The sequence below is a fragment of the Vibrio sp. 10N.222.49.A3 genome (genome assembly GCF_041475145.1).
Taxonomy (GTDB): domain Bacteria; phylum Pseudomonadota; class Gammaproteobacteria; order Enterobacterales; family Vibrionaceae; genus Vibrio; species Vibrio tasmaniensis_A.
In genome coordinates this window covers 1-44,784 of the sequence record NZ_JBFRVM010000021.1, presented here as the reverse complement: position 1 = coordinate 44,784, position 44,784 = coordinate 1, and the positions used below count along the sequence as shown (strand labels likewise).

The following is a 44,784-nucleotide window of genomic DNA, read 5'->3' as shown; positions in this document are numbered from 1 at the left end:
CTGCTGGTGCGGATCAAAGTGAATGGGGCGTGACATTTAAGCAACCCACCCCATCAATTATATACATACTTAACGACTACGGTTTACTCGATACTACCCAATTAAATCCGTCAGTACTTTTTTCGTATACAGAAGTTTGATCTGACGATGTTATTCTTCGTGAATATGTCGTCGGAGATGCACGAAAGAGTGTTTTCCAATAGGTGATTTCTTTACTCTGATCATTAACTATCTTTGACCGTATGACCTTAGATGCGTCACCTAATTCATTACTAGAGTAATCTTTATATCTACCCATAATGTTTATTTTGATATTTTCAGTATCTAAACTATTTAAATGACTTTTAACATTAACGACTGTCGATAATCCAAAGTCATCGCCTTTTCCAAAAGTATGCTCATTCCAGTCGACATAAGTACGATTTAATTGTTCTTTGATACTCTTGTTATATTTCCAAGTTGAAGTAGTTCTAGAGACTATTTTATTTGTTAGATCCAGAGATTGACAATTTGCTAAGTTGTGTATATTACCATCGTAGGCAATGTTAGATAGTACATTATCAAATTTATCATCTTTAATAATGATTTTCTCTGTGAATGTACACCCCGGACGGATGCTGCTATTAAAATTGTTAATACTAGCAATATCAAAAGTATTGTTGTAAACACCCCACTGAGTTGAAAGGTTAACCGATGTGGACTCAGACAACACTTCCACCTCTGTTAACAAATCATCGCTCATTTTTGTGGTTGTTTGCTTTGCTGATTGATTAGTACCTAGAGAAGAAATATAAACCTTTTTCTACCAATTCCTAGCGCCGTTTTCATCTTTGAAGTAGTAATGAACTTGCACATAGCTATTGGGGTTGGTTTGTTGTAAATCTTTTGTATCTGTGAACGATTTCTTTAGACCTGTTACGATATTTTGGGCCTTTAAGGCAAGGTCACTATCTTCGGATGCAATAAAGTCACCATAAATTTTAGCCTCAGAAATATTATATGTGCGAATTGTTTCTGTAAGAGCATGCTCTAACGCTTGAGCCTGTTTAGTTTGTTTTTCTATATCGCTCATTAGATCCTGACACGTATAGTTACTTTTACCATTACTGGTTTCTACTGTCGCCCATAAAGATGAAGTTAAAGGGGTGATAAAACGGTTTTTGAAATCGACCTGTTCTTTAAATTCAGGGGGTAAGACCATACGATAAGCATTTTTCACAGCCCCCAAATCTTCATCAATAGCGCCAACAGGAACATCTACTATCGTCGGAGCATAACCAAGGCATTTATCTTGGGTTTCATTTATGTCAAGCTCATAACTACCACCTTTTGTAGTTAAAGCTCTAGGTTCAGTGTTTGCGTTATACTTACCATCATTATTTATATCTAGAAAAACGGTAGCGCCTACAATATAACCATCGATTACTTTTCCAGTAGCTTTTTTGTGAATTGTCGGATTACTCCCACCATCACCGCCGCCACCACAAGCTGATAAGGCCAGAACGCACAAAATTGGTATCATCATTTTCATTTTCATTTAAATGGATCTCTATTACTTGTTGAGATTTAAAAATATTAAAATAGTAATACTCTTAAATTAGTTAACGAATTCGATGTTGTTTAATGTCATTTACAGCCCTTCACATATTATTACCCATACATATATCAACCTGTTTTCACATTGCTAATTAACCTTCTTGGTTTGGAAAAATGAAAGCCTTGGAATAATATATTAGATCTCTTTGGAAGTAGTCGTAGGTGTTGAGGATTTTCAACGCCTTCGACAATCAAGGTTACATCAATACGCTCAGATAGCTTAACCATAAACTTAAGTGTCTCATTGGCCACAATATATTCCTGACATTTTTGTAGTAACGACTTATCTAGCTTAATAAAATCAAAATATTTTTCTGATAAAAGGTTAAAATTGGAGTAACCACATCCAAAATCATCAATAGCAAATCGAAAACCTGCCCCTTTAAGAGCAATTATATTTTCTTTAGCATAACTATGTAAAAGACCCTCACTATATTCAACTGTTTCAAATATTATCTTACTTCTTAACTCTGGAACTAATTTGGTTAATTCCATTACATCATCATAAAAGTCAACGATACTTAAATCTGCATGACTAATGTTAACACTGATATTAGGAAGTGTATCTTGAGTGTTTTTTGCGTATTCAATTATTTTTTTAAAAATTATAATGGTTAATGAGTAATGTAGGTGCGGCTCCGTTGCCAATAATGGCATAAATACACCAGGACCTCCGAACTCTGTGCGTTTCCACCTAAGCAGTATTTCCCAAAGGTACTCTTTAGAAGTATTCATACTATAAACGACGGGTTGATAAAAAAGCTCGAACTGAGTCCCTCCCTTTTTTATATCGTGATGTAAAGCTTGGATTACCGAACGGGTTCTAACGTTTTTTTCATAGTCATTAATGTTATATACGTAGACACCATCAATAGATTGAAGTGACTTTTTAACACTGTAAGCCATTCTTCTAAACAACTGATTTTTATCTTGGGGTTTATCAAAATTAGATAGGATCATGCTAGCAAGAGAATAATCAAAAGTTAGGGTTTTATCGCCTACTTTCTTTTCATGAGGCAAAGAGAATTGAATTTTTTGTTGCTGCTCAAGGATTTTTTTTTCTTCCCAGGGGGTATCGCTTTCAAATACAAGAACAATGTATTTGTCTTCAAACAAACCGATAACCCTTGGTGAAAGTGTCTCACTTAGGTAGTGATGTAATTCTGTTTTAACTATTCGACTAGTTTTTGAATCGAAAAACTTATAGAAATCTGCAGATCTCCCAACACAGATTACATGCATGATCTTGTAGGTACTTCTGTTTGTTCTTAATAATTTTTCTTGAATATAGTTGATGTTAGGTAAATCTGTTTCTTCACAGAAAAAACGTTTGAGCCTTTGTTTATTTTGTTCTCGTTCAAGTCTTTGCTGAACAAAAGATAGCTTTTTTTTACCTTCCGACGACTTCAGATGAAATGATGTGCATATTATTAGTAATGTAATAAAGAACAGACAAAGTAAATTAACAGTAGACAACACGGCACCCCGAATAAAGTGATATGCATCGCACTTTGCGATGCAACAGAATGATTGTATTCTTACTTATGAGATTCACACAAATAAAAACAAATCTGACCACTTAATAGTCATCTACTTGAATTGAGTGTAATTGTGCAAATTTATAAATATCATGCACGAAAACACCACTAACCGCATATTGTACATCCCGTAACATCCCGACAACTTCATAACATAATAGCCACCAAATTACGCCACAGTGCCATTTCAGGGGGGTAATGATAGCATCGCTTTTTTTAGTATTTATTTACGCTATAAAAAACTGACAGTGATCGCGATATTTAATGGGGAGGGATTGAAATCAGCAACTTTATCTGGGTTACATCACTGCATACCCTTGATGAAACCAATCTGTTTGGAAGTGAAACAAACCATAAATTTAATCAAATGCACGCTAGAGGGTAAGTTAAGTCCTAACGCAAACACCTAATCCTAACCTCAACTATCTGAATAGATGGGAAATCTCAATTGAAAGGAGAACAGGACATTTTGATGGATAAAACTAAATAAAAGAGGGAGTCGTTCTGTATAATTAACTGAACAATAATTGATGATGGGGAAACTAACGAAGAGTCATAGTTCATAGCGACGTAAAGTCGTCAACAGCTAACGTTGTTGTAGGTATTAGCAGAATCATCCAGTACGAATCAGCACTGAGGTAGTAAAGCTACATAAAGGCTGGTCAAGGCAATCTGCAATGAATAGTTTAGTGTAATTACACTAAGCTACTGTCGAATGGGTAGTCGCTGGATATATTTGGCCAGTATTACTGTGAGTTTGCCAAATCATCGGTAGAAGATAACGCAATTAAGGTTACTATGTTTATCTCGGTACCTCTGATTATTTTAGCTTTCACAACAATTCGGCTATCAGTATCCTGTAATAAGTTATCTCAATGGCCTGTACGCTTTCAAGTCAATAAAACAACCCAACCAACACGACTGACAACAGTACACCGCCGATAAAACTCGGGCCGTGGAATGGTCTAGCTTTAGATTTAACGTACTCTTTCTGAAGTTCTTCTTGGTAAGTTTTAACGGCGAGTTCTTTTACGTAGTTATTTTGCATAATAAGCTCCTTCTTATTGGGTAAGAGAAGCTTAAGACTTGAAGTTAGGTTGAGGTAAAGAAAATTTTCACATTAATTGATTACTTCGGGATTGTTACTCTAGAATGACTCTGAACACATCATTGTTCACACCGCCAACATCCACTAATTCTCCCGGCTTCATAAGAAGTAAGGTGTTTAATTGGCGCTTTGAACGTGGTGCTCTATTTTCTCTGATCACTAAGATATCAACTAAGTAACCTGAGTTTTGCTTTGATAGTGAGCCCGAGAGAGTAACACTCTCTCTTCTATCGGCTAGAACCGAATTAAATGTTTTATCTTCTAACACACCCGCCGAGATCGACGTCTCACCATAAAAAAGCGTGATAGTTGTCGGATCAGGTGTTAGCTCTTGATTAGATGAACACCCCACTATCGCTAGGCACAACAATAAAATAACTCGAAATTGCATACACTTAATTTTCTTTCTCACATTCTAATTCTATTTTCGGTTCTTGGTACATCGCTTCTATGAACCCCAACTTAATTACCCAGAATCAAGTTTAAGCTTCTTCAATCTGGAACTGAATAGATACCTTCAAAATACTCGATACGCTCTAAAATCATTCTTAGCTTACACTCTTCGATTTGAACCCCGGCCCAAACGGAAGGCGTATACGCTTGACCTATAAATTCACAATCTGCGTCTCTGTATTTCAACCAAGCTTGTTGAGCTCTTCGGAAAGGTTCTTCTAGATCGATGTGAAACTCGATTTTTTGCAATTCGGCTTCTTCCTCGACTATTCGCATAATGGCTTCTTGATATGTTTTATTGAGATCGATGTTTGCTACTTTCATTTTCTCTTCGACACACAGATAACCCGCAGTAACCCCTCCACCTTCAACGTTACAAGGGTCTTCATCATCAACAGCGAAACAAGATGTAGTAACTAACGCCAGTACAATTAATGACTTTTTCAAAAGCATCTCCAATACAGTTCAAAATCTTCGATATCTACTCGACAAGCAGTAGTTCGAATCACCAGTATTGATCATTTCTTCGGGCTCAGGCTAGCTAAACGTTTAACTAACTATTTCTAACGGTATGAGAGTGTTCGGCACAAGCCGACAATTTAAAGAAGGAGCAGATCAGATCATCACCGACAATCTGACCGCTTAGTTTGAAGTGGGTTTAATTATGTTTAAGCAATAACGTCTTGTGGTGGTGTACCTTCGCAGTTGGAAACGACTGCATCAATTTGAATTAGAGCATTCATAGAAATCTCTGAAACCCCAACCACCGTTCTTGCCGGTAATTCAGCATTAAAGAATGTTGTGTAGACCTCGTTCACTGTATCAATGTCTGAAACATTTTTAAGCTGAATATTGATTTTCACTGTATCGTCCATACTATGACCAACACTTTCAATGATCGCCTTAATATTTTTCAAACATTGTTCCGCTTGCTCTTTTACACCACCAGCAACCATTTCATTTGTTTTCGGGTCTAAAGGTAATTGGCCTGAAATATGATTGTAGTGAGAGAAAGCAACGGTGTGCGAATAAGCCATGAAAGGGGCATCGACAGTATTATTAGCTTCAATAACCAACAAGCGAGTGTCTTCTGGTAATTGCGGCGGTGTACCGTCGCCATGTGAAACGGATGCATCAATTTGAATTAAAGCGCCCATTGGTAGTTCAGCAGCATTAACAACCGTTCGCGCTGGTACATAACTTGGGAAGAACTTAGCGCAAACTTCATTTACCTTTTCTGCATCTTCAACATTTTTAAGGTAGATAGTGGTTTTAACCACATCATTCATGACATGACCGATACTCTCTAGAATCGTTTTAATGTTTGCTAAACATTGTGTCGTTTGCTCTGTGATACCACCTGAAACCAACTCACCTGTATTTACATCGATAGGCAATTGAGCTGAAAGGTTGTTGTAGTGAGAAAAAGCCGCTGTCTGCGTCGATACAGCACTTTGAGGCGCATTATCTGTATTTCTTGAGACCTTAACTAGTGCGCAAGGTGCTTGTGGTTTAGTACCTTCGCCGTTTGAAATAAGAGCATCCATTTGAACTAAAGCGTCACTGTTCGGTAGCGCAGCTACACCCACGACTGTACGTGTCGGCAGGCTGTTGTTGAAGAAGCTTGCGTAAACCTCATCAATAGCATCGATATCAAAAATATTCTTAACGAAAATATTGATCTTTACGACATCATCCATAACATGGTCAATGCTTTCAACAATAGATTTAATATTACTCAAGCATTGTGCTGCTTGGTCTTTAATATCTCCAATAACTATTTCACCTGTTTTAGGGTCAACAGGCAGTTGAGCAGAAAAGTTATTATAATGAGAAAAAGCGACCGTTTGTGTAGATACAGAATTAATTGGTGCATTTTCAGTATTTCTTGAAATTTTAATGATATCGCTACTCATCGGAATTATCCTTTTAATAATATAGGAATACGTATTTATATTTAACAATCGTATTGGAAAGAATGATTAAAGTAGCGCCATGTTAAGTGAATTATTTTAGGGTAAACGTGATATACATCAGACTCTCAGTTGACTATAAATCAGCAAGTTACAGGATAATTAGTCATCAAGCGACTAATTATCCGTCACATTAGGCTTTATCAACTGCTAAATTCTCTTTAATTTTAAGTCTATTCAATAATCCTGAATACTCTCTCAGGTAATTGAAAGGATAATTACCAAAATTTAGATGATATTTGATAGGTTGTTCACACTAAAACTCCGTTACTAGCTAGGTTAGTAACTCTATCCCTTATACCCGTGCATAAACTCTTAGGCTATTTAATTAATTATTTTCGAGAGCTTATTTTATATAAGTACGTTAATAATATATTCGAGAATCAAATACCTACAATCTGACAATGCCTATGATTAGATACATTTACTCATATAATTCAACAAATATGAGACTCAGGGGGATGACATGAGAAGTATGGTGTTCAGCCAAGACATGGGACTTTCAGGAATCACGATGGCATCAACGAAGAGCAATCGACACCATAGCTTTTGGCACCATAGCTCTCAACACCATAGCTCTCAACAGATAGTTTCGTTGAAATAAGAGCTAAACCGCTCTTGGAGTGGTATTGAAGTGGCGCTTAAATTCGCGACTGAATTGGGATGGGCTCGAGTAGCCGACTCGGCGAGCAGCATCGCTGATGCGAAGGCCTTCTAGCTGAATCAGTTCTTTGGCTTTGTTGAGTCTTACCTTCTTCAAATATTGAAGAGGAGATTCAAAGGTGACATTACGGAATGCATTGTGGAAGGCAGACACGCTCATGTTGGCTTCGTCGGCAAGCGATTGAACAGTGATGGTTTGGTCGTACTCTTCATGCACTTTAGACAGCGCTTTAGCGACACGTGCGTAATGGCCGTCATGATGAGCTAAATCAAACAGCACACGCCCTTCTGAACCGGTTAGGGCACGGTAGACAATTTCGCTGACCATGGCATCGCCCAATATATTGGCTTCAATGTCACAATGTATAGTTTTGACCAATCGAGTAAAGCTCTCCAGCATTTGCTCTTCCATTGGCGTCGATTCTAAGCCGCTCGAATTCTGCTTGTGCTTGTTGCAGTAGCTCTCTAGAAAGCCTTGGTCTTCCAGCTTTTTGACTAAGCTGTGCAAGCGCTGAGAATCGATGCTTATCGACAAACCAAGCAATGGTTCGCCATTTACAGGTAAGGCTTCACACTCCAATGGCATTGGCACGCCTACCACAAGATAATCACCAGCCGCGTAAGTAACGGGTCTATCGCCAATATAGATGTTCTTTTTGCCCTGCCCGAGCATGATAATACCCGACTGGTAAGTGAATGGCTGACGTTGATTCCCGCCACTGCTTCTATACAACCACACACCGCCAATTTCAGTTTCTCTGATCCCTTCGAGATCATCCCAACCTTTGTGTTCTACATAAGACTGTAACAACTGCGCGAGTGTTTTCATAAGTGGCGACTTTCCATTCCAAGTGCTAAGAGTAAGTAAGCTAAAGCAGAGAAAGAATATCAATTTTGTAGAAATAGGCAATTTATTTGGAGAATCAGCTCTTCATCACCCTAGATTACTGTACTAATATGCAAATATAGAAATTGAGCAATCAAATAAAATAACAAATTGAGCTTTACACAAGGAATCTCTAATGCAATTCACTTATGTTAACCCTACAGTTATCCACTTCGGCCAAGGCCAAATCAACGCTATCAGCCAAGCGGTTGATACTTCGAAGAAAGTACTAGTCATCTACGGTGGCGGTTCAATCAAAAGCAACGGTGTTTACGACCAGGTTGTCGCTTCTTTAAAGGATCACGCTTGGATTGAGTTCGCTGGTGTTGAAGCTAACCCAACCAAAGAGACGCTAGATAAAGCCGTCGCTCTTGTTAAAGAAGAAAACGTAGAGTTCATTATCGCTGTTGGCGGTGGTTCAGTAATCGATGGTTCTAAGTATGTTGCTGCAGCGGCTAAATACGACGGTGACGGTTGGGACATCCTAGCGGGCAAACACCAAGTTACTGAAGCAACCCCTATTGGTGCTGTACTGACACTCCCTGCGACAGGTTCTGAATCTAACATGGGTGCAGTAATCACTCGTAAAGAGACTCAAGAGAAACTGGCGTTCATGAACCCTGCAGTACAACCTAAGTTCGCGGTTATGGACCCAGACGTAATGAAGTCTCTGCCAGAGCGCCAACTGATCAACGGTCTAGTTGATGCGTGGGTTCACGTATGTGAGCAATACATCACAATGCCAACAGACGCGATGGTTCAAGACGGTTACGCAGAAACACTGCTTAAGAACCTACTTGTACTGGGTAAGCAATACGACGAGCGTGACAACGACGCATGGCGTGCAAACCTAATGTGGACTGCAAACCAAGCGCTTAACGGCCTGATTGGTACTGGCGTTCCTCAAGATTGGGCAACACATATGATTGGCCACGAATTCACAGCACTATGGCACGTAGACCACGCACGTTCTCTTGCGATTGTTCAACCTTCACTACTTCGTAATCAAATCGAAGCGAAGCGTGGCAAGCTAGAGCAAATGGGTCGCAACGTATTTGGCCTAGAAGCGGGTGCAGATTTAGCCGAGCGCACTATTGCTGCAATCGAAGCCTTCTACCACAGCCTAGACGTTGCAACTATGTTCGACGGTTACGAATCAACTAAAGCGGCAGCAATCGACAACGTTGTTGCTCAACTTGAATCACACGGTTACCTAGAGCTTGGCGAGAACAAAGCAATCACGCCTCAGAAAACGCGTGAGATTTTAGAGTCTGCAATTCAATAGCTGTCAAAATTAAAGCAAGGAAAACAAGGTTCTAAAGAAAATCACCATAATCTAAAAATTTATTCCGTGAAACTGAACCAAATTCTTTGCCTTTGCGTATATCCTCAAGCAGCGTCCAAATCAGGCGCTGCTTTTTAATTTGCCCTACAAGATGCTATTAAATTCTCATAAGTCCTTAATTTTATGTGCATTCAGATTTCTATATTGGTAAGGTAAACCTGTCTCTTTACTAGGTATGAACAACGATTTGAACAATCTCAAGGAAATGGTTAAGTTTAAGTCACTTAACAAGTGGTATGGTGATTTTCATGCCCTAAAGGATATCGATTTAAATATTGAACAGGGAGAAATAGTGGTGATTTGCGGGCCATCAGGTTCGGGGAAATCAACTTTAATCCGCTGTATCAATCAGCTAGAACCCTTCGAAAGTGGCGAGCTTTCTGTGCTAGAGCAAGTGCTTCCAAGCAAGTTCAGCACTCCAGGTCAAGTCGGAATGGTGTTTCAGCACTTTCATTTATTCCCCCATCTTACTGTGCTTGAGAACCTAACTCTGTCGCCGATTCGTACGCTCAAAAAAAGCAAACAAGAAGCCGAGAAGATTGCAATGCACTATCTCGAACGCGTACACATTGCAGAACAAGCCAACAAATACCCTGTACAACTTTCTGGTGGCCAACAACAACGAGTGGCTATCGCACGTTCACTGTGCATGAAGCCTGAATTGCTGCTTTTTGATGAACCAACTTCAGCGCTTGACCCGGAGATGATCAACGAAGTGCTCGACGTGATGGTTGAACTGGCGAGCGAAGGTATCACCATGGTGTGTGTGACCCACGAAATGGGCTTTGCGAAACAAGTGGCCGACCGCGTTATCTTCATGGATGAAGGGCAAATTGTGGAATCTAATACGCCTCAAGCGCTTTTTGAAAACCCGCAACATGAACGTACTCAAGCGTTCCTAAATCAGATCCTGACTTATTGATGTTGATTCGAATTATTAAACCCGCCCTATCCGCTTTGGTGCAAATTATTGTGCTCGTGGCTGCGGTTGTCTGGATCCTCGATTCTGGCGCACAAACCATGGGATACAGCTGGCAATGGGAGCGCGTGCCGGACTATATTGCTTTCTATGAAGATGGTGAATGGTGGCCAGCAGAGTTGGTTGAAGGGCTACTGGTTACCATCAATATCTCTTTGATTTCGTTGGTCGCTACGTTGATCATCGGTTTGACGACAGCGCTATTGAGAAACTCAAATTCTGTGGTTGGACGCACCTTAGCCACCAGCTATGTTGAACTGATTCGTAACACGCCGTTATTGGTACAAATTTATTTGCTCTATTTTGTATTTGGCCCCGTATTAGGGCTGGATCGCTTTAGCACTGCCGTTTTAGCCTTGGCACTTTTCCAAGGTGCTTACACCGCCGAGATATTTCGTGCCGGTTTAAATGGTATTGCGAGAGGACAATTTGAAGCAGCTCAATCCCTGGGCTTATCAAAGACCTATACTTACTGGGATGTGATTCTTCCTCAGGTGGTGCAACGTACTTTGCCACCTTTGACCAATGAAGTGATCTCTCTAATTAAAAACTCTTCGATTGTGAGTGTCATGGCTATTTTCGACCTGACAACCGAAGCCAGAAACATTGTTTCTGAAACCGCGATGCCATTTGAGGTTTGGTTCTCTGTGGCGATCATTTATCTTGCTCTTACACTTTCACTTTCTGCCGTTGCTGCTTGGCTTGAGCATAAGCTCGGAGCTAACTGGCGAACACAATAAGGATTTATCAGCATGAAGCTATTTAAAACCGCGATTACAGCCCTACTTGCGCTTGCCGTAAGTTTGCCTGCACTTGCTTCTGAAACGCCTAACCTCGATAAAATCAACGAACGTGGCTCACTGCGCGTTGGTATGTCGACATTTGTTCCTTGGGCTATGCGTAACAAACAAGGCGATCTCGTTGGCTTTGAAATCGACGTGGCGAAACGCCTTGCCGAAGATTCAGGTTGGAAAGTCGAATTTGTACCTACGGCATGGGACGGCATTATCCCTTCTCTATTATCCAAGAAGTTTGATGTGATCATCGGCGGTATGTCTATCACTGAAGCGCGAGCTAAAAGCGTGCTGTTCACTGAACCATACTCTCACTCTGGTGTTCAACTGGCTGCTAATAAAGAGCTAGCGGAAGGTTTTACTCAAATCTCTGATTTTGATTCTCGCCGTGTGAAAATTGCTGCTCGTCGTGGTGCGTTCACAGTTCAAGTAGCTCGTGAAACCTTCCCTAAAGCGAAAGTTCTACAGTTCGATGACGATGCTCAAGCATTCCAAGAAGTGTTAAACGGCAAAGCGCACGCAGTTATCGCGTCTAGCCCGAAACCAGAACATGAAGCGATCAAAAACGCAGACACGCTATTTATTCCATTTAAAGAGCGTCTATCCAAAGGTAACGAAGCATTTGCGGTTCGCCTAGGTGAAACTGACAAGGCAGAATTCTTCAACGAATGGATCAAAGCTCGTACTGAAGACGGTTGGTTGAAAGAGCGTTACGAGTACTGGTTCTCTACTTTAGATTGGCAAGACCAGATTGCTCAAGGTCAGTAATCTGAAGTTGAGCTCACTTTTTAATATGAGCTAATCTGTCGAATCTAAATCAAGGCAGTGCACTGTTTGCACTGCCTTCTCATCGACGATTTAAGTAGTCTTTTTAAGTAGCTTTATTTGATTTGTTTTAGATCCAAGCAACAACCCAATAATAATTAATGTTTAAACAGGAATGACGTGAGTAGTACTAGCGCATTAACAACACCTAAGCCCAACGTTCATATGAAGCCTTGGTATCAACGCCTTACTCTTTTAGATGGCGTGTTACTCGCCGTTATTTGTGTGTTTGCAGGCTGGCTTTATTATCGTTCCGCTGTTGGTATTAACTACCATTGGCGATGGGAAGATGCGTTTACCCTGATTTTTATTCCACCCTCCGAAGGTAACATCCCCTACTTTTTCCAAGGCTTGATCGCAACACTGCGCTTAAGTGTCTGGAGCATGGTGTTAGCTCTTTCTTTTGGGACATTACTCGGTGTCGCAAGGCACTCTAAAATCGCTTTCTTCAGAACGCCTGCTCTGATTTTTATCCAGTTGGTTCGAAATATTCCGCCACTGGTGTTTGTCTTCATATTCTATTTCTTCGTTTCTAACCAACTGATTCCATTACTTGGTTTAGAAAGTATCTTACGTGAACATAATGGCGAGATTAACGCTGTTCAAGGTTTCCTGTTCGGCCCAGCTAACCTTTGGGAAAACTTAGCGTCTGGTGTTATCTGTATTGGCTTGCTCTCTTCTGCTTATATTGCGGAAGTGATTCGAGCGGGTTTAGAAGCTATCCCTAAAGGCCAATGGGAAGCGGCCGATTCGCTTGGCTTGTCTGCATTGTCTAAGTATCGATTTGTGGTTGGCCCACAAGTATTAACTGCCATCACCCCACCATTGGCAGGCCAAGCAATCTCCTTGGTTAAAGACACGTCGATTGTGTCTCTGATTTCGATCCAAGAGATGACGTTTGTTGGTACTGAGATGGCAAACTCATCGGGGTTGATCTTCGAGATCTGGCTGATTGTAGGCTTCGTATATTTTGCTTTATGCTTTGCGCTTTCGCGTCTGTTCAAAGTGATTGAACAACGTTCTAGTGCTTACCTTAACCATCAGTAACGTCATTAATTAATAGTACCGACTCGCCCGACCATTCCTTTCCCTTATCAAGTTCACCTGATTGGTTTAAGCTATTGACCAATCGGGATTTATCCCTTCATATTTCTTCTTAGAAACACAGCGAAATACTCGTCTAATCACTATACTTGAAGTATCGAACTACGTTGATTCTTCTCAAGGACATCACTCAGCATGGACAATCATAAAGAAAGAGCTTTTTACGCCGTTGTCGGCGCATTGGTTGGAGACGCCGCTTCCATGGGGTTGCACTGGCTGTATGACCAAGAGAGGATCTTACACGTGGCTGGTTTCGAGCCAGAATTTCGCTCACCGAATCAGTTCGATTATCAAGACAAAGGCTACTTTGCGCACCAAGGAAAAACGTCCGGTGAGCACTCGCAATACGGTGCTCAGTTATTGGCGATGGTCGATAGTTTAGTCGACAACCAAAAATACGATGAAGCGAGCTATATTCAACATTTCCGCAAATGGTTTGATTTCGGTGGTAGTTGGCAAGGCTACATTGATAAAGCGACGCGCATGAGCTTGCTGAACATCCATCAATTAGAACTAGAGGGCGCCCCGATTACTGCCTGTGGCGCAGACGATACGCAGCTCCCCGCAGTTTCAAAGATCATTCCATTAGTAGCCTGTACTTATACCTCTCACACCTTACCAGCGATGGTAGAGAGCGCGGTACGAGTGACCAACAACAACGACAAAGCCGTGGAATGGGCGCAAGCCATCACCCTGTTGATTCAAGCAGCGATTCAAGGCAACTCACCATTACAGTCCGTAGAAATGGTGCGACAAACTTGCAGCAGATTTATACATGATCAAATCGATGAAGCATTGGCTGAACCTGAGCTTTCAATAACAGATGCCGCGAAGAAGTTTGGATTGCATTGTGAACTGAGTGCCGCATTTCCCTTGCTAATTCGCATCATTGCGGGTGCTCAGAGCTATAAACAAGGTATTCGAGACAATATCTTATGTGGCGGTGACAGCTGCGGGCGTGCGATTGTGATTGGCGCGGTATTAGCGGCGTGTTTCTACGAAGAAGACGGAGCGATTCCAACAGAATGGCTGAGCCAAGTAGAACTCAATTGTGGTGTGCTGTCTTTGCCTATTGAGTGATTCCCACAATAACAAATAAGGCGAAAGCGCCTCTCGATTCCTTGCTCGAGAGGCGCTTTTCTTTTCACTAGAATGACTTAAACGGATAACTTCAATTTCGAGCAATACCCCTTCCGGATCTCTACGACCGCCAGTTTATTGCGCTAACCAAACCTAAACGCTAAAGCCTTCTCTAGAACTGATAAGCAGCAGAAAGCTTGTAGTTACGGCCTGGTTCATAGTCATCCAAGGTAAAGCCTCTTGCCGTACCTGAACGAGAAGCGTGTGAGGTATATTGCTCATCAAACACGTTATCGATACCAAAGGTGACAGACAATCCATCAAGATTCGATGGCACCCACTGAGCAAACAGGTTATGAACGTCATAGCCTTCTTTGATCGGCTGACCATCGAATACGTTGTCTTCGTCTTTAACAAACATCGAATTCCAACCAAAGATAGTCTCAAGCGCTTCAGACTGATAATCGAGTGTCAGCGTAATGCTGTCACCCATATCAATACTTCGACCATTGCCACCTGCGACTGCACCGCCTGTATCTTTATTTTTAGTCTCTGAAAGCGCATAGGACAGCTTACTGTTAAACATCTCGTAGCCATAAGATAGGCTCGCCTCGAAGCCCTTTATCTCAACGTCACCTAGGTTATAAATCAAATAACTCTTACTTGCACGTTGATACTTTTCGGCAATATAGTCATCAATATTAGTTTGGAATACTGTCAGGTTGGCACCAATAAAGTGATTATCCAAGCGCTTGTCGAAACGGACACCACCTTGCGTGTTCTGCCCTGTCTCAGCCTTCAGATCGTTAGCCAAATAAGCGACATCTTGGTAAGCAATAAAGCTCTCCATCAACTCCGGGCCTTTGAACAACGAACGTGTACTCGCGAACAGCGTCCAATCTTGAGTAACATCCCATTGAGTGGCCAACGACCAAGTTACATCGTCAAAATCTTCGCTACCAACTTCTGCTTTACGTTGGTAATCATCAAAACGAAGCCCTGCCGTGACCGAGAATGCTTGAGTAAAGTAGAACTGATCTTCAACAAAAAGGGCTGTAGAGATTGCTGACTCGTCCATAAACTTGCTGCTGCCGTAATAGCTGCTCGATGACTTGTCCATATAGTCAAAGCCATAAGTCGCGATGTTATCAAACGACATCAGGCGATAATCGGATTGGAACTTTGCGTTGAGACCAAAGTTTTGGTTTTTAGCCGTGTTTTTGGATAAGCGATTAGCAGGCCAACGTGGTGCCATAACACTTTCATCTCGCTGAATCTCAGTTTCCGTGTTGTATAGAGTCACGTTACCTTGATGACTTTCACCACGCAGCTCATAGCTGGCCGTGATGGTGTCACGGTTGTAATCGGTGGGAATTAGGATGTTTTTAGACAAACCCACGTTCGTACCACCCGACATATCAGGGCGTGGACTGTAATCACCGTTATCACGGTACATATCATAAGAGAGTTCAAAACGGTGTAAGTCACTTGGCTCAAAACCAATCTTACCTAGAATATTGTATACATCCCCTTCTGAGCCAAAGGTTTCAGTACCATCACCATCTTCAAAGTTGTCACGGCTCATGTAATGACTGTAAAGCATGGCATCGACGTTATCTGACAACAAACCATACACAGTAAGTGAACCTTGCTGGCTTGCATTCGTGGCATACCCGCCGTAAACACGAGCGCCAAAAGTCTCGTCGTAGCGAAGTAGATCTTTGGCATCTTTGGTTTCAAACAGCACTGAACCGCCTAACCCATTTTGCGTCACCGAGTTGTTACCTACTTGGATATCAGCTGATTTCAATATGTCAGGGTTAAGAGTCAAATTACCAATATGATGGAACATGTTGGCGTGCTGAGAAGCGCCATCTAATCGAATGTCTAAGTCAGTTTCGCTTAGGCCGCGAATCGTAATTCGCTGGTTGATCGAGTGCGTTCCCCCAACATCAACACCGGGGATTTCGCGCAGCAAATCTGACATATGGTCAGCTTGCTTCAGTGACATGTCATCTGCAATGATCGATTCAGTGTTGCTTGAGACTTTCGTTCCCCAAACCACAACTTCATCGAAGTGCGATGTACTTTCTTCGGCCATAACAGAGCTACTAAACGTGCTGGCAATTGCGATATAGAGGGCTGAAAGCTTAATTGTTGATCTGACTGGGCTTTCCATAGATTCAATCCTAGATGTAAATGATAATAATTATCAATCATGATAGAGTTGTAACCTATAAATGCACAGATGATTTGCTTATGCAAAAACGCACAGCTGTTATGAGGAACGGTCAAATGAGTGAAGTAACGTCTAAACGAGCTAAAATTGGCAAAGTCACTCTGACTAAAAAGTTGGAGCAAACAGAAAAGCAGATTATTGTCACACAAGGTCAAACTACACAGACATCACTGGCTGAGGGGAAATTTCTTTCTTATCAATATAATGAACTAATATTTATCCACGGTGGCCGCTGTATTGAGCTCGTCGATACTAAGATAATCTCTACCGCTCACGCTTCAGTTCTGATCACCATTCTTTTGGAAGGTAAGCTGTCATTTGGTTACGATGATCTCGAATTTGATCTCGATGCCACTCATCAACCTCAAGGTGTGGTGGTCAACCTCACTAAACCCGCCAATTTCCGTCGAGTGATGACAGCAAGCAATAAACTCAATAAGATTAACATCTTAGTCAAACCAAAATGGTTCGAATCTCGAGTAACCGAAGAGTGTGAATGCCGAAACTTCATCAATACACATAATGCCAACTTCCAATTAGAAGTGACGGAAGAAATCTGGAAGCTGACACAAGAATTGACGACTTGCTCTTCACCCAATAACTTCCATCAGAAGTTGCATATAGAATCCTTAACTCAACAGATCCTTGAGAATTCGATGCATCAACTACCACAAACTTGCTGTCTGGCTTACCAAACTAAACCAAAAATAATAAAACCAGCGACACGTGTAACTAACATTGAACATCAAAGTTATGACGAACGAATTGAGGCTGTAATCTGCTTTATTGAAATTCATCTCGACCAAGAGCTGAGCCTAAAAATGCTTGCTGAGCATTTTTCGATGAGTGTATCTAATATTCAAAGGCGTTTTAAGCAGTCATACAACATGACAATCAACGGTTACATCCGTTTGAGACGATTAGAGATCGCACGCCAGCATTTAGAACGAGGGTTGGTTTCAATCACCGAGGCCGCCTATGAAGCGGGTTATCAGCACCCTTCTAATTTCACCAATGCTTTTAAGAAAACCTTCGGTGTGCCGCCACAAGACATAGCGATTAAGACTTAGTTACATTGATATAAAACTATTTGTTCTATAACTTTAAAAGGCTATATCTAACATCTGCTATGTTGGCCAGGTGACCGCCACATATAAACAAACTGATCGTTTTGCGAGGTGATTTCAAAGCCAAATCTTAGATACAGCTCCCCAACTCGATTACCTTGTAGATAACAAAGTTCGACGGGTTTATTGAGGCTGTCAGCCTTAGTTAAGCAATCAGCCTTAGTTAAGAAGTCTTTCAGTACTTGGCTACCAATTCCCTTTCCATGATACTCAGGCAGCAAGAAGAATCGGCAAAAATAGAAGTGGTCGCCCTTGTCTTGCAACAACACACAACCAATCGCTTTACCTTGATATTCAATGATTTCAGGCCGTTCTTCTGCCCACTCTTCGGCGTGTATATCTCGCTGAATCTGCTCATCCCAGCCAAAAACTGCTTTGATTGGCTCAAATTCAGCCGCCTTTTTTAGCTCGAACAGAAATTCATAATCTGATGACTGAGCGGGTCTTGTCGAATACTTCAAAATATCTCCAACAATAATCAATGAACTATAGCCAATAAATAAAAAACGACAGCGGCTTCATTTCCAAAAAGCTCGCTCACGACAAGCAAGTGAGAATTGGAAGGTGCCATGTTTCAGTGTTCATTTAGGGTTTAGTTGATAGCGTAGAACTTCGTGCTTATCTTGCTCTGAGTAAAAGGTATTTAAGAACTGCCCACCACACTTCTCAATTACTTTTTGCGAAGCAATATTGCCCCTCTCACACGTAATAATAGCGCTTTCGGACAATACGTGCCGTTGAACCCAAGACAACATATGACTTGCGATACCCCGCCCTCTTGCTTGTGACAGGGTCTCATAGCCGATATGTCCTATGACATCGTGAATGTACGGACTGGTACCATGACGAACTCTTATCACTCCAATAATACGTCCAGACTCTAAACAAAAATAAGTAGAAGCCGGCATCCAACCTTCTGGCAAGTCATCTCCTTTTGAATAAGCAATTCGCCTTTTCAAATACGCATCACTGCCATCGGAAATGCCCGTATAAATATCTAGCCCATCCTCAGCGCATGCATTCACATAGTGATGAAAGACACTTGAGTGCGAAATATCAGCTTTGACCATGTCCATATAATTGCGATTCCTAGTTACTGCTCTTTCGGGTTTAGCTATCAGACCTAAGCTAAGTACATAGTGTATTCTTGATGTCCTGTATGTTCATCAACTTGTTCACTCACAATAGAAAAGCCTTGGGACAAGTAGAACTGAATCGTCGCTTGGTTTTCTTTATATACATTTAAAGACAAGTTCGGATATTCAAGCTTCGCGTGTTGGATAAGTTGCTTACCAATACCACTGCCTTGATGTTCTGAACTGACAAAGATCGCCGCTAAGATCCCTTCATAAAGCGAATAAAAGCCACGAACCTCACCGTCTACTTGATACACGTAAGTTGTTGATGCTGGTATGTATATGTCGCGCATATTACCTACCTGCGACTCCCAGAACTCAGGAGCCACAAAATCATGCGCCTTGACCGAGGCGGTTAACCAAATATCTAAAACGGTTTCCATATCGGTTGGACGGTATTCTCTGATCATCTTAATTCTCTGAAATTATTGCGGTTTAATATGCGAATCAGTATGCCGAGAAGCCACGTAAACTTATTGAAGATTTACGACAATGTCTCAGTCAGAATTATTGAACGGCAATGATAGATCAGTACCATTGGCCGCTACTGCTTCTTAACGTACTTCGCTGTAACGAGCATTTCACCACCACCATCAAGCTTGCAATCTAACTGGTGATCTTTGCCTTCATTGATTCTTCTGATTACCGCTTTAGTGCCGATTTTCAGTACAGAAGAACTGCCTTTAATTTTTAGATCTTTAATGAAGGTAACTTTATCACCACTCTCCAATACAACGCCATTCACGTCCTTTACACGCGCAGCTTCTCTTTCTAAACGCTCTTCTTCAGGGTTCCATTCGTAGGCACACTCAGGGCAGATTAGGTTGTTTTGGTCTGGGTAGACATATTCAGATTGGCATTGCGGGCAAGGAGGTAGAGACATACGTTAATACTTCATTTAAATAGAATTTGTTCCATTTTAATGACTCTTGTCAGGCTTAGCGAGCATAAATCTAACAAGTTTTACGGAGAGCTAATTGTCGTAAAAAAGATCAGTACCTAAAACGAACAAACACAGCCGCTAAGCTGTGTTTGTTTAAAAAGTTGAGAAGCAGAACGGCTTAACGTTCGACTTTTGGTGAGTAAATCGAGTAAGCGGTGATTTGCCCTGCCACAATTGCAGAGAACATGAATAACGCCGACAAACCGATACTCGGGATAGGCAAAATCGATTGTTCAAACACCGACTGGCTAGCACTCACTAATACTCGGCTACCCGGAACCAAGATGATGATCCCTTGCACGATATAAATAGAGCCCGTGAGTTCCATCTTCTTGGCAATCCAAGTCCCGTACAAAGTAATAAGAACCGTCGTAACCCAAGTACCGACAACCCAGCCACTATCAAAACCAAGATAGAATGGCCCCCACATACCCAGAACTGCCACTGGCAAGCCAAGTAAGATGTCTTTAGGACGCGCATTGAACATCACACCAATCGACACCGAGATCAACACCAAACCAGATATGTGCATCCATGTCGGAACCGCATTCGTATAGTCAATGGAGACCGCTTGTCCCCATATCGCTTCACCAATGTTGAGCCCCATAATAATCCCGACAAACAGCTTTATCAGGGTTAATGCGCTCTGCCCTAACAAACTGGTACCAGAGACGAGATCATTAAACGCCAAACATTCTAGTGCGTTGGCTATGGATAACCCGGGGACAAACAAGACAATCGAAGCGATACATAACGCCCACACCGGGATCGGCAACCCTGTGCTTGCCAAAAATGCCACGAAGATACCCGTTAATAGTGCCGAGATGAATTCAACCGCAATAGCGCGACGTGAATGAAGAACTTGCTGACATACCCAAACCATCAAACCCAGTAATGCAGAAAAGCCAACCGCTTCTAACGTACTGCCAATTAGCATCAGATACGCTGGCGGAATACCCATATTGGCCAGTGCCGTCACAAGTTTAGAGTAACCGACAGGCTCTGGCACAGGCTCACTGCTCGGTTGGTTAATACGAATGATGGTATTGGCCAACAAACTCAAGTTAATCGAAGCAGGCTTTAGACGCTTAAGAATAACGGCGTTGTTATCGTCTGGAAATTGATAATTAATCGCGGTTGGCGTTGCTTGGATCATCACATCAACACCATGCTTTTTTGCATAGAATTGGGTGTATTTCTCTAGCTTGTAAGGAGCACAACCACTGCGATGAAGAGTGTCACCAATTTCAACAATTTTGTTAATTCGGAACTGAGAAGGCATGGGAATTTTAGGGGAGACAAAATGTGCGGCAAATGTACCAAACGATAGACGTAATGACGAGAGTTTTGCATGAATTATCAACTAAATTCGTTACTTTTTCCTTCGAACGCTTAGAGGAGCCTATAACTCCACCCGCTTCGTATTCGCTTGATGAATACTTTGGCAGACTGGCAAGTTAAAACAATGCATCCAGATTGTTATTATTGGGCATCAAAATACGAATGGAAATCAGTTTATGTTAACGGTCAAATTGCCTGTATTTATGTTGATTTGATGATGAGAAAACACCACTAAAATAGGTTTATAAATCCAACTGAATGGGTCTTAGAAAGAGTGGAGGGTTCTTTGTTGTTTCTCGCCCTACGTTTAACGAGAGTTTAGTCACATTTTATTCACTCTAAAAGCGCCGAACATGATGGAAAAACTAGCGGAGTGGTGGTTATGCGAGCACTTAGAATAAAAATGAAAGAAAAAGGTTTCGTTTTCAGTTAGATGTGGCATTATCAAACTCGTTAAGACGATGTGCGTACATCGTATAATGGCTATTACCTCAGCCTTCCAAGCTGATGATGCGGGTTCGATTCCCGCTGTACGCTCCAGTCTTCTTGATGCTTCAGTCTTACTCTTAAGACAGTGTGCGTGCATCGTATAATGGCTATTACCTCAGCCTTCCAAGCTGATGATGCGGGTTCGATTCCCGCTGCACGCTCCAATTCCTCTTTATGTTTCGTTACGTGTTTTCTTCCAGCGATACCCTATTCAAAAAACTTCTCCGCTCGTTAAATCTATAAGCATTAATCCATATAGCTTAAACCCATTTTGTTAAGTCTAACCAACCAACGCTAATTGAGCCGCTAGCGCTATTAACTCCTTAAATCGCTTCGAATTTCTTAAACCTTTCCCATCACATATTGCAGTCTAGCTTTTAACGATTTTCAAAATTGTTCCAATTTAATAATCTTGGTCAATATCTGCAAAAATCATTGTGTTAATGTGCGCGCATTAGCAACAACCAAAAATAATTAAAAATGTTTAAAAGCAATGAGTTAACAATAAACATCGAAGCAATCAATGTCGCACTGTCAAAAGTCGAAAATGCGAACAAAATTCAGCTTAATACGTTGAAAGGTTATGTGAGCAGCGAACCAGAACAGGCCGTGCTTGCGTTTCGTTCTTTGAATGAAGTGGAATCGATCGACGACAAGTTTAAAAAGATCATGGCAGAGCTACCGCACCTGAGCGGCGAAGCACACCACCTACTGGAAACATCGATCCTATTACAGTAATGGCCAAGAAAGATAAGTCTCAACTAGCGCGATGAGCTAAGACTTATCTTTTAGCTTTCTGTTTTTAGTACTTTCCCAGCAGCTATTTCTAGCTCTATTAGATAATGCCTAAAGCGTTATCGACTTCGCCATGCCCGCTTCCGCATGTCCTGGAATATTGCAGGCAAATTCGACTTGATTATCACCATGGAAATGCCAAAGCATCTGTTTCGCTTTGCCCGGCTTAACTGTAACTGTGCTGCCCGAGTCATGAGCGTGATTACCCATCTTTTTCATCATTTCACGGTGCTCTAATTGCTCTGAAGCAGAACCAATCGAGAATTCGTGGTCGATCTTGCCTGTATTCATCACAACAAACTGAACCACGTCGTTCGGCTCAATATCAACCTTGTTCTTAAATGTGATTTTCATATCGTCACTTAGCAGAACATGAACCACTTTATCCGGCTTTGCGCCTGTCGCAGGCATACCCACTTCAGACATGCCTTCCATATTCATCATCGAATGGTCCATCTTTCCATCCTTCATCATGCTGTGGTCCATTTTTGAATGATCCATCTCTCCACTCTTCATCATTGAGTGGTCCATGCTTGAATGGTCAACAGCTGAGTGGTCCATTTCAGCAAAAGCCATTGCAGTAGTTAACGTCAGTGCAATCGCAATAAGTGTCTTTTTCATGATCGTTCCTTAGATTAATTCAGTTATTTATTTGTTAGTTTCACATGTTCATGTGGTACGCCCTTACCCACTCTGTTTTGGTCAGTAAGGGCCAATAATCAATACGTTATTTGTTTGTCTCGTTTTGGCTGTGCGTGATCTCACGCTGTTTCCAGAGCTTAAAGATTGCAGGCAACACCAGTAGGGTAAGCAATAGTGCAGACGCCATTCCGCCTATCATTGGTGCTGCGATTCGTTGCATCACTTCTGAGCCCGTACCCTCGCCATACATGATTGGAATGAGGCCGATAATCACCGTGAGTACCGTCATCATCACAGGGCGAACACGCAGTCCTGCGCCCTCACGGATGGCATCTGTTAAGTCTTCACTCTGAAGTGCTTGCTGGTTCTCTTCTGCATCCAATTTTTTGTAGTGCCAAGCTTGGTTTAGGTAGACCAACATGATCACACCTATCTCAACAGCAACTCCAGCAAGCGCGATAAAGCCCACACCCACCGCAATCGAGAAGTTGTAATTGAGAACATGCATTAGCCATAGGCCGCCAACCATCGCGAGTGGCAATGTCAGCATGATCATCATCACCTCACCGACACGGCGGAAGCTGAGGTAGAGCAACAACATGATGATGGCGATGGTGATTGGCACAACGACACTTAAACGTTCTTTGGCCCGCTCCATGTATTCGTATTGACCAGACCATGCCAGTGAATAACCAGCAGGCAAGACGATTTGATCTGTAACGACTTTTTGCGCCTCTGCCACGTAAGAACCAAGGTCGCGACCTTCGATGTCAACGAACACCCAACCATTAGGACGCGCGTTCTCCGTCTTAATCATTGGTGGCCCATCTTCATAGCGAATATCTGCAACATCAGACAAAGCAATTCGCGCTCCATTTGGTGTCACTAACGGCAGGTTCTGCAACTTAACGACAGAATCACGATAGCTTTGTGGATAACGAACATTAATTGGGTAACGCTCTAGCCCCTCAACGGTTTCACCCACGTTCATGCCACCAACCGCAGTCGAGATAACCTGTTGCACTTCTTTAATGCTCAAGCCATATCGCGCAGCAGAGCGACGTTTGATGTCTATCGTGACATAACGACCACCCGCAACACGCTCGGCATAGACAGAGGCCGTGCCGCTGACACCATTCAAGATAGGTTCAAGTTGAGAGCCAATATCCTCTATCACGCTCAGATCCGGGCCAGCGATTTTGATACCAATTGGCGTTTTAATACCGGTCGCTAACATGTCGATACGCGTTTTGATTGGCATGACCCAAGCGTTGGTCAAACCTGGGAACTGAATCAGATCATCAAACTCTTTGCGCAGAGACTCAGTGGTGACACCGTCACGCCATTCATCTCGTGGTTTAAGCTGAATCACGGTTTCAATCATGGTCAATGGCGCAGGATCGGTTGCTGTCTCTGCTCGGCCAATTTTGCCCCACGTGGTTTCGACTTCTGGAATGGTTTTAATGAGCTTGTTGGTTTGTTGCAACAACTCACGAGCCTTACCTATTGAGATACCCGGATACGTGGTTGGCATGTACATCAAATCCCCTTCGTCCAAAGGAGGAATGAATTCACTACCAAGCTTACTGGTTGGGTAATAAGCCGACGCCATTAAGCCAAGTGCGATAACAATCATCACCTTGGGATACTTGAGGCTGAGGTTCAGAAGCGGCTTGTACATCGCCACTAGGCTGCGGTTGACTGGGTTTTTGTGTTCAGGTAGCACGTTGCCGCGAATGAAATAACCCATTAACACAGGCACAAGCGTGATTGCCAAACCGGCTGCTGCGGCCATCGCATACGTCTTGGTAAACGCAAGTGGCGAGAACATCTTGCCCTCTTGCCCTTCTAGCGCGAACACAGGCACAAAGCTCAAGGTAATGATGATGAGCGAGAAGAACAGCGGTGCGCCAACTTCTTCTGCCGCTTTACCAATCACCTGCCAACGGTTCTTATCGGTCAGAGGCGTTCGTTCTATGTGCTTATGAACGTTCTCTATCATCACTATGGCACCATCCACCATGGCGCCAATCGCAATCGCTATTCCGCCAAGAGACATGATGTTGGCGTTAATACCCTGCCAATGCATCACAATGAATGCACCCAAGATACCGACAGGCAAACTTAGTGCGATAACCAACGACGAGCGGATATGGAACAGGAACAGCGCACACACGATCGCAACCACGATGAACTCTTCAGCCAGCTTCTTCCAAAGGTTTTCAACGGCTGAATCAATCAAAGTCGAGCGGTCATAAGTCGCGACAATCTCGACACCATCAGGTAGGCCCGCTTGCAGTTCAGCGAGTTTGGATTTAACCGAGTCGATCACTTCACTGGCATTTTCACCAAAGCGCATCACGATAACGCCACCAACGGCTTCACCTTCACCATTCAGCTCAGAGATACCACGACGCATTTGTGGTCCAAGGTTAATGTCAGCAATGTCACCCAATAGCAACGGAGTACCTTTGTCGGTCACTTTTAACGGTAGAGATTGAATATCTTCAATGCTTGTCAGGTAACCGGTTGTACGAACCATATGTTCGGCTTCGGCAATCTCAACAACAGACGCCCCTGTTTCTTGATTACCATCTTGGATTGCCTTGTTGACTTGCTGAAGCGTTAGGTCGTAAGCACGTAACTTGGCAGGATCAATCTGTACTTGGTACTGCTTCACCATGCCACCAACGGTCGCCACTTCAGACACGCCTTCTACAGTTTGCAATTCATACTTCAAGAACCAATCTTGCAAACTACGAAGTTCCGCTAAGTCGTGCTGACCTGTTTTATCTTGCAACACGTAGCTGTAAACCCAGCCCACACCGGTTGCATCGGGTCCTAGTGTTGGCTTGGCACTCGATGGCAAGTTAGGTGCAACTTGGCTTAAGTACTCCAACACTCGTGAACGCGCCCAGTACATATCGGTATCGTCATTGAAGATTATATAGACATAGGAATCACCAAAGAACGAGTAGCCACGAACTGTTTCAGCACCCGGTACAGCTAACATGGCGGTGGTTAATGGATAAGTCACCTGATCCTCAACCACTTGTGGCGCTTGCCCCGGATAACTGGTTTTGATAATTACCTGAACATCAGACAGATCAGGAATAGCATCGACCGGTGTATTTTTAACGCTGTATAAGCCGCCAAATACGATGGCTAAAGTAGCAACTAGCACTAAGAAGCGGTTGCTAATAGACCAGCGAATGATTGCATTGATCATAGTTTGCCCTCACCCGTGCTATTCGTCGGTTCGAGAGATTTGAGCACATAATCAGAACCCTGCTTCGCTACTAGAAACCGAATGGTTTGACCCTCGGCAAACTCAGATAAATCAAGGTCATCACTAGCTTGGAAATTCATTTCACCCGCTTTCCAATTCCATTCAGGGACAGGCTGATGTTTTACCGTAATCATGCCAAAATCTGCCATCAACATGGTAATGTCACCCGTTACCCAAACTTCGCCAGCGATCTTGTGTTTGTTGACCTTGTAATCAACAACCTCGTACTGGCCTGACTCTGTCTTTCTCATCTCGAAATCAATCGCCTTACCACGTTGCACGTCACTCATGTCCAAGCCTTCCGCAAAGGTGAAATTCATCACCATGCCCGGCCAATCCCATTCTGGAACAGGCTGATGGTTAATCGTCACCATACGACTGCCTTGCATAACATCGGAAATTTCACCGTTCGCCCATACGGTTTCAGCTTCTTCTTCAACACCATTGATGCGTGACAGATCAGCAGTTTGGCTCGATTCAGAATCCAACATGAAGTGCGCAGAAGTGACAATGTTTTCACCTTGCTCCAGCCCTTGAAGCACCTCTATTTTTTCGCCAGCTTCACGACCAACCTCAATACGAGCAGAACGATACTTGCCAGAACCTTCTGACATCACCACTCGAGTCATACCACCGGAGTGAATCACCGAAGATCTTGGGATAGTAAGAACGGCTTCATCACTGATGGGTTTCAGCGCAATATTGGCGAACATATTTGGCTTAAGCTCGCCATTTGGATTGGAGAACTTCAAACGAACGCGCAAGGTTCGAGTTTTTGGGTCAAGGATTGGGTAAACGTAATCGACATTACCCAACCACTCTTTGCCGGGAATCGCATCTAGCGTCATCACTGCATTGCTGCCTGACGAGATCCAGTGCGCTTGACGCTCAAACACCTCAGCATCAACCCATACTTCGCCTAATGGGCCTGCACTGATCACCGCTTGTGCAGGTGAAAGGTAACCACCTTCTCGGATATTCAAACTTGCGATGACACCATCGGCTGGCGCTTTGACTTCAATGGTTTGTGAGGCTTTGCCTTTGCGCGTAATAGCGCGGATTTGAGTCTTATCAACACCCAAGGTAATTAAGCGTTCAGTCGAGCCTTTGATCAAACCTTTACGACCCGTTTTATAAGCACTGATCAACTCTTCTTGTGCTTTAACAAGCTCTGGAGAATAGAGTGTGAAAAGCACATCACCTTTGTTTACCTTCTCACCCACTGCGTTGATGTAGAGCTTCTCAACCCAACCAGCTGCTCTTACGTTGGTTTGCCACAATGTACTTTCATCGAACGCCACATAACCCACGGTTTCAATCCGAGGAGATAGCGCTTCGAACTTAACTTTCGCTGTTTTGACACCCAGATTATTTTCTACCGACGAATCAATGAACACGGTACCGGGCTCATCTTTAACACCACTTGAGTCATCCGCGTAAACAGGGATTAAATCCATCCCCATAGGTGACTGACCCGGCTTGTCTCGCTGATAATTTGGGTCCATCGGAGCCACCCAATACAGAGGTTCATCCTTGGTTTGTTTACTTACTTCGGCGTCTGTACTCGTTGCCATTGCTGACATGTCGTGTGCTGGATTAATTAGAAAATGGTTCACACCAAAACCCAATGCACCACCGACCAATAAAGCGATTGTTGCTACTTTTACTGAACTCATTGTCTATTCCCTTATTGATTGGCTGTGTGTTTAGTTGCGCTTGAATTGAGTTGTGGTTGGTTTACTTGGTATTCAAAGCCACTGACTAACGCCGCCAGTTTGCTGTTAACGATGTTGAGATCGGTGATCAAACGTTGTTGCTCTAACTGAAGCGCCAGCTCATCGGTCGTTGCTGAAATGACATCGTTAAACTGGGCGGTGTTGTTTTGATAGCCCCTCTCAACCGCGCTGATTCGTGCTGCGGTTTGAGGAAGCAAGGACGTTTGATAGCGATCTAATCGCTGGATCAGATTTGATCTGTCCACCAGCAATGCGTTGACTTGCGCGTTCATTTGGGAAAGTAAGGTGTCTTTTTGAGATTTAGCCGCACCAACTTGATACTGAGCAGCCGATAAGTTTTTATCTTGTCGGCTCCCTGTAAACAGCGGGATGTCGACTGTCAGATAAGCACTCACAAGATCAGAAGCTGGTTCACCCGCCATGTTATTGGCTTGACGGTGTGCATACATCACTTCCACCCCAAACTGCGGGGTATAAGCTTGCTCGGCTAACTCAACCTGAGTTTGATTGGAGGAAATACTGACATCGGAGATCTTAACCAAAGGATGGTCAGTCAGTAGCTGGTAGTGCTTAGTTGAATCGATATTGGTCGCTAATTTGCTTTCCAACAACGACCAATCGATTTGGTTAGTTGCATTCAGTGTACCCTGAGAATCAAGAACCTGAGAGCCTAGCCAATCAGAACCCAACCATTCAGAAAGCTGAGAGATTAAGCGGCGCTGAACCTGCTGGTTTGCCTGAAGTTTCTCATCAAGCTTGCTCACTTGAAGCTGAGCATTAAGCAGATCTTGAGCTTCACTTTTACCAATTGAGTAATTGGTTTGTACATAGTTTTCAAGCTCAACCAACAAACGACGATTTTGACGAATCACCGACTCAGCCTTTTGCTGATAACCTAACTCAAGCCAAAGCTGCGTCATGCTATTCGCAACCGTCAATTCTCTTGCTTGCACCTGCAAAGCTAAAGCATCTGCCTGTTGGCCTGCCTTTTTCTGTTGAAGGTTAAGCGTATCGCCACGCTCAAACTGCTGCATCAGCCCTACCGATATATTGGTCATCGGGTCTTCGTCGAATTGAAAGCTATCGACAGGCAAACCGCCAAATCCAACTTTCAATTTCGGGTCCATTAAGGTCGAGCTGGCAATGCCCGTTTCTCGCATCGCTTGAGACTGAGCAAAGTACTGTTTGCGATTTCCATCTTCGCTTAAAGCAATCTCAATCAGTGTATTGAGTTGCTGCGTCGAGCTTGCTTGGTCATGTGCTGAAATGTGTTGAGCATTTGAAGCTGACGCCGTGGTAGCCGCGAGCGTAGCACTTGAAAACAAGGCCATAGGCAAGGCAGCAACCACTAAGCTCGTGTTCATGACAAACACAGAGGTTGTTGGTTTCATATTCACAATGAATGTCCATATCTAGCGCTAATTAGCGCATAAAAAAGAATGGCTTATCAGATTTATCTAACTGATAGATCTGTATTTTTAGATATAGATTTATGCGGAAGGTGGGCGTAGCAAAGATTGAGCGCGTGCGACTTTCTGGCCAATCGTGACCGATTGAAAACGAGCTAATGAAAAGGAAAGTTGATCAACGGCTTGAACAGCCTGAATTGGATAGGGACTTGCAGAACACATTGAGGCACAGCAATCGGCACTCGAACAATGGTTACCCATCATCGGACTGCCGTCTTCGCTCATTGAAGACATATCGAATTGAGCCATCAAAGCATGAGCACTCATGTTAGAGTCTTCAGGGTGTACTTCTTCACTCATCACATGACACCCTGCCATTGAATCATTAACCGAAGTATCGCTGTGGTAACAAGCCGACTTGCTCGACCCCATTTCCATCATCATTACTTCAGTCATCAAGGCTGAGGAGCTTGAGGCATAGCTAGACATCAACATCGTAATGATGCTGAAAACAATAATCCAAGTTTTTCGGAATGTGTTTGTCATAGCTTACCTTTGAATTTACAACGCAACTATAAACGTTCCCCTTAGGGTAAGGTCAATGCCATTGTGCCGATATTTACCTGACCGTTGAAAAAGTATTCATCCTCTCTTTCATCAAAATGAGATAATTCTTCGACTTTGCAGTTTTTTCTTTAAAAATTATCCAATTAGCTAGCGAAACCTCTATCTGTGTATTTTACTTAAGATAGTGCAACCACGATTCACGGATGATAAAAATGGCTAACAAAAAAAACGTCGAAGCAAACAAGAAAAATACAGAAATCAAAAATAAGAAAAGTAACAAGCTAGAACAAAAGAAACCAACACAAAAAAAGAAGCGCAGACTGCATTCACATCTAAAAGTGAATATCCCACTTTTTCAGTCACTCATGATGATTTTGCCATCATTGGCTAAACACGCTGCTGCAGAAAGTATAGACAATTCCAGCGACGCAGCAGATCAAGTAACCGCAAATAACGTGACCGAAAAAGATGTCACCGATGACCATAACAAGGCGGACTCATCAGCGGTTGCTCTCCAAGAAGCTCAGACGAGTGACAACGACGTAAACTCAACCTTAAGTGCAAGTCATGCCGCCCATGGTTCGAGCTCTCACTTGGTTCCTTCTCATCATTTATCGACGCTTTCTCACCCGCAAGTCCATTACATTCCTTCGGTATCGATGCCGACTATCTCCTCAGGAAGTAACGGTCAGCCGACTCATTCGAATGCGCCTACGACGCCCGCTTTACCCGTCACCTTTATGCCAGAAGTCATAAAAGGTACGTACGGAGAGCTTCATGTTGATGCAAATGGTCAATACACATTCGTATTGAATCCAAATTCTCCTCAATACATCCTGTTAAATCAGCACCAACCAGGTACTGACCATTTTGCGTTACATCTATCTAATGGCTCGAGCATCATTGTCCAGATACCAGTAACAGGTAAGCAAGACACGCCAAGTATTTCTGGAGACTTAACAGGTGTCGTAACAGAAGATCACAATATTGATTCACAAGGCTTGTTACATGCGAACGGCAAAATCGATGTCATAGACCCTGACCAAAATGAAAGTTCGGTTACACCGGAAGTTATCTCAGGTAAATATGGTTCATTAACTATCGATGCTGATGGACATTGGCAGTATCAAGTTGATAACTCGCTCTCTAATGTTCAAGCTTTAACCGCAGCCACTTCATTGCACGAAAGCTTCACTATTCACACCAAAGATGGCACACCGCAAACGATCGATATGACGATTGGCGGAAACGACGACAATGCCGTAATTACGGGTGTGGATGCTGGCACGTTAACTGAAGATTTAACGACACAAGTTCAAGGGCAGCTTTCGGTAACGGACTCTGATCTTGGAGAGGACCACTTTCAAGCCTCACAAGTGACTAGTAATTTCGGTACGCTAAGCATCACCAAAGACGGTGCGTGGACATACAGCTTAGACAACAATAACCCAGTAGTTCAAAGACTTGGCCAAGGTTCAACTGCGACAGACATCGTCACTGTTCACTCAGCTGATGGTACAGCGCATCAAGTTATGGTTACGATCAATGGCACCAACGACCATGCAGTAATCACGAGTAGTACAGCAAATTCACCAAGTTCGTTTTTCGCTATCGGGACAAGTAATGGCTCAAGCCAAGTTACTGAAGATAAAGACCTAACGGTTTCAGGCCAACTCAACATCACCGATATCGACTCAAAAGAGGCGCATTTTTCTAATTCCGACCTCAAGGGGACACTGGGTACTTTACACCTTAAAGACAATGGCGACTGGACCTACGATCTAGATAATAAAAATCCACAAGTTCAGGCTCTTGGTCAAGGCTCTGCGACAACAGACATCATAACCATCCACTCCGCCGACGGCACTCCTCATCAAATTGCAATTACCGTTAACGGCACCAATGATAAAGCCGTGATAAGCGGAACCAGTGCCGGCGTGGTAACCGAAGAGTCCCAACTTCAGACTTCGGGCATACTGACTGTTACGGATGTGGATACCGGTGAAGCGCACTTCGCTACTTCATCCACAGGAAGTACCGATATTGCAGGCTCGTTTGGTACGCTTCATCTGACCGATACTGGTTCTTGGACGTACGATCTTGATAACACTAACCCGACCGTTCAAGCATTAGGTAAAGGCTCGACAGCTACTGATACCATCACCGTTCATTCTGCTGATGGCACGCCGCATCAAGTGACTATCACAGTAAATGGCACTAATGACGCAGCTACTGTCAGCAGTGCGACCGTTGCCATCTATGAAACCGACAAAGCGGTAACCACCTCAGGCACACTAACCAGTATCGACGTCGATAACCCAGATAACGCATTCACACCGGATTCGATTACTGGCACCAACGGCAACCTCACCATTGGTGCTAATGGCCAATGGACCTTCACCGCCAACAGCGCGTTTAATCAATTAAACGTGGGCGACAAAGTCGAAGAAACCTTTACGGTATCGTCTGTTGATGGCACACCTTCGACCATTAAAGTCACGATTAATGGCACCAATGATAAAGCGACGGTCAGTACCGCAACGGTCAGTGTGGATGAGACTGACAAAGCGATAACGACATCAGGAACATTGACCAGTACCGACGTGGATAATCTAGACAATGCGTTCACGCCGGATTCTATTTCAGGTACCAACGGTGACCTGACTATTGACGCTAATGGTCATTGGGTGTTCACCGCCAACAGTGCGTTTAATCAATTAAACGTCGGCGGTAAATTCGAAGAAACCTTCACTGTCTCATCTGTTGATGGCACACCGTCGACCATCAAAATCACTATTAATGGTACCAATGACAAAGCCGTGATAAGCGGAACAAGTGCCGGCGCGGTCACCGAAGAATCTCAACTTCAAACCTCTGGCTCACTGACTGTGACTGATTTTGATGCCGGTCAAGCACACTTCTCCAATACCGATATTGCTGGGACTTTAGGCACCTTACACCTCACTAATTCGGGGACATGGACTTACGACTTAGATAACACCAGCCCAACCGTTCAAGCGTTAGGTAAAGGAACAACCGCTACCGATACCATTACTGTTCATTCTGCTGATGGCACACCACATCAAATTACTATTACGGTTAATGGCACTAACGACAAGGCCATCATTGGCGGGACAAACTCTGGTGCAGTGATTGAAGAATCTCAACTTCAGACGTCAGGTACACTGACTGTCACTGACGTAGATACTGGTGAAGCACACTTCTCCAACACTGATATTGCAGGCACATTAGGCACTTTACATTTAACTGATAACGGCACTTGGACTTACGATTTAGATAATATGAATCCACAAGTTCAAGCCTTAGGTAAAGGCGCGACAGCGACTGATACAATTACTGTCAACTCAGCAGATGGTACGCCGCATCAAATTACCATTACGGTGAATGGGACTAATGATACGGCTGTAATTGGTGGGACTTCTGCAGGCGCAGTGACCGAAGAAACGCAGTTACAAACCTCAGGCTCGCTGACTATTACAGATACCGATACCGGTGAAGCACACTTCTCAAATACTGATATTAAAGGCTCGCTTGGGACATTGCATTTAACCGATGCTGGGCAGTGGACTTACGATTTAGATAACACAAACCCAACGGTGCAAGCCCTAGGTAAAGGCGCTGCAACAACCGATACCATTACAGTTACTTCAGCAGATGGTACAACTCACCAAGTGACCATTGCCGTTAATGGAACTAATGACAAGGCTGTTATTACTGGTACAAATACGGGAGCAGTTACCGAAGATCAAGATTTAACAAATCAGTTGAATGTTCACCCAAACTACATGCTTACACAAGGCAAGCTATTCATTAGCGATGTAGATACGAATGAAGCTACATTTCCGATGCAATCTGGCATTGTTGGCGACCACGGGATCGGCTCATTTACACTTATACCAAGTGGCATTTGGCTATTTTCCGCAGATTCAAAACAAGCGGCTATTCAGGCTTTAGGTGTTGGTGAAACTTTAACAGAGTCGACAACAATAACCTCGGTTGATGGCACACAGAAAACTATTTTGGTAACCATCAATGGTACCAATGATGCACCTGTTATCACCCCTGTTGCGACGCAAACGGTAACCGAGGATGGCAGTAAAACCATTACCTTCCATGCAACGGATATTGATACGACGGATACGTTGACCCCGAGTGTGTCAGCGACACACGGTAGTGCCTCGCTGAATGCGCAAGGTGAAATCGTGTTTACGCCTGATGCTAATTACAATGGTCCTGCTTCAGTTGTTCTTTCAGTGACTGATGGGCATACGACAACCAGTCAAACTATCAATGTTGATGTAACACCGGCAAACGATGCGCCTGTTATTAATCCGATTGTGCCAGTGAGCGCCACTGAAGATGGTGCAGTAGTCACAGGTCAACTCACCTCAACGGATATTGATACGGGTGATACTACAACCTTCACAACCACATCAACACAGGGTGGATTTACACTCAATGCAGATGGTAGCTACAACCTAGACCCAACAGATGCAAGCTTCCGACACCTTAAAGCAGGTGAGATAAGCACGTTCACTATCCCTGTTACCGTGACCGATTCTGCAGGTGCAACAGATACTAAAGATTTAGTGATTACGGTGACGGGCACGAATGATACGCCGGTCATTAGTGGTGTCGATACGGGGGCATTAAAAGAAGATGTGAGCGCTAATCCTCAGAGTAATGAACTGACTGCGACAGGTAAGTTAGATATTGTCGATATAGATACAGGTGAAGGTAGTTTTGTATCCCATGGATTTAACAAAACGGCCCTACAAGGTCATTATGGTAAATTGGAGATCAGTCAAGATGGGAGCTGGAGTTACTCTGCCGATAATTCTCAAACAGCGATTCAATCCTTAGGCGAAGGTGAGCAGTTAACAGATACAATTAAAGTGACTTCGAAAGACGGTACAACGCATGATGTCGTGGTAACCATCAATGGCACTAATGATAAAGCCGTGATTGGCGGATCTAATACTGGCGCAGTAACAGAAGAATCTCAACTTCAGACCTCAGGCACACTGACTGTCACCGATGTCGATACAGGCGAAGCACACTTTGCGAATACTGATATCCAAGGCTCCTTAGGTACATTACATCTAACAGATAATGGCGCTTGGACCTACGACTTAGATAACACTAACCCAGCAGTTCAAGCGTTAGGTAATGGCGCAACCGCTACTGATACCATTACCGTTCATTCAGCCGATGGCACACCTCATCAAGTCACCATTAAAGTGAACGGCACTAATGATAATGCTGTGGTAGGTGGAGTAGATACTGCAAGTGTCACTGAGAAAGCGGCTGGAGATAATATGTCACCAGATCATGCTCAATCGGGTATGGCGACACTTCGAGTTAGTACACTAAACGCTAATGGACACTTATCTGTGATTGATCCTGACTCTGGTCAGTCTGGCTTTGCTGATAATAATGTGGGGTATAACTATCACGGTACATATGGTGACTTAATTTTAAATCCAAATGGAGATTGGGATTACTATGCCGATGCTGGAAGTCTCAGTCACATTGGTGGAAGGCCCACAACCAGAGGCTCCGCTATCGATAAATTAGGTGAGGGTGAAACACTCACAGACACTATCACCGTTCACACAAAAGATGGAACACCACATAATATAGTCATCACTATCAATGGTAGTAACGACAGGCCTTATTGCTCTTCAGAAGTACAACTCAACGCAGGTACTGAAGATACGAGACAAACCATTACAGCTGCACAACTGTTACAAAATTCAATAGATGTCGATAAAAATGACTCTGGACTGCTTACAGTAGCAAACCTTCATCCAGATCACGGCTCGATTTTAGATAACCAAAATGGTACATACACTTTCACACCAGAAAAAGACTATAACGGTAAAGTTCATTTCACCTATGATGTCAAAGATGCACATGGCGGTGTCACTCATACTGGAGCTACCAGCAGTTTAAGTGCAGTTGCTGATAAAGCGGTTATAAGCGGTAGTGATACCGGAACGATTATTGAAGATCATAATGTGGGTCACAGTTCATTACAGCCTGTCGTTGCATCGGGTTTGCTGAGTGTGACAGATCCTGATGCAGGGCAAGACCATTTTCAGGTCAATCTGTTATTAGGAGAACAGGCGATTCACGATCCCTTTGGTGGTTTTTTACGCATTACACCAAGTGGCGCTTGGGGATATGAAGTAGCCAATAGTCGCTTGCAATCATTAGCTGAAGGTGAAGTAGAAAAAGTTGTATATCGTGTTTATTCTGCAGACCACACTACTCACGATATAACAATAACGGTGACAGGCACCAATGATCAACCGACCATAACTGCGACGACACTTGCACATGGCACTGAAGATACACACTACCAAATGCAAGCAAGTCAGTTTGGTTTTACTGATGTTGATAGTGGCGACACATTACATGCCATCAAAATCACAGATATCCCAGAAGTATCCCAAGGTAAGTTTGTGCTTGATGGACAAGAGGTAAGTGCGGGTCAAAGTATATCAACTGCCGATATCAGCAAACTACAATTTGTACCGGCTAAAGACTTCAATGGTGATGTACAATTTAAATATACCGTTAGCGATGGTCGTACAGATTCAGTAGAAGCAACGAATACTTTGCACATAGCCAATACAGATGATGCTTCTGTTATTTCTGGTGATAGACAAGCTGTTGTTAATGAAGGCGATATTGGCGATACCGTTACTGCTACAGGGCAGTTATCAATTACAGATGTTGATACTGGCGATAATCCAAGCTTTATAGATGTAGCATCAACGGCGACAACATACGGCCATATTCAAATGCGCAATGGCCAATGGACCTATACCCTAGACGAGAGCAAAGTTCAGCATCTCGATCCCGATCAACCTGCGGTACAGGATCACTACACATTTAAAGCCAGTGATGGCTCGACGCAAATTGTAGATATCACAATTCAAGGCACCAACGATAAACCTATCATCGAGTCAGCACACGCAGCACCGGTAGGCACATCAAGCACCTTAAAATTACAAGATGTTGACGTAATCTCAAACCCAACAGGCGCCAACATTGATGTTGCGCCAAGTAATGCAGAAAATATGGCGCGTTGGGGGACTGATCAGGTCGGTGTCGGATCAGGGGTGAAATTAGTCGGACTATATAAACCTGGATCAGATCATAACTGGATAACAAACCCTGCAACAACAACAACAGGACATAGTGGCGCAGGTGGCTTCAGCCGAATTGATAACCATGATTGGTGGCATACAAATGGAGTTCCAGATACGGTAAACACAGGCTCTGGCGGAGCAACGGGCCATGGCAATGCATGGACAGGCGGGATAGCTGTATTTGAAGATAACACAGGCCATCAGACAATTGCGATTGTAAATCGTGTTTGTACAGGCGGTGGCAGTGAAGTAGATTACCTCTACTATCACTCATATCAACACCTACAAGTAGGTAATACTGTTTATAGTGGCACTGCAACTGCAGGTGAAACAATCAATGTGATGGACGGTAATCATCAAATAGCCTCTGTTATTGCCGATACTAATGGCCATTGGGAAATTTCTGCAAGCAATTTAGCTGATGGTAAACATACTATACATGTCGAAAATAGCGCAGGTGAACATTCTGCTGAAACTATTTTACAAGTCAGTGGCCATACGGTTCAAAATATTACGCCTGCAGCAATTAATGCAGAAATAAAAGAAGATGCAGCTCAAACAACAATCAATGGTGAATTAAGAACATCAGATGTTGATACAGGCGATACTGCAAGTTTCACGGTACAAGCTGATCACGCAACTAAATATGGCCATTTCTCCATAGATAGTAATGGCCATTATCATTTCACCATTGATAATAATAATGCTGACGTTGATCACCTTGGTGTACATCAGACATTAACTGAAGTCATTCCAGTGACCTCAACTTCAACAGATGGTACTTCAGTTACCACAAATGTCACAATCACTATTCAAGGCTCACTAGATAAGCCAATTCTAAATGCGACAGCACCTGATGCACAGCAAGGCACCACTATTGCGTTAAATTTAAATGTGGCTACAACAGATACGGGTGGTGATACTGAAGATCTGTTAATAAAAATTAGCGGTTTACCTGATACAGCTACACTAAATCATGGTACACACGATGCGGTTGCAAAAATGTGGGTTCTGCATAAATCAGACCTTAATGGTTTAGAACTTAACCTTCATAACGCTAACTTCCATGGGGATTTGCATTTTAATGCAACAGCAACAGCTTCAGCAGGAAGTGAATCTCAATCAGCAACGCAAGCTATTTCTTTATTTGTAAATGCGCCTCCTTCAGTTACTTCCGGAGTAACTGGCAGCAAAGCTGAAGACTCAGGAATGGGGGCAATAGATCTTCTTTCTGGTGCTATTGATGCTGATACAGGCGATACATTATCTGTTGGCCATATCGAATATCAAATAGGTACAGCCTCAAAAACATCAACAGTTCCTTCATTTTTAACGATGAGTAAAGGTGGACATATACTCATCATTAATTCTAATACACCTGAGTTTCAACATTTAGCTGCAGGTGAGACTGAAACAGTTAAGATCACTTATAATATAACGGATAGTCATGGTGGAACGGTTCAACAGTCTGCGACATTAACTGTTACGGGCACAAACGATTCACCAGTCATAACAGGCTCTCCAACAGCGAAAACAGTTACGGAAGATGGCGCAAGCGAGACGATAGATCTGCTTAGCGGTGCAACAGATGTTGATGGCGATACGCTGTCAATTGCCGGTATCGAGACCAGCATCGATGGCGCAGCCGCGACAACCGGGCTTGCTGCCGGGCTGACCCTAGGTGCCGACGGACATACAATCACCGTTGACCCTTCTAACAAGGCATTCCAAGATATAGCAGCGGGTGTTACTCGCAATATCACCGTGAGCTTTAACGTTGCCGATGGGCATGGTGGAAGAGTCGCCCAAACAGCACAAGTTGAAGTGGTAGGAACTAACGATCGACCAACGGTGACCTTGCTTAGTCAAGTGGCTACGACAGACGAAGACAGAGCTATTACGCTAACAACAGATCAGATCCTAACGGGAATTGGCGCTAAAGATGTCGATGGTGATTCGCTAACATTAACTGATCTCAATGTTAGCAACCACGGTACTTTAGTTGACAATAAGGATGGAACCTACACGATCACGCCAAATCAAGATTTTCATGGCGACTTAATGATTGTAGGTAAGGTCTCGGATGGTTCCGAAGTGCGGGCATTTACTAATCCCCTAGCAGTGAGTTCAGTCAACGATGCAACAAAGGTCGTAGCGACGAGCGCTAGCACCTCTGAAGACATCGACATCGTCCTGATTAAATCGCAGCTTTTGGCTGGAGCGACCGACGTAGATGGCGACACCCTGGATATCAACAGCGTAACTGTTAATGGTGGCCACGGCACAGTAACTGATAATCACGATGGTACGTGGACGCTGCACCCAGAAGCTAACTTCAAGGGAGATATATCTTTAGACTACAAGGTCAATGATGGCCATGCCGATGTTAATAACCATATGACGGTAGCCGTAGCATCGGTTACCGACGCTGCGGACATAAACCTTTCTGTTGCACCGCAAAAAGGCTTTCAGACGGATTCTGCCCATCATCTTTCAATCGATGCGATACTTAATCCTGATGGCGGTGGTGACCACACAGCTAAAGACTACGGAGATACGCTGACCTTTGAAATGGGGATCACGCTTGATAAGAGCGAGAGTTACCACAATGGTGATGTGATCGCCCAGTACGGAGGGCATATTAGTAGTCCAGGTAAATTGGATTATGCTCAAATGCATTATTATTCGGATGGTTCTAAATTCGGGAACGGCGGAGTAACCCTTACAAACCCCCACAGTGTTACCGTTTGGATTTCGGGCATGGATCCTATTGAAACCCACATTGATATTACCGATGGCAAACTCCACCGATTAACTGTGGTTGTGGATGAAGGGCAAGGCATTAAAGCGCCCACCATGTCGATATTCGATAATGGTAAGCCTGTTGATTACCCTGATGGTTCAAACTCTGAAAGTATGCCAACGCATTATCTAGGCGACAGCGGTTCGAGTGAACATTATTTAACAGCACCGAAAGCTGGCATGACACTAACGGAAGATGGCTTTGTTGACGCGTCAACTATCTCGATCCCTTACGGCGGTGGCCACGCGAATGTGCCCAAGTTTATTGTCGAGCGTGCAGGCTCGACCGAGCTACTAATCGGAACGGGTCGAAGCCCTATATCACTTGGAGATGGGCGTTATGCTACTGGATATGAGCATGGCCATATTGTCTGGAGTCACGGTTCGAATCACGGTGGCGGAAACGTACCTCCCATTACACCCATCGTCGCAACGATCGAACACGTAACGGTAGTAAAAGAAGCAGTTGCAGCGTCTCAGGTAGCTCAAGGGCCACTAGGTGAGCAGGGTCTAGATCCAAAACATGTGTTGATCGATCTAGGGGTGAACGGGGCAGGTATTGTTGACCATACCGGGCTCCACAGCACCGTAGTTCCTTCTGGGTCAGACCATTCGCACGTGATAAACACGGCAGGAATCAATGTTACCAATGACCCACACCACTTAGTCATCAATGCCGATGTGACGCCACACGATAAAGACGACGCGCTCCAAGCTGTTCATCTACACGGTCTACCCATTGGCTCAGTTGTCACTGATGGCACACATACGCACACCATCGATGCGACGGACCAAAAAGATGGCTTAGATATCTTAGGTTGGGCACGTGGTTCGCTCGAGGTTAAAGTTCCATCTAATGTTTCGTACAATGCGATTATCACCGTAGGAGCAACGACTCAAAATCCGGATGGTACCAGTGCGCATAGCGCATCATCGGCACCGGTAATACTGGACCCAGCACATGCGGGTGATATCATTGTATCTGCTCCACCAATTAGTGGTGTTGAAGACAAGGGGCCCTACGACCTTACCTTAACCGCTATCGACCCAACAGACGCTCATGCAGCAGTCACTTTTGCGGTATCAGGTTTGCCTGCAGGGGCAACGTTAAGCGCTGGTAGCTACGATGCGAATACCAAAACGTGGACAATTACACCAAGTGAGGCGAACGGTCTGCAGGTAACGCTGCCAAAAGACTTTTCGGGAACGGTTACGCCTCATATTACGGCAACCTCTAGCGCTGGGCACAGCCATAGTATTGACCTAAGCGGTAGTATCACCGATACACAAGATGTAGCGGTGATTTCAGGCACCGATAGCGCGAGTATCACAGAAGATATTCACGTACAGTCGTCGGGGATAATTGAAACCAACCAGAATCAGCTCAATGTACGGGATCCAGACGCAGGTGAAGCCCTGTTTACGCCTACGGGCACTCCATCGGGGTCGGGTAGCACAGCAACGGGTAGCTGGGTTGCAGGTGATAAGGGTATAGGGCAGTTCATTCTGCATGCTGACGGCCGTTGGCTCTACAAGGTTGACAACGATAACACCCATATTAACAGTCTCGGCGATGGTGATACCTTTACCGAAACCCTAACCGTTCATTCTAAGGATGGTACAACACACCAACTAACGTCGACGATTCATGGTACTAACGACAAACCTGTCATTGATGCTACTTCAGCCGTTACTGCTATTGAAGGTGGCCATACTGCGCATAAAGGGCAAATCACAACAACAGATGTTGATACTGGTGATAGCGCTACATACACGGCAATTACGCCAACGACGGGTCAGCATGTTCCAGGCTTTACACTTAATGCAGATGGTAGTTATAAGTTTGATGCCACCGATGCGGGTTACGATCATTTAGCATTAGGTAAAACTGAACAAGTAAGCGTTTCTGTAACGGTAACTGATGGCGCAGGCGCTACGGATCAAAAAGACTTAATCATTACAATCACTGGCACCAACGACAGACCAACAGTTGTTTCGTCACTTGCTCAGCATATTCACTCGATTGATGAAGATACAACACAACACTTTAGCGCTAAAGATTTTGGTTTTATCGATAAAGATCACGGCGACCAGCTTGACCATATAACGATTACCGCACTGCCAGATGCTTTTAAAGGGCAATTTGAGTATGACGGCCACCCTATCACTATTCCTTTGGATGTGTTGACGGCTGATATCAGTAAAATAACCTTTGTACCTGCTCAAGATTATAACGGCGGCGTGCAATTTGGCTTTACCGTAAATGATGGACATACCGATTCCTTTCCTAAAATAGGTAATTTCGAAATCATACCGGTCGATGATATTTCTACGGTTAGTGGTACTGATACGTTGTCAATGACGGAAGGGAGTGCCGCCAATACCCATGCAGACTTAACCGTCGCCAAAGGAGCATGGCTAGCGAATGTTGATGGCCATTTTTACTTCCCAGAGGTCGTAGCTAATGACCCTAATGCAGGGCGTTGGTATGCAATAGTGGGGGCAGGTGTAGCGGGAGGCGCAGCCCATGGTATGAAAATTGAAACAACACAATGGGTCATGAACATGGGAGACCCCAATTACGGTCATAATGGCTATATGACATTTACCCGTAATACCGATCATGCCACTGCTTCCTATAATGCAGTAGACCGTGTCGAGGGAGATTTACTCATTAATGACCCAGATACAGTACCAGCAACCTTTATTGATGTAACCGATAGTTTGGGTGATAACGGTTATGGCAATTTTTCAATGCATAATGGGCACTGGTCGTTTGTTGGTGGTGACAAAACCACTGCGCTAGCGGATGGCGAAAAAGCGACCGAGACCTTTACCTTTAATACCTCCGATGGTGTGACACATCAGGTGACCGTTAACCTTACAGGTAGCGATACCAAGGCTGAGTTTAAAGGTGATATTTCTGCCAACCTCAAAGAGGGAGATATCGGTGATACTGTGTCTGCACATGGCAGCCTTAATATTGTGGATGTTGATACAGGGCAAAATCCGATAATTGCAGATTTTCATGATAAAAGTGGAGTTAATGGTTACGGACATTTTTCAATAGTCAATAATCAATGGACTTATGAGATTGATCAAACGAAAGTTCAAAAACTTAATGCGAGTGAATCAGTTCAGGATAAAATAACGGTGACCGCCAGTGATGGCACCACCCAAGATATTGTCATTAGTATAAGAGGTACAAACGATGCTCCTGAAGTGACGGGCGCAGTGGCGAATACCGACGATAGTGAAGGACATGCAATCGACATGACGCTCCCATCAAATTTATTTACCGATGCAGAGGGAGATAGCTTTACGTTAAGTTTAGCTGTTTCGCAACATACTGAGGAAGCAGTAAACCCTGATAGTGTTAACCCAGGTTGGCAAGGCAAAGATACAGCGTTAGGTATGCCTACTTGGCTTCATTTTGATGCGAAAACGGGGCGAATATGGGGGACACCTCCACATAGCGCAGACGGTGACTTAGATATCACGGTCACGGCAACGGATGCTAAGGGCGCAACAGGTACCTATGATTTTCATATCGCGGTAACCGATGTTGATGCAAGTGGCATTGCACACGCTAATGTAAATGAAGATGATAGAGCAACGGGTCAACATTCAGCAAATGGACAGTTAGATGCATATAATAATGGTCAACATATTATCTGGCATGAACAAGCTACAGGGCAAGATAGCACCCCTAATATGATTCAGGGCACATATGGTCACTTGCAAATATCAACAGGTGGCACATGGATTTATTACCTTGATCATGATGGCGCTAGAAGTTATTCCAATAAAGATCTTAATGCCCTAAAAGCAGGTCAGGTAGAGCAGGAGCATTTCACCATTCATGGTTTACAAAATGGTAAAGAGGTCGCTACCGAGCAAGTTATTATTGCGGTTACAGGTAAAAATGATGGTGCGACTATTAATGGTACCATGACAAGTAAAAGCGTAAGTGCAATTACAGAAGATGCTACAAAGGATACATTAGCTGGTCACTTGAATTTAAAAGATGCCGATCATGGTGAAGATCAGTTCACACCAGATCCACACATTGCAGGAACTTATGGACATCTAGAATTAGCAGCCAATGGTGATTGGGTATATCACCTTGATAATAACCTTGCCGCTACAAATTCATTAAGCTCTGCGCATGGTGGAACAGAAACCTTTACAATAAACTCACCAGATAATACAGCTTCTCATACAATAACAATTAATGTGAATGGGGTTGATGATCCATTAACTGCTGTTACGTCACCAGCCCCACCTCCGCCAGTACAACATGATGAACCTGACTTTAGTGCCGATACGAGTGAAGATCTCTCTGTCACCCTTGATGATGTTGGTCTCGTTGTCCCCGATAGCCAACATCAAGCAGTAAATGATCACCCTGTTACTGGCGCAGCTGCTTATCTTGATGCATTGGGGATTACACCTGCAGCGCCTGTAGCAGATGCACCTGAACATCAACTACCTGCTGATATGGATATTGTGATGGCGGAAGCGGATCATATTGTATTAGGACATGATGATGTGGCGCATCTAGATTTATCGGGTGCGCTTGAACACCAAGGGCATGAACATGATACTAACCAACAAGATCACGATGATACGCAACATCATCAAGTGGATGATTTACCAGGCATTGATCCCAATAGTTAACGCATAAAATGCCAATCACTAAAACCAAAAAAGGAACACTATTTAGTGTAATGCCGTTCACTTA

General features: G+C 43.6%; 28 protein-coding genes and 2 tRNA genes. 11 read left to right on the top strand and 19 right to left on the bottom strand.

Going from position 1 to position 44,784, the window contains the following annotated elements:
* Positions 1-76: 76 nt before the first annotated feature.
* From AB4589_RS03660 to AB4589_RS03625, 8 genes are all read right to left on the bottom strand, one after another.
* Entirely contained in the window at positions 77-742 is a 666-nt protein-coding gene (locus AB4589_RS03660) for a hypothetical protein (RefSeq protein ID WP_371709295.1), read from the bottom strand.
* A gap of 60 nt (positions 743-802) precedes the next feature.
* Entirely contained in the window at positions 803-1,537 is a 735-nt protein-coding gene (locus AB4589_RS03655; protein ID WP_372099391.1) for a hypothetical protein, read from the bottom strand.
* Positions 1,538-1,665: 128 nt separating this feature from the next.
* Positions 1,666-3,075, bottom strand: coding sequence for an EAL domain-containing protein (locus AB4589_RS03650; protein ID WP_372099389.1), 1,410 nt, complete (start codon positions 3,073-3,075; stop codon positions 1,666-1,668).
* A gap of 954 nt (positions 3,076-4,029) precedes the next feature.
* Positions 4,030-4,182, bottom strand: coding sequence for a hypothetical protein (locus AB4589_RS03645; protein WP_017099010.1), 153 nt, complete (start codon positions 4,180-4,182; stop codon positions 4,030-4,032).
* A 94-nt stretch (positions 4,183-4,276) separates the two neighbouring features.
* Positions 4,277-4,633, bottom strand: a complete 357-nt coding sequence (locus AB4589_RS03640) for a hypothetical protein (RefSeq protein WP_017101361.1) — start codon at positions 4,631-4,633, stop codon at positions 4,277-4,279.
* 101 nt (positions 4,634-4,734) lie between these two features.
* Complete coding sequence (locus tag AB4589_RS03635; RefSeq protein WP_372099387.1) at positions 4,735-5,148, bottom strand: lysozyme inhibitor LprI family protein; 414 nt, start codon at positions 5,146-5,148, stop codon at positions 4,735-4,737.
* 215 nt (positions 5,149-5,363) lie between these two features.
* Positions 5,364-6,611: a RidA family protein gene (locus AB4589_RS03630; protein ID WP_372099385.1), complete on the bottom strand. Its 1,248-nt coding sequence runs from the start codon at positions 6,609-6,611 to the stop codon at positions 5,364-5,366.
* Between the two features lie 664 nt (positions 6,612-7,275).
* A complete protein-coding gene (locus tag AB4589_RS03625; protein WP_371709291.1) occupies positions 7,276-8,160 on the bottom strand; it encodes an AraC family transcriptional regulator N-terminal domain-containing protein in 885 nt (294 codons plus the stop codon).
* A gap of 193 nt (positions 8,161-8,353) precedes the next feature.
* Here AB4589_RS03625 and AB4589_RS03620 point away from each other — a divergent pair, with 193 nt between their 5' ends.
* The 6 genes from AB4589_RS03620 to AB4589_RS03595 all read left to right on the top strand — a co-directional run bounded on the left by AB4589_RS03620 (position 8,354) and on the right by AB4589_RS03595 (position 14,344).
* Positions 8,354-9,502, top strand: a complete 1,149-nt coding sequence (locus tag AB4589_RS03620; RefSeq protein ID WP_371709290.1) for an iron-containing alcohol dehydrogenase — start codon at positions 8,354-8,356, stop codon at positions 9,500-9,502.
* Between the two features lie 235 nt (positions 9,503-9,737).
* Complete coding sequence (locus tag AB4589_RS03615) at positions 9,738-10,484, top strand: amino acid ABC transporter ATP-binding protein (protein WP_017108097.1); 747 nt, start codon at positions 9,738-9,740, stop codon at positions 10,482-10,484.
* A complete protein-coding gene (locus tag AB4589_RS03610; RefSeq protein ID WP_372099382.1) occupies positions 10,484-11,281 on the top strand; it encodes an amino acid ABC transporter permease in 798 nt (265 codons plus the stop codon). The genes AB4589_RS03615 and AB4589_RS03610 overlap by 1 nt, the downstream gene beginning before the upstream one ends.
* 12 nt (positions 11,282-11,293) lie before the next feature.
* Entirely contained in the window at positions 11,294-12,103 is an 810-nt protein-coding gene (locus AB4589_RS03605; RefSeq protein ID WP_372099380.1) for a transporter substrate-binding domain-containing protein, read from the top strand.
* Between the two features lie 177 nt (positions 12,104-12,280).
* Complete coding sequence (locus AB4589_RS03600; protein ID WP_372099378.1) at positions 12,281-13,207, top strand: amino acid ABC transporter permease; 927 nt, start codon at positions 12,281-12,283, stop codon at positions 13,205-13,207.
* 192 nt (positions 13,208-13,399) lie between these two features.
* Positions 13,400-14,344, top strand: coding sequence for an ADP-ribosylglycohydrolase family protein (locus tag AB4589_RS03595; protein ID WP_009845518.1), 945 nt, complete (start codon positions 13,400-13,402; stop codon positions 14,342-14,344).
* A 172-nt stretch (positions 14,345-14,516) separates the two neighbouring features.
* On the opposite strand, the gene AB4589_RS03590 is transcribed toward AB4589_RS03595, so the two are convergent.
* Positions 14,517-16,523, bottom strand: coding sequence for a TonB-dependent siderophore receptor (locus AB4589_RS03590; RefSeq protein ID WP_371709286.1), 2,007 nt, complete (start codon positions 16,521-16,523; stop codon positions 14,517-14,519).
* A gap of 20 nt (positions 16,524-16,543) precedes the next feature.
* On the opposite strand from AB4589_RS03590, the gene AB4589_RS03585 reads away from it, so the two are divergent.
* Positions 16,544-17,653 carry a helix-turn-helix transcriptional regulator gene (locus AB4589_RS03585; protein ID WP_371709285.1) on the top strand — a complete coding sequence of 370 codons (1,110 nt, stop codon included), beginning with the start codon at positions 16,544-16,546 and terminating at the stop codon, positions 17,651-17,653.
* Positions 17,654-17,700: 47 nt separating this feature from the next.
* Here AB4589_RS03585 and AB4589_RS03580 read toward each other — a convergent pair whose 3' ends face one another.
* From AB4589_RS03580 to AB4589_RS03560, 5 genes are all read right to left on the bottom strand, one after another.
* The gene (locus tag AB4589_RS03580) at positions 17,701-18,171 is read right to left on the bottom strand and encodes a GNAT family N-acetyltransferase (RefSeq protein WP_372099375.1); all 471 of its coding nucleotides are present in this window, start codon (positions 18,169-18,171) and stop codon (positions 17,701-17,703) included.
* Positions 18,172-18,291: 120 nt separating this feature from the next.
* Entirely contained in the window at positions 18,292-18,786 is a 495-nt protein-coding gene (locus AB4589_RS03575) for a GNAT family N-acetyltransferase (protein WP_102249760.1), read from the bottom strand.
* Between the two features lie 47 nt (positions 18,787-18,833).
* Positions 18,834-19,256: an N-acetyltransferase gene (locus AB4589_RS03570; protein WP_102249761.1), complete on the bottom strand. Its 423-nt coding sequence runs from the start codon at positions 19,254-19,256 to the stop codon at positions 18,834-18,836.
* Between the two features lie 134 nt (positions 19,257-19,390).
* A complete protein-coding gene (locus AB4589_RS03565) occupies positions 19,391-19,729 on the bottom strand; it encodes a zinc ribbon domain-containing protein YjdM (protein WP_004731484.1) in 339 nt (112 codons plus the stop codon).
* 178 nt (positions 19,730-19,907) lie between these two features.
* Positions 19,908-21,071 (bottom strand): threonine/serine exporter family protein, encoded by a 1,164-nt coding sequence (locus AB4589_RS03560; RefSeq protein ID WP_009845522.1) that lies wholly within the window; start codon positions 21,069-21,071, stop codon positions 19,908-19,910.
* A gap of 524 nt (positions 21,072-21,595) precedes the next feature.
* On the opposite strand from AB4589_RS03560, the gene AB4589_RS03555 reads away from it, so the two are divergent.
* From AB4589_RS03555 to AB4589_RS03545, 3 genes are all read left to right on the top strand, one after another.
* Positions 21,596-21,670 (top strand) — tRNA-Gly (locus AB4589_RS03555).
* A 38-nt stretch (positions 21,671-21,708) separates the two neighbouring features.
* Positions 21,709-21,783, top strand: a tRNA-Gly gene (locus AB4589_RS03550).
* 316 nt (positions 21,784-22,099) lie between these two features.
* On the top strand, positions 22,100-22,357 hold the full coding sequence (locus tag AB4589_RS03545) for a hypothetical protein (RefSeq protein ID WP_017102893.1): 258 nt from the start codon (positions 22,100-22,102) through the stop codon (positions 22,355-22,357).
* A gap of 108 nt (positions 22,358-22,465) precedes the next feature.
* Here the strand turns inward: AB4589_RS03545 and AB4589_RS03540 are convergent, their stop codons facing one another.
* From AB4589_RS03540 to AB4589_RS03520, 5 genes are all read right to left on the bottom strand, one after another.
* On the bottom strand, positions 22,466-23,035 hold the full coding sequence (locus AB4589_RS03540) for a cupredoxin family protein (protein ID WP_372099372.1): 570 nt from the start codon (positions 23,033-23,035) through the stop codon (positions 22,466-22,468).
* A gap of 106 nt (positions 23,036-23,141) precedes the next feature.
* Complete coding sequence (locus AB4589_RS03535; RefSeq protein ID WP_372099370.1) at positions 23,142-26,285, bottom strand: efflux RND transporter permease subunit; 3,144 nt, start codon at positions 26,283-26,285, stop codon at positions 23,142-23,144.
* Positions 26,282-28,021, bottom strand: coding sequence for an efflux RND transporter periplasmic adaptor subunit (locus AB4589_RS03530; RefSeq protein ID WP_372099368.1), 1,740 nt, complete (start codon positions 28,019-28,021; stop codon positions 26,282-26,284). Before AB4589_RS03530 ends, AB4589_RS03535 begins: the two co-directional genes overlap by 4 nt.
* Positions 28,022-28,032: 11 nt before the next feature.
* A complete protein-coding gene (locus AB4589_RS03525; RefSeq protein WP_102518485.1) occupies positions 28,033-29,472 on the bottom strand; it encodes a TolC family protein in 1,440 nt (479 codons plus the stop codon).
* Between the two features lie 99 nt (positions 29,473-29,571).
* Positions 29,572-30,036: a hypothetical protein gene (locus tag AB4589_RS03520; RefSeq protein ID WP_372099366.1), complete on the bottom strand. Its 465-nt coding sequence runs from the start codon at positions 30,034-30,036 to the stop codon at positions 29,572-29,574.
* Positions 30,037-30,269: 233 nt separating this feature from the next.
* On the opposite strand from AB4589_RS03520, the gene AB4589_RS03515 reads away from it, so the two are divergent.
* Positions 30,270-44,720 carry a VCBS domain-containing protein gene (locus AB4589_RS03515; RefSeq protein WP_372099364.1) on the top strand — a complete coding sequence of 4,817 codons (14,451 nt, stop codon included), beginning with the start codon at positions 30,270-30,272 and terminating at the stop codon, positions 44,718-44,720.
* Positions 44,721-44,784 lie beyond the last annotated feature (64 nt).

What these genes read in the sequence shown, in the direction of transcription:
- AB4589_RS03605 (WP_372099380.1), top strand. Translation starts at nt 11,294, where the DNA reads ATGAAGCTATTTAAAACCGCGATTACAGCCCTACTTGCGCTTGCCGTA.
- AB4589_RS03640 (WP_017101361.1), bottom strand. Translation starts at nt 4,633, where the DNA reads ATGCAATTTCGAGTTATTTTATTGTTGTGCCTAGCGATAGTGGGGTGT.
- AB4589_RS03590 (WP_371709286.1), bottom strand. Translation starts at nt 16,523, where the DNA reads ATGGAAAGCCCAGTCAGATCAACAATTAAGCTTTCAGCCCTCTATATC.
- AB4589_RS03565 (WP_004731484.1), bottom strand. Translation starts at nt 19,729, where the DNA reads ATGTCTCTACCTCCTTGCCCGCAATGCCAATCTGAATATGTCTACCCA.
- AB4589_RS03575 (WP_102249760.1), bottom strand. Translation starts at nt 18,786, where the DNA reads ATGGACATGGTCAAAGCTGATATTTCGCACTCAAGTGTCTTTCATCAC.
- AB4589_RS03515 (WP_372099364.1), top strand. Translation starts at nt 30,270, where the DNA reads ATGGCTAACAAAAAAAACGTCGAAGCAAACAAGAAAAATACAGAAATC.
- AB4589_RS03545 (WP_017102893.1), top strand. Translation starts at nt 22,100, where the DNA reads ATGTTTAAAAGCAATGAGTTAACAATAAACATCGAAGCAATCAATGTC.
- AB4589_RS03520 (WP_372099366.1), bottom strand. Translation starts at nt 30,036, where the DNA reads ATGACAAACACATTCCGAAAAACTTGGATTATTGTTTTCAGCATCATT.
- AB4589_RS03595 (WP_009845518.1), top strand. Translation starts at nt 13,400, where the DNA reads ATGGACAATCATAAAGAAAGAGCTTTTTACGCCGTTGTCGGCGCATTG.
- AB4589_RS03585 (WP_371709285.1), top strand. Translation starts at nt 16,544, where the DNA reads ATGATAATAATTATCAATCATGATAGAGTTGTAACCTATAAATGCACA.
- AB4589_RS03630 (WP_372099385.1), bottom strand. Translation starts at nt 6,611, where the DNA reads ATGAGTAGCGATATCATTAAAATTTCAAGAAATACTGAAAATGCACCA.
- AB4589_RS03655 (WP_372099391.1), bottom strand. Translation starts at nt 1,537, where the DNA reads ATGAAAATGAAAATGATGATACCAATTTTGTGCGTTCTGGCCTTATCA.
- AB4589_RS03615 (WP_017108097.1), top strand. Translation starts at nt 9,738, where the DNA reads ATGAACAACGATTTGAACAATCTCAAGGAAATGGTTAAGTTTAAGTCA.
- AB4589_RS03535 (WP_372099370.1), bottom strand. Translation starts at nt 26,285, where the DNA reads ATGATCAATGCAATCATTCGCTGGTCTATTAGCAACCGCTTCTTAGTG.
- AB4589_RS03625 (WP_371709291.1), bottom strand. Translation starts at nt 8,160, where the DNA reads ATGAAAACACTCGCGCAGTTGTTACAGTCTTATGTAGAACACAAAGGT.
- AB4589_RS03570 (WP_102249761.1), bottom strand. Translation starts at nt 19,256, where the DNA reads ATGATCAGAGAATACCGTCCAACCGATATGGAAACCGTTTTAGATATT.
- AB4589_RS03525 (WP_102518485.1), bottom strand. Translation starts at nt 29,472, where the DNA reads ATGAAACCAACAACCTCTGTGTTTGTCATGAACACGAGCTTAGTGGTT.
- AB4589_RS03645 (WP_017099010.1), bottom strand. Translation starts at nt 4,182, where the DNA reads ATGCAAAATAACTACGTAAAAGAACTCGCCGTTAAAACTTACCAAGAA.
- AB4589_RS03610 (WP_372099382.1), top strand. Translation starts at nt 10,484, where the DNA reads ATGTTGATTCGAATTATTAAACCCGCCCTATCCGCTTTGGTGCAAATT.
- AB4589_RS03635 (WP_372099387.1), bottom strand. Translation starts at nt 5,148, where the DNA reads ATGCTTTTGAAAAAGTCATTAATTGTACTGGCGTTAGTTACTACATCT.
- AB4589_RS03660 (WP_371709295.1), bottom strand. Translation starts at nt 742, where the DNA reads ATGAGCGATGATTTGTTAACAGAGGTGGAAGTGTTGTCTGAGTCCACA.
- AB4589_RS03530 (WP_372099368.1), bottom strand. Translation starts at nt 28,021, where the DNA reads ATGAGTTCAGTAAAAGTAGCAACAATCGCTTTATTGGTCGGTGGTGCA.
- AB4589_RS03560 (WP_009845522.1), bottom strand. Translation starts at nt 21,071, where the DNA reads ATGCCTTCTCAGTTCCGAATTAACAAAATTGTTGAAATTGGTGACACT.
- AB4589_RS03620 (WP_371709290.1), top strand. Translation starts at nt 8,354, where the DNA reads ATGCAATTCACTTATGTTAACCCTACAGTTATCCACTTCGGCCAAGGC.
- AB4589_RS03540 (WP_372099372.1), bottom strand. Translation starts at nt 23,035, where the DNA reads ATGAAAAAGACACTTATTGCGATTGCACTGACGTTAACTACTGCAATG.